Origin of the sequence: Bilophila wadsworthia ATCC 49260 (assembly GCF_000701705.1) — a bacterium.
In the GTDB taxonomy this organism is placed as follows: Bacteria; Desulfobacterota; Desulfovibrionia; order Desulfovibrionales; family Desulfovibrionaceae; genus Bilophila; species Bilophila wadsworthia.
The window spans coordinates 1-57,671 of record NZ_JNJP01000017.1 but is presented as its reverse complement, the minus strand read 5'-3'; the positions used below and the strand labels follow the sequence as shown (position 1 = coordinate 57,671).

Annotated in this window: 48 protein-coding genes and 1 tRNA gene (1 of these 49 running past the window's edge); 34 read left to right on the top strand and 15 right to left on the bottom strand. The window is 54.7% G+C overall.

What is annotated here, in order from left to right; genetic code table 11:
• From T370_RS0108930 to T370_RS0108890, 8 genes are all read left to right on the top strand, one after another.
• Nucleotides 1-70, top strand: partial view of a DUF1385 domain-containing protein gene (locus tag T370_RS0108930; protein ID WP_029435521.1) — the end only. It extends 980 nt beyond the left edge of the window; the window shows 70 of its 1,050 coding nt (coding positions 981-1,050); its start codon lies beyond the left edge, outside the window; the stop codon is at nucleotides 68-70.
• Nucleotides 70-1,140 carry a peptide chain release factor 1 gene (prfA, locus tag T370_RS0108925; RefSeq protein ID WP_005028761.1) on the top strand — a complete coding sequence of 357 codons (1,071 nt, stop codon included), beginning with the start codon at nucleotides 70-72 and terminating at the stop codon, nucleotides 1,138-1,140. The genes T370_RS0108930 and prfA overlap by 1 nt, the downstream gene beginning before the upstream one ends.
• Before the next feature lie 451 nt (nucleotides 1,141-1,591).
• The gene (locus T370_RS0108920; RefSeq protein WP_029435520.1) at nucleotides 1,592-2,395 is read left to right on the top strand and encodes an MBL fold metallo-hydrolase; all 804 of its coding nucleotides are present in this window, start codon (nucleotides 1,592-1,594) and stop codon (nucleotides 2,393-2,395) included.
• Between the two features lie 283 nt (nucleotides 2,396-2,678).
• Nucleotides 2,679-4,604 carry a molecular chaperone HtpG gene (gene htpG, locus T370_RS0108910; RefSeq protein ID WP_029435518.1) on the top strand — a complete coding sequence of 642 codons (1,926 nt, stop codon included), beginning with the start codon at nucleotides 2,679-2,681 and terminating at the stop codon, nucleotides 4,602-4,604.
• A 500-nt stretch (nucleotides 4,605-5,104) separates the two neighbouring features.
• Nucleotides 5,105-5,596, top strand: coding sequence for a NiFeSe hydrogenase maturation protease (gene hysD, locus T370_RS0108905; protein WP_009379890.1), 492 nt, complete (start codon nucleotides 5,105-5,107; stop codon nucleotides 5,594-5,596).
• The gene (locus T370_RS0108900; RefSeq protein ID WP_029435517.1) at nucleotides 5,593-6,294 is read left to right on the top strand and encodes a DUF554 domain-containing protein; all 702 of its coding nucleotides are present in this window, start codon (nucleotides 5,593-5,595) and stop codon (nucleotides 6,292-6,294) included. The genes hysD and T370_RS0108900 overlap by 4 nt, the downstream gene beginning before the upstream one ends.
• Before the next feature lie 175 nt (nucleotides 6,295-6,469).
• Nucleotides 6,470-9,394, top strand: a complete 2,925-nt coding sequence (gene uvrA, locus T370_RS0108895; RefSeq protein WP_005028756.1) for an excinuclease ABC subunit UvrA — start codon at nucleotides 6,470-6,472, stop codon at nucleotides 9,392-9,394.
• Nucleotides 9,395-9,720: 326 nt separating this feature from the next.
• Nucleotides 9,721-10,509 carry a nitroreductase family protein gene (locus tag T370_RS0108890; protein ID WP_029435516.1) on the top strand — a complete coding sequence of 263 codons (789 nt, stop codon included), beginning with the start codon at nucleotides 9,721-9,723 and terminating at the stop codon, nucleotides 10,507-10,509.
• Between the two features lie 191 nt (nucleotides 10,510-10,700).
• On the opposite strand, the gene sarD is transcribed toward T370_RS0108890, so the two are convergent.
• The 3 genes from sarD to ald all read right to left on the bottom strand — a co-directional run bounded on the left by sarD (nucleotide 10,701) and on the right by ald (nucleotide 14,656).
• A complete protein-coding gene (gene sarD, locus T370_RS0108880) occupies nucleotides 10,701-11,864 on the bottom strand; it encodes a sulfoacetaldehyde reductase (RefSeq protein ID WP_005028754.1) in 1,164 nt (387 codons plus the stop codon).
• Nucleotides 11,865-11,991: 127 nt separating this feature from the next.
• Nucleotides 11,992-13,362 carry a taurine--pyruvate aminotransferase gene (gene tpa, locus T370_RS0108875; protein ID WP_005028753.1) on the bottom strand — a complete coding sequence of 457 codons (1,371 nt, stop codon included), beginning with the start codon at nucleotides 13,360-13,362 and terminating at the stop codon, nucleotides 11,992-11,994.
• Nucleotides 13,363-13,522: 160 nt separating this feature from the next.
• Nucleotides 13,523-14,656, bottom strand: a complete 1,134-nt coding sequence (gene ald / locus T370_RS0108870; RefSeq protein WP_005028751.1) for an alanine dehydrogenase — start codon at nucleotides 14,654-14,656, stop codon at nucleotides 13,523-13,525.
• A 416-nt stretch (nucleotides 14,657-15,072) separates the two neighbouring features.
• Here ald and T370_RS0108865 point away from each other — a divergent pair, with 416 nt between their 5' ends.
• From T370_RS0108865 to T370_RS0108850, 4 genes are all read left to right on the top strand, one after another.
• The gene (locus T370_RS0108865; protein WP_227749097.1) at nucleotides 15,073-16,662 is read left to right on the top strand and encodes a sigma-54 interaction domain-containing protein; all 1,590 of its coding nucleotides are present in this window, start codon (nucleotides 15,073-15,075) and stop codon (nucleotides 16,660-16,662) included.
• Between the two features lie 160 nt (nucleotides 16,663-16,822).
• Nucleotides 16,823-17,830, top strand: coding sequence for a TRAP transporter substrate-binding protein (locus T370_RS0108860; protein ID WP_005028749.1), 1,008 nt, complete (start codon nucleotides 16,823-16,825; stop codon nucleotides 17,828-17,830).
• A 102-nt stretch (nucleotides 17,831-17,932) separates the two neighbouring features.
• Nucleotides 17,933-18,478: a TRAP transporter small permease gene (locus T370_RS0108855; RefSeq protein ID WP_029435515.1), complete on the top strand. Its 546-nt coding sequence runs from the start codon at nucleotides 17,933-17,935 to the stop codon at nucleotides 18,476-18,478.
• Nucleotides 18,475-19,755, top strand: a complete 1,281-nt coding sequence (locus T370_RS0108850; protein WP_009379902.1) for a TRAP transporter large permease — start codon at nucleotides 18,475-18,477, stop codon at nucleotides 19,753-19,755. Before T370_RS0108855 ends, T370_RS0108850 begins: the two co-directional genes overlap by 4 nt.
• A gap of 336 nt (nucleotides 19,756-20,091) precedes the next feature.
• On the opposite strand, the gene T370_RS0108845 is transcribed toward T370_RS0108850, so the two are convergent.
• Entirely contained in the window at nucleotides 20,092-20,340 is a 249-nt protein-coding gene (locus T370_RS0108845) for a HypC/HybG/HupF family hydrogenase formation chaperone (protein WP_029435514.1), read from the bottom strand.
• Between the two features lie 194 nt (nucleotides 20,341-20,534).
• Between T370_RS0108845 and T370_RS0108840 the strand changes: the two genes are divergently transcribed.
• The 3 genes from T370_RS0108840 (at nucleotide 20,535) to aroE (ending at nucleotide 25,650) form a co-directional block, all read left to right on the top strand.
• Nucleotides 20,535-21,107, top strand: a complete 573-nt coding sequence (locus tag T370_RS0108840) for a hypothetical protein (protein WP_231377933.1) — start codon at nucleotides 20,535-20,537, stop codon at nucleotides 21,105-21,107.
• Nucleotides 21,108-21,293: 186 nt separating this feature from the next.
• On the top strand, nucleotides 21,294-23,969 hold the full coding sequence (secD, locus tag T370_RS0108835; RefSeq protein ID WP_029435513.1) for a protein translocase subunit SecD: 2,676 nt from the start codon (nucleotides 21,294-21,296) through the stop codon (nucleotides 23,967-23,969).
• 856 nt (nucleotides 23,970-24,825) lie between these two features.
• The gene (gene aroE, locus T370_RS0108825) at nucleotides 24,826-25,650 is read left to right on the top strand and encodes a shikimate dehydrogenase (protein ID WP_029435511.1); all 825 of its coding nucleotides are present in this window, start codon (nucleotides 24,826-24,828) and stop codon (nucleotides 25,648-25,650) included.
• Nucleotides 25,651-25,867: 217 nt separating this feature from the next.
• Here the strand turns inward: aroE and T370_RS0108820 are convergent, their stop codons facing one another.
• Nucleotides 25,868-26,842 (bottom strand): glycosyltransferase family 9 protein, encoded by a 975-nt coding sequence (locus T370_RS0108820; protein WP_029435510.1) that lies wholly within the window; start codon nucleotides 26,840-26,842, stop codon nucleotides 25,868-25,870.
• A gap of 198 nt (nucleotides 26,843-27,040) precedes the next feature.
• On the opposite strand from T370_RS0108820, the gene T370_RS0108815 reads away from it, so the two are divergent.
• The 8 genes from T370_RS0108815 (at nucleotide 27,041) to T370_RS0108780 (ending at nucleotide 33,207) form a co-directional block, all read left to right on the top strand.
• A tRNA-Ser gene (locus tag T370_RS0108815) sits at nucleotides 27,041-27,134 on the top strand.
• A 96-nt stretch (nucleotides 27,135-27,230) separates the two neighbouring features.
• On the top strand, nucleotides 27,231-28,499 hold the full coding sequence (locus T370_RS0108810) for a tyrosine-type recombinase/integrase (RefSeq protein WP_156034390.1): 1,269 nt from the start codon (nucleotides 27,231-27,233) through the stop codon (nucleotides 28,497-28,499).
• A gap of 1 nt (nucleotide 28,500) precedes the next feature.
• Entirely contained in the window at nucleotides 28,501-29,307 is an 807-nt protein-coding gene (locus T370_RS24980; RefSeq protein ID WP_156034389.1) for a hypothetical protein, read from the top strand.
• A gap of 147 nt (nucleotides 29,308-29,454) precedes the next feature.
• Nucleotides 29,455-29,688 (top strand): helix-turn-helix transcriptional regulator, encoded by a 234-nt coding sequence (locus tag T370_RS0108805; RefSeq protein WP_051643813.1) that lies wholly within the window; start codon nucleotides 29,455-29,457, stop codon nucleotides 29,686-29,688.
• A complete protein-coding gene (locus T370_RS0108800) occupies nucleotides 29,685-30,620 on the top strand; it encodes an AAA family ATPase (RefSeq protein WP_029435507.1) in 936 nt (311 codons plus the stop codon). Before T370_RS0108805 ends, T370_RS0108800 begins: the two co-directional genes overlap by 4 nt.
• 135 nt (nucleotides 30,621-30,755) lie before the next feature.
• Entirely contained in the window at nucleotides 30,756-31,148 is a 393-nt protein-coding gene (locus tag T370_RS26290) for a plasmid mobilization protein (RefSeq protein WP_081847532.1), read from the top strand.
• Nucleotides 31,123-32,100: a relaxase/mobilization nuclease domain-containing protein gene (locus T370_RS24305; protein WP_081847531.1), complete on the top strand. Its 978-nt coding sequence runs from the start codon at nucleotides 31,123-31,125 to the stop codon at nucleotides 32,098-32,100. The genes T370_RS26290 and T370_RS24305 overlap by 26 nt, the downstream gene beginning before the upstream one ends.
• Before the next feature lie 816 nt (nucleotides 32,101-32,916).
• A complete protein-coding gene (locus tag T370_RS0108780; RefSeq protein ID WP_029435504.1) occupies nucleotides 32,917-33,207 on the top strand; it encodes a helix-turn-helix domain-containing protein in 291 nt (96 codons plus the stop codon).
• A gap of 9 nt (nucleotides 33,208-33,216) precedes the next feature.
• On the opposite strand, the gene T370_RS0108775 is transcribed toward T370_RS0108780, so the two are convergent.
• From T370_RS0108775 to T370_RS0108750, 6 genes are all read right to left on the bottom strand, one after another.
• Complete coding sequence (locus tag T370_RS0108775) at nucleotides 33,217-33,801, bottom strand: hypothetical protein (RefSeq protein WP_029435503.1); 585 nt, start codon at nucleotides 33,799-33,801, stop codon at nucleotides 33,217-33,219.
• 59 nt (nucleotides 33,802-33,860) lie between these two features.
• Nucleotides 33,861-36,995: a type I restriction endonuclease subunit R gene (locus T370_RS0108770; RefSeq protein WP_029435502.1), complete on the bottom strand. Its 3,135-nt coding sequence runs from the start codon at nucleotides 36,993-36,995 to the stop codon at nucleotides 33,861-33,863.
• Between the two features lie 22 nt (nucleotides 36,996-37,017).
• A complete protein-coding gene (locus tag T370_RS24295) occupies nucleotides 37,018-38,301 on the bottom strand; it encodes a restriction endonuclease subunit S (RefSeq protein ID WP_156034387.1) in 1,284 nt (427 codons plus the stop codon).
• On the bottom strand, nucleotides 38,298-39,866 hold the full coding sequence (locus T370_RS0108760) for a class I SAM-dependent DNA methyltransferase (protein ID WP_029435500.1): 1,569 nt from the start codon (nucleotides 39,864-39,866) through the stop codon (nucleotides 38,298-38,300). The genes T370_RS24295 and T370_RS0108760 overlap by 4 nt, the downstream gene beginning before the upstream one ends.
• Before the next feature lie 155 nt (nucleotides 39,867-40,021).
• Nucleotides 40,022-40,333, bottom strand: a complete 312-nt coding sequence (locus T370_RS0108755) for a helix-turn-helix domain-containing protein (protein WP_029435499.1) — start codon at nucleotides 40,331-40,333, stop codon at nucleotides 40,022-40,024.
• Nucleotides 40,333-40,665: a type II toxin-antitoxin system RelE/ParE family toxin gene (locus T370_RS0108750; protein ID WP_051643811.1), complete on the bottom strand. Its 333-nt coding sequence runs from the start codon at nucleotides 40,663-40,665 to the stop codon at nucleotides 40,333-40,335. Before T370_RS0108750 ends, T370_RS0108755 begins: the two co-directional genes overlap by 1 nt.
• A 263-nt stretch (nucleotides 40,666-40,928) precedes the next feature.
• Here T370_RS0108750 and T370_RS0108745 point away from each other — a divergent pair, with 263 nt between their 5' ends.
• The 3 genes from T370_RS0108745 to T370_RS0108740 all read left to right on the top strand — a co-directional run bounded on the left by T370_RS0108745 (nucleotide 40,929) and on the right by T370_RS0108740 (nucleotide 45,311).
• Entirely contained in the window at nucleotides 40,929-42,641 is a 1,713-nt protein-coding gene (locus T370_RS0108745) for a site-specific integrase (protein ID WP_081847529.1), read from the top strand.
• A gap of 287 nt (nucleotides 42,642-42,928) precedes the next feature.
• Nucleotides 42,929-43,777 (top strand): hypothetical protein, encoded by an 849-nt coding sequence (locus T370_RS25375; protein WP_162177137.1) that lies wholly within the window; start codon nucleotides 42,929-42,931, stop codon nucleotides 43,775-43,777.
• Nucleotides 43,710-45,311, top strand: a complete 1,602-nt coding sequence (locus T370_RS0108740; RefSeq protein WP_162177136.1) for an AAA family ATPase — start codon at nucleotides 43,710-43,712, stop codon at nucleotides 45,309-45,311. Before T370_RS25375 ends, T370_RS0108740 begins: the two co-directional genes overlap by 68 nt.
• A gap of 865 nt (nucleotides 45,312-46,176) precedes the next feature.
• Here T370_RS0108740 and T370_RS0108735 read toward each other — a convergent pair.
• From T370_RS0108735 to T370_RS0108725, 3 genes are all read right to left on the bottom strand, one after another.
• Nucleotides 46,177-46,602, bottom strand: coding sequence for a GlcG/HbpS family heme-binding protein (locus tag T370_RS0108735; RefSeq protein ID WP_034506133.1), 426 nt, complete (start codon nucleotides 46,600-46,602; stop codon nucleotides 46,177-46,179).
• 17 nt (nucleotides 46,603-46,619) lie between these two features.
• Nucleotides 46,620-48,542, bottom strand: coding sequence for a TRAP transporter large permease (locus T370_RS0108730; RefSeq protein WP_029435494.1), 1,923 nt, complete (start codon nucleotides 48,540-48,542; stop codon nucleotides 46,620-46,622).
• A 68-nt stretch (nucleotides 48,543-48,610) separates the two neighbouring features.
• Nucleotides 48,611-49,630, bottom strand: coding sequence for a TRAP transporter substrate-binding protein (locus tag T370_RS0108725; protein ID WP_029435493.1), 1,020 nt, complete (start codon nucleotides 49,628-49,630; stop codon nucleotides 48,611-48,613).
• Between the two features lie 330 nt (nucleotides 49,631-49,960).
• On the opposite strand from T370_RS0108725, the gene T370_RS0108720 reads away from it, so the two are divergent.
• The 8 genes from T370_RS0108720 to T370_RS0108685 all read left to right on the top strand — a co-directional run bounded on the left by T370_RS0108720 (nucleotide 49,961) and on the right by T370_RS0108685 (nucleotide 56,883).
• Nucleotides 49,961-51,388 carry a helix-turn-helix transcriptional regulator gene (locus tag T370_RS0108720; RefSeq protein ID WP_029435492.1) on the top strand — a complete coding sequence of 476 codons (1,428 nt, stop codon included), beginning with the start codon at nucleotides 49,961-49,963 and terminating at the stop codon, nucleotides 51,386-51,388.
• 298 nt (nucleotides 51,389-51,686) lie between these two features.
• Nucleotides 51,687-51,941 carry an amidohydrolase family protein gene (locus tag T370_RS23575; RefSeq protein ID WP_051643810.1) on the top strand — a complete coding sequence of 85 codons (255 nt, stop codon included), beginning with the start codon at nucleotides 51,687-51,689 and terminating at the stop codon, nucleotides 51,939-51,941.
• A gap of 195 nt (nucleotides 51,942-52,136) precedes the next feature.
• Nucleotides 52,137-52,388 carry a type II toxin-antitoxin system Phd/YefM family antitoxin gene (locus T370_RS0108710; RefSeq protein ID WP_029435491.1) on the top strand — a complete coding sequence of 84 codons (252 nt, stop codon included), beginning with the start codon at nucleotides 52,137-52,139 and terminating at the stop codon, nucleotides 52,386-52,388.
• The gene (locus T370_RS0108705; protein WP_211250509.1) at nucleotides 52,385-52,801 is read left to right on the top strand and encodes a type II toxin-antitoxin system VapC family toxin; all 417 of its coding nucleotides are present in this window, start codon (nucleotides 52,385-52,387) and stop codon (nucleotides 52,799-52,801) included. Before T370_RS0108710 ends, T370_RS0108705 begins: the two co-directional genes overlap by 4 nt.
• A gap of 97 nt (nucleotides 52,802-52,898) precedes the next feature.
• Nucleotides 52,899-53,888, top strand: coding sequence for an AAA family ATPase (locus T370_RS0108700; RefSeq protein WP_029435489.1), 990 nt, complete (start codon nucleotides 52,899-52,901; stop codon nucleotides 53,886-53,888).
• A 17-nt stretch (nucleotides 53,889-53,905) separates the two neighbouring features.
• Entirely contained in the window at nucleotides 53,906-54,211 is a 306-nt protein-coding gene (locus T370_RS0108695) for a hypothetical protein (RefSeq protein ID WP_029435488.1), read from the top strand.
• Nucleotides 54,212-54,221: 10 nt separating this feature from the next.
• Nucleotides 54,222-55,199, top strand: coding sequence for a DUF3150 domain-containing protein (locus T370_RS0108690; RefSeq protein ID WP_029435487.1), 978 nt, complete (start codon nucleotides 54,222-54,224; stop codon nucleotides 55,197-55,199).
• Between the two features lie 4 nt (nucleotides 55,200-55,203).
• Nucleotides 55,204-56,883 (top strand): vWA domain-containing protein, encoded by a 1,680-nt coding sequence (locus T370_RS0108685; RefSeq protein WP_081847527.1) that lies wholly within the window; start codon nucleotides 55,204-55,206, stop codon nucleotides 56,881-56,883.
• A gap of 582 nt (nucleotides 56,884-57,465) precedes the next feature.
• On the opposite strand, the gene T370_RS25370 is transcribed toward T370_RS0108685, so the two are convergent.
• A partial coding sequence (locus T370_RS25370; RefSeq protein WP_029435485.1) for a hypothetical protein occupies nucleotides 57,466-57,671 on the bottom strand: 206 nt, incomplete at its 5' end.

Below are 57,671 nucleotides of genomic sequence, written 5' to 3'. Positions count from 1 at the left end.
CCTCGCTTCCGCCGTCGGCCAGCACCCGCCGCGCCTTGAGACGCCCCCTACCTGCAACCGGAGTCATTGATGTTTGCCAAACTCGAAAGCCTCGAACGCAAATTCCTGGATCTCGAACAGGAACTCGCCGATCCCACCGTTTTCAACGATCAGGATCGATACCGCAAGCTGACCAAAGCCCACTCGGATCTCAAGCCCGTGGTGGACATTTTCCGCCAGTACCGCGAATTGAAGCAGAACCTCGCCGACAATCAGGAACTGCTCAACGACGCCGATCCCGATATCCGCGAAATGGCCCACGAAGAAATCAAGTCCATCGAGGAGAAGCTCCCCGAGCTTGAGCATGATCTCAAGGTGCTGCTCCTGCCCACCGACCCGCTGGATGAAAAGAACATCATTCTGGAAATCCGCGCCGGTACGGGCGGCGAAGAAGCGGCCCTCTTCGGCGGCGATCTTTTCCGCATGTACTGCCGCTACGCCGAAAAGATGGGCTGGAAAGTCGAAATCATGAGCCAAAGCGAGTCCGACAACGGCGGCTACAAGGAAGTCATCGCGCTCATTTCCGGCGACAAAGTCTACAGCCGCCTGAAATTCGAGTCCGGGACCCACCGCGTGCAGCGCGTGCCCGCCACCGAATCGCAGGGCCGCATCCACACTTCCGCCGCCACGGTCGCCATCATGCCCGAAGCCGAGGAAGTGGACCTTGACCTCAAGCCCGAAGATCTGCGTTTCGACGTGTACCGCTCCTCCGGCCCCGGCGGGCAGAGCGTGAACACGACCGACTCCGCCGTACGCGTGACCCACATCCCCACCGGCCTCGTGGTCTGCTGTCAGGACGAAAAGTCTCAGCACAAGAACAAGGCCAAGGGTCTCAAGATTCTTTGCTCCCGCCTCCTCCAGATGAAGCAGGACGAGCAGAACGCCGCCCTTGCCGACCAGCGCCGCGCGCAGGTGGGCACAGGCGACCGCTCCGAGCGCATCCGGACCTACAACTTCCCGCAGGGCCGCGTCACGGACCACCGCATCAACCTGACCCTGTACAGCCTCGGCAAGGTGCTGGAAGGCGAAATTCAGGAGCTTGTGGACGCCCTTGTCACCCACGCCCAGACCGAAGCCCTCAAGGCGCAGGCGTCGAGCTAAGTTGATTGATGAATGATTTGATGTTGGGGGAGGGGAGAGGGAACCTTTCTGGAGAAAGGTTCCCTCTCCCCTCCCCCCCCCTCCTCTCTCCCTCCAAAGACTTTCGGCTGGTGGGGAGGCCGCGCGGAAGGAGTTCCTACCGTATGGAAGGAAAGGGATAAGAAGAAGGTTCAAAGCGTTTTGATCGGCTGTATTTTATGCGTATTATCGTTTCATTCTGCTGATAGGAACACGTTCTGCCGGAGTCGTCCGGCTTTTTTTGTGCCGTTTGAGGTGGGGCTTGTTCGGGATCGGGAAAAGGCCGTTTTCCCATTCTTGCGGAACGGCGCGGTTCTCTCTATCATCTTTGCGGGTATTTCTTTCTTTGCAATGAATTCCGTGGCTGGCCAGACGGCGAGCGACGCATACGGTTCTTTTCATACTGTCCATCACAACGCTTCCGGCGGATATCATGGAAAAACTCATTGTCCTCGGGACCGGCAACGCCGGGGCCACGCGCTGTTACAACACGTGTTTCATCCTTCTTGACGGCAAGGAGCCCTTGCTTGTGGATGCCGGCGGCGGCAACGCCATCTTCACCCAGCTTGAACGGGCGGGCATCCGGCCTTCCGACATCCATCACGCGTTCCTGACCCATTGCCACACCGATCATCTTTTCGGGATGATCTGGATGATCCGCTCCGTTGCCCAGAACATCCGGGGAGGAAGCTACGAGGGGACGTTTACGCTGTATTGCCATGATGAGCTCGCCGGAGTCGTCCACTCCGTCGCGGACATGACCTTACCCGCCAGTATGACGCAGTACATTGGCGACCGCATCCATATCGTCCCCGTAGAGGACGGCGAGGAACGCCCGTTCGGAAGCTACCGGGCAACCTTCTTCGACATCGGTTCCACCAAGGCAAAGCAGTTTGGCTTCATGTTGGGCCTCCACAGCGGCAAAAAGCTCTCCTGCCTCGGCGACGAACCCTGTACGCCCCGAGGCCGGAAATACGCGGCTGGCAGCGGCTGGCTCCTCAGTGAAGCTTTCTGCCTCTATGCGGACCGCGACCGCTTCAAGCCCTACGAAAAGCACCACAGCACGGTCCGTGAAGCCTGCGAAACGGCAACGGAGCTCGGCGTGGAGAACCTCGTGCTCTGGCATACCGAAGACACCCGCCTTCCCGAGCGCAAAACGCTGTACACGGCCGAAGGCCGCCAATACTTCTCCGGCAACCTGTTTGTCCCGGACGATCTGGAATCCATCGCCCTCTAACGCGCTTCAACTTTGCAATGGTGCTACTCCAACAGCAATCTATCCCCAAAAACCTGCGAACAGGGATTCGATAAAGTCAAAAGTCTTTGGAAAGGGAGAGGTGGGTTTTGGGGAGGGGAGGGAAAACTTTTCTTCAGAAAAGTTTTCCCTCCCCTCCCCAATTCTCTCCACTCTTTCAAACCTTATCATGAGCTGCCCTCCCCTTGACGATTCAACAGGCAAACTTATTTTTGGGGCTGGATCGCCGGGCGCATCCCGGCCAAGATTTTGCAGGAGGATTCCCATGTCTGAACAGACCACCAATCATGAATTCCGTGCCGAAACCCGTAAGGTTCTGAATATCCTCACCCACTCCCTGTATTCCAACCGGGAGATTTTTTTGCGTGAGCTCATTTCCAACGCCTCGGATGCGCTGGACAAGCTGCGCTTCCTCCAGAGCCAGACGCAGCACGAGGCCATCCGGGATGCCGACTTGCCGCTCGAAATCCGGATCTCTTCGGACAAAGTGCAAAATTGCCTGACCATCACCGATACAGGCATCGGCATGACCCGCGACGAGATGATCGAAAACCTCGGGACCATCGCCCACTCCGGTTCGGAAGCCTTCCTCAAGGAACACACCCAGACCGCCGAAGACGGCACGACCAGCGACGCTTCCAACATCATCGGACGCTTCGGCATCGGCTTCTATTCCGTGTTCATGGTCGCGGACAAGGTTGAAGTGACCTCGCTCTCCGCCACCGGCGACGGCCCCGCCTACCGCTGGATTTCCGACGGGACCGGCACGTTTACCGTGGAGGAAGCCCCGGATCAGGCCGACATCAAGCGCGGCACCACCATCCGGGCCTTCATCAAGGAAGGCGACAAGGAGTTTCTGGAAAAATACCGCATCGAAGGGATCATCCGCACGCATTCGAGCTTCATCCCCTTCCCCATCCTCGTGGACGGCGAACGCGTGAACACGACGCCCGCCCTGTGGCGCGAGCCCAAGTTCTCCATCAAGAAGGAACAGTACGACGAATTTTACAAGTTCCTGACCTACGACCAGAAAGATCCGCTCGACGTGCTGCACCTGTCCGTGGACGCTCCGGTGCAGTTCAACGCCCTGCTGTTCATTCCCGACATCACCAAGGACTACTTCGGCGCGTACCGCGAGCACTGGGGGCTGGATCTCTACGCCCGCCGCGTGCTCATCCAGCGTGAAAACAAGGAGCTCATCCCCGACTACCTCGCCTTCCTCAAGGGCGTGGTGGACACCGAGGACCTGCCCCTGAACATTTCCCGCGAAACGCTCCAGGAAAACATCGTCCTGCGCAAGATCTCGCAGACCATCAGCAAGCAGATCCTGTCCCACCTCGAAAAGATGGCGAAGGACGACGCGGAAAAGTACAACAGCTTCTGGAAGCTGCACGGCAAGGTCTTCAAACTCGGCTACAGCGATTTCGTCAACCGTGACCGCATCACCCCGCTGCTGCGCTTCAACTCCTCCGCGATGGAAGACGCCGACGACCTGACCTCGCTGGACGACTACATTTCCCGCGCCCGCGAAAGCCAGAAGGAAATCTGGTACGTCGCCGCGCCGAGCCGCGAAGCCGCCAAGGTCAACCCGCACAGCGAAGTGTTCCGCCGCAAGGGCCTCGAAGTGCTCTACCTCTATGAGCCCGTCGACGAGTTCGCGCTGGAGACGCTGGCGAAATACAAGGACTACACCTTCAAGGCCGTGGAACACGCCGACAGCGCCGTGCTCGACGCCTTCGCGGACACCGACGAACAGCCCAAGGCCGCGCCGCTGTCCAACGAGGACATGAACGAGTTCGACAAGCTCCTTGAGACCATCCGCAAGGTGCTCGGCGACCAGATCAAGGACGCCCGCGTGTCCCACCGGCTCGCGGACAGTCCGGCCTGCCTCGTTTCCCCGGACGACGGCGTGACCTCTTCGATGGAACGCCTGATGCGCGTCATGCAGAAGGACGACTCCATCCCGCAGAAGATTTTCGAAATCAACCGCGATCATCCGCTGCTCCGCACGATGCTGAAGCTTTCCAAGGCCGATCCAGACGATCCGCAGCTTGCCGAAATGATTCAGAGCCTTTTCGACTCCACCCTGCTGCTCGACGGCTACATCAAGGATCCGCACGCCCTCGCCAGCCGCGCCACCAAGCTCCTTGAGCAGGCCAGCGCGTGGTATGCCGATGTGAAGAAGCTGTAGGCGGTGGATTCTCTTTTGGGAGAGGGGAGGAACCTTTCTGGAGACCCCCCATAAAGGGGGCAAGCGGCTTCTCCCTCCCTTCCCCCAAGCCCCTCCCCTTCTCCCAAGACTTTTTTATGCGGCGGCAGGTTCCGGCGCTGTCCGGCACAAAGGGCCGCACTGAAGCTGTCCCCCAATGAGCCTCGTCCCCAAGGGACGGGGCTTTTTCATGTTGAGATTCTTTCCTGAAAAGACTTGAAGAAAGTCGCCTTTGCTGAGAAAATGGAGGGGATGCGCTTCCCTCCGAACCGCACCTTCACTCCCGGCAATGCCCCGATCCCGATGAGCCGTACACTTCCGGAACAGGGATTCAATAAACACGAACGTCTTGGGAGAGGGAGGGATGGGGGTTGGGGAAGGCAGGGAGAAGCCGCTTGCCCCCTTTATGGGGGTTCTTCAGAAAGGTTCTCCCTCCCTTCCCCAAGTCCTCGCCCTTCCATCCCCGATCAAGGATCCCCCTCATGAACAAACTGCTGGTGCTCGGAATAGGAAACATGCTGCTCACGGATGACGGGGTGGGCGTGTTCGCCTCACAGGAACTGATGAAGGAAGCCTGGCCGGAGCAGGTTACCATACGCGAGGGGGGGACGTTCACGCAGGACATCTTCTACAGCTTCAAGGGCTATTCCCATCTGCTGGTGCTCGACGTGGTGCACTGCGGCGGCAAGCCGGGGACCCTCTACCGACTCACCGAGGACGCGCTGATCAAGGACGACAAGCAGCGCCTCTCCATCCACGACATCGACCTGATCGACTCTCTGCGCATGGCCGAAAAGCTGTTCGGCACCAAATCCGAACTCCTCGTGCTCGGCGTGGAGCCCAAAGATTATGTAACGTGGAATATCGGCCTCTCGGATGATGTGCAGGCCGTGTTCCCCGAATTCCTCGCGCTGGCGAGGAAGGAAATCGGGGAATGGCTGAAACGGTACGGCAACGGGGAGACACGGGCATGATCCCTCTCGGGGCCATCATCAACGCTTTGGGCATCACCATCGGCAGCCTTGTGGGGCTTGCCTTCGGAGCCCGCCTGCCGGAACGTGTCCGTGCCATCGTCTTTCAGGGGCTCGGCCTCTGCGTGCTGGTCATCGGGTTCAAAATGGCCCTGCTCACGCAAAATCCCCTCATCGTCATTTTCAGTATCGTCATCGGCTCGGTCGCCGGCGAAATGATCGGGCTCGAAGCCCGGCTCATCCGCGTGGGGGACTGGCTGAAAGGGCGGCTCAAGTCGTCCAACCCGCTGTTTACCGAAGGCATGGTCAACGCTTCGGTCCTGTTCTGCATCGGCGCGATGGCCATCATCGGCTCATTCGACGAGGGGCTCAGGGGCGATCGGGCCGTGGTCCTTTCCAAGACCATCATCGACAGCTTCGCGGCGCTGGCGATGGCCTCGGCCTACGGGCTCGGGGTCTTGTTCTCGGCCATCCCCGTGCTTATCTATCAGGGGGCGCTCACACTGCTCGCGGGCAGCCTCCAAAGCTGGCTTGACCCCGCAACCATGACGGAACTCACAGCCGTCGGCGGCACGCTCATCATCGGCATCGGCCTCAACATGCTCGAAATCACCCGCATTTCTCTGTCGAACATGCTCCCGTCGCTGTTTGCCGTCGTGGGCCTGTGCGCACTGACGGCCTCCTTTGCCGGAACAATCTGACCGGCAGGGCATGGAAGAGCGCCGGGAAGACTTCGCCTCACATGCGAAAACGACGCTGAAAGACAACAACCATATGGGATAAGACAGTTAAACGGCCACGCCCCCGGCAGGCTCGGCGGAAGTGGCGATTCACCCGCAAGACACCCCAGTCTGGACAGACTTTCCAAGGAACCTCATGAGTCATTCCTCCATCCATATCGAGGGTGCGCGCCAGCACAACCTCAAGAACCTCTCGCTCGACATCCCCCGCGACGAACTTGTGGTCGTCTGCGGCCCTTCGGGATCGGGCAAATCCACACTCGCGTTCGACATCGTCTATGCGGAAGGCCAGCGCCGGTATGTGGAATCCCTTTCCGCCTACGCACGCCAGTTCCTCCCGCAGATGGACAAGCCGGACGTCGACAAGATCGAGGGCCTTTCCCCCGCCATCTCGCTGGAACAGCAGACCACGGGCCGCAACCCGCGTTCCACGGTCGGCACCGTTACCGAAGTCTACGACTTCCTGCGCGTCTTCTTCGCCCGCCTCGGCAAGATGTATTGCCCACAATGCGGACGCCCCATCGAGGCGCGCGCCGCCGATGAAATCATCGCCGACATCCTCGCCCTGCCCGAAGGCACGAAAGTCATCATCATGGCCCCGTTGGTGGAACTCCAAAAGGGAACGCACCTCGACCGCTTCAAGAAACTGAAGGCCGAGGGCTTCGTGCGCGTGCGCGTGGACGGCCAGCTGTACGGCATGGAAGATATCCCCGCGTTGGACAAGAACAAGAAGCACACCATCGATCTCGTGATTGACCGTCTGGTCATCAAGGACGGCATCCGGGGGCGTCTGGCCGACTCGGTGGAGCTGGCCCTGCGCTACGGCGAGGGCCGGATCATCGTGAACGAACCCGACAAGGGAGCCGACGGCGACACGCTGCACGCCACGGAATCCGTCTGCCCGGTCTGCAAAATCAGCCTGCCCGCACCCAGCCCGCAGCTCTTTTCCTTCAACAGCCCGCAGGGGGCCTGCCCGCGCTGCGCCGGGCTCGGCACCGTGGAATACTTCGAGCCCATGCTCATCGCGCCCAACCGCGGCCTGTCCCTGAACACCAAGGCCATCCTGCCGTGGGCCAACCCCAAGACCTTCGCCCGCTATGAAGAGGCGTTGACCGCCCTCGGCAAGCGCTTCGGCTTCACCCTGTCCACGCCGCTGTCCGCGTATTCTCCCGAGGCCCTGCAAGCCCTGTTCTACGGTGAGGACGATCCCTCACAGAAGTCCAAAAGCGGCCTGCGCAGGAACCGTCTCGGCGGCTCCGTGGCCCTTGAGTCGCCGGAGTACGACGACAACGCACCCGCTCCGGTCAAAGCCTACGATGGCCCGTACAAGCTGGCCACGGACAACTGGCCGGGCGTCATCCCCCTGCTTGAACGAGGTATGCAGTACGGCGACATGTGGCGAGATCTGCTGTCCCGTTACCTCCAGAGCATGGATTGCCCCACATGCCACGGCGCGCGCCTGCGGCCCGAATCGCTGGCCGTGCGCGTGGATGATCTCAACATCCACCAGTTCTGCTCCCTGCCCGTGGAACGCGCTCTCCGCTGGCTGAACGGGCGGGAGTTCGACGGGCGCCACGCCCTCGTCGCCGAGCCGCTCCTCAAAGAACTGAATCACCGGCTGTCGTTCATGACCAATGTGGGCCTCGACTACATCTCGCTGGGCCGCACCATGACCACGCTCTCGGGCGGGGAATCGCAGCGCATCCGCCTCGCCTCCCAGCTCGGTTCCGGGCTGGTGGGCGTAACCTACGTGCTCGACGAGCCGTCCATCGGCCTGCATCCCCGGGACAACGAACGCCTCATTGCCACGCTCCGCAGCCTTCAGGGGCGCGGCAACACGGTGCTGGTGGTCGAGCACGACGAAGCCACCATCCGCGAGGCAGACCACATCATCGAGCTTGGGCCCGGTTCTGGCGCGCACGGCGGCGACATGGTGTACCACGGCTCTTTCGAGAACCTGATCAAGCACTCGGAGACGCTGACCGCCAAGTACATGCGGGGGGATCTGTCCGTACCCATCCCCGACGAACGCCGCGAACCCAAGGGCTGGCTCACCCTGCGCGGGGTCACGACCAACAACCTCAAGGATATCGACTGTCCCATTCCGCTCGGCACGCTGACCTGCGTGACCGGGGTTTCCGGCTCGGGCAAAAGCTCACTCGTGGTGGACACGCTGTACAAGCACCTCGCGCTGGCGCAGGGCATCCGCGTGGATCAGCCAGGCAGCATCCGGGGCATCGACGGCGTGGAGGCCATCGAGCGCATCGTGGCCATCGATCAGACGCCCATCGGACGCACGCCGCGATCCAACCCGGCTACCTATACCAAGATCTTCGACGAGATCCGCAACATCTTCGCCATGACCCCGGACGCCCGCAAGCGCGGCTACCAGCCGGGGCGGTTCAGCTTCAACGTCAAGGGCGGACGCTGCGAGGCGTGCAGCGGCGACGGTCAGATCCGCGTGGAAATGCACTTCCTGCCCGACGTGTACGTCACCTGCGACGTGTGCGGGGGCAAGCGCTACAATCACGAAACCCTCGAAGTCCGCTATCGGGGGCTGAACATCTCGGAAGTGCTGGACATGCCCGTACGTGAGGCCCGCCAGTTCTTCTCCAATTATCCTGTACTCGAACGCCGCCTTGCCGTACTGGAAGATGTGGGGCTCGACTACATCCGTCTGGGACAGCCCGCCACCACCCTCTCCGGCGGCGAGGCCCAGCGCATCAAGATATCGCGCGAGCTCGGCAAGCGTTCTTTGCCCGGCACCATGTATATCCTCGACGAGCCGACCACCGGACTGCACATGCACGAGGTCGGCAAGCTCGTCACCGTGCTGCACCATCTGGTGGAACTCGGCGCGACGGTCGTGGTCATCGAGCACAACACGGACGTCATCCTCGCCTCGGACTACGTCATCGACCTCGGCCCCGGCGGAGGGGAAAACGGCGGGCGCATCGTCGCCGCCGGAACGCCTGAAGCCATCATGGCCGATCCGAATTCCGTTACCGGCAAGTTCCTCACCGAAGAACGGCGGACACGGCGCAAGCTCGGAGACGGCTAACCCGTCCGGACATGCGGAGGAGGAGAAGCGGGCCTCTTTGGGAAAAGAACGGATATCCCCCGTGCCATGCCCTTTCTCCTCGCCGCATCCACTTGCCATCGCGGACGCCGGGGTATGGGCACGGCCCGCCTTCGCCCGCAAGGAGATCCGCCCGCTGTTTTCCGGTTTCCGCCCTTTCTTTTCTCCTTCCCACCGAGCTCCCTTTTTGCCGAAGGGGACACCCGGAAACCAGAGCGAACAGGCGCAACAACGTCCTCTTCAGACACAAAAGGCGGGAAGCCGCCGGGAAACGGTGTCTTTTCCGAAACGCTTCCAAAGGACTGCATATGGTTTCTCTTGAACTCAACCAAGATCATTGCATCCGGTGCGGGCGCTGCATCAGCGTATGCCCGCAGCGCATCCTCGGACGCCACACCAACGGGTCTGTGGATGTCCTGCACGGGGCTCTGGCCCGCTGCATCCGGTGCGGCCACTGCGTCGCCGTCTGTCCCAAGGCGGCCCTGACCTTGGAACATATCGCGCCCTCTTCCCTGCCGCTTGTCGAGGATGCCCCGCTTTCCGACTTGCAACGCGACATGCTGTTTAAGACGCGGCGCTCCACCCGCGCGTATAAAGACGAACCCGTTGATCGCAACGTGCTCCTCAAGGCGCTGGAAGAGGCCCGCTACGCGCCGACGGCGTCCAACTGTGAGGAGGTGGCGTGGCTGCTGGTGGAAGGCCGCGACAGGCTGCACGATCTTGCCTCCCGCGTGGCGGACTGGATGTCGACGCTTACCGGAAAATACAGCCATGTGGCATCGGCTTTCCGCGCCGGGCAGGATCCGATCCTGCGGGGGGCCCCCTCCCTCATCCTCGCGCACGGCGACGCCAACATGCCGTGGAACGCTCTCGACTGTGCCGCCGCCGTCAGCTATCTGGAGCTCGCCCTGCACAGCTACGGCATCGGGACTTGCTGGAGCGGTTTCGTCATCGCCGCAGCCAGCAACGGCGTAGACCTCGGCATCCCTCTTCCCGAAGGCCGCAAAATCTGCGGAGGGCTCATGATCGGGTACCCTGCCGTCCAGTATGCCCGTGTTCCCCCGCGCAAGCCCGTGCGTTTGACGGCCATAGAGTAAACCGCTGGTACGTACCCAATCCCTGAAGAAACAAAAGAAAAGCCCTGAATGCTTGTTCAGGGCTTTTCTTTCGTTTTTTCAACGCCTGAAGGTGATCCTCCTATATGGAGCATTGAAACGAAGAAACCGGGGGAGGAATTGCGCAGTGCGCCTTTCCTCCCCCGGTCAATGGCTTATCTCAAATCCGAGGACTAGGCTTCGAAGTTGGCTTCGAGCAGAGCAAGGATCTGGTCGCGGCTAGCGGCGCGGGGGTTGTTGTTCAGGAGGCGCTTGGCGGCGAAGGCGCGGTCCGCACAGGCGGGCAGGTCTTCACGCTTCACGCCGTAGTTGGAGAGGCCGGTGGCGATGTCGAGGTCGTTCAGCAGATCGCGGAAGGCGTCTTCCACGTCGGCGGCGCGGTCCATCACGCTCATGCAGCCGGAACGGTCATCGCCACGCAGGATGTCGGCCACGATGGCGTACTTCTCGGGATTGGCGATGTAGTTGAAGCCCACGCTGAAGGGAGCGCAGAAGGACATGGCCAGGCCGTGAGGAATGTGGCATTCCACGGGCAGGGTCGTGCCGATGGCATGGATGATGCCGTTCTGGGTGTTGCCGAAGCCCATGCCGGCGAGAGCGGAGGCGTACATCATGGCGTCGCGGGCGGCGGCGTTCTTGCCGTTGGCATAGGCCTGGCGGATATTGGCACCGACCAGCTTCATGGCCTGAAGGTTCAGGGCGTCGGTGATCGGGGTCGCAGCGATGCCGCAGAAGGATTCCATGGCATGAACGAAAGCGTCAACGCCGGTCATGGCGGTCACGCGGGGAGGCAGACCGAAGGTCAGCTCAGCGTCGAGGATGACGGTGTCGGCATACATGTATTCGGAAACAACGCCCTTCTTGCCGCCGTTCTTGGTGTCGGCGAGCACGGAAATGTTGGTCATTTCAGAGCCGGTGCCGGACGTGGTGGGGATCAGGATGCAGGGCAGGGAAGGATTCGGAACCAGGTTGATGCCGAAGTACTTGTCGATGGGGCCTTCGTTGGAAAGCAGCACGGAAGCGGCCTTCGTGGTGTCGAGGGCGGAACCGCCGCCGAAACCGATGATCACGTCAGCGCCGAAAGCCTTGGCTTCGTCGGTGCAGTGCTGGATGGAATCCATGCTGGGTTCCAGCTGGGCTTCAGCGTACAGCTTCCATTCGATGCCGCCGGCGGTCAGGGCTTCTTCGAGGGGCTTCTGGACGCCGATCTTGGCCAGACCGGGGTCGGTCACGATGAACGCTTTGGAACCTTTGAGGTTCTTCACTTCGTTAGCGGCTTCTTTAATAGCGCCGAGGCCATGCACGATCTTCTTGACGGTGTAATGCACAAAAGCCATTGTCGTATCCTCGCGTTGTTGAAGTCTTCATATGCCGAAGCAGGACAAAGCGCTGCCTTGCCCTGCCGACGATTTTCGGAATCAAAGTCCCGATGCCTCCGGATGAAGGCATCGGGCTTTTCAATTCTTACAGACCGAACTTCTGTTCGACGGTGGTGAACGCCTTGTCGATACCGGCGACGATTTCGTCGATGTCGGCTTCAGTGGCGATCAGGGCCGGGCAGAGGGTCAGGGTGTTGTTGAATTCGCGGAAGGAGCGAGAGGTCTTGCCGATGAGCACGCCAGCCTGCTTGGCGGCGCCGACCATCGCGTTGGCGACGGCTTCAGCAATGGGTTCCTTCGTGGCGCGATCCTTCACGATTTCGATACCGGCGAACAGGCCCTTGCCGCGAACGTCGCCGATGATGGGATGCTTCGCCATCAGGCCCTTGAGACCTTCGAGGAGGCGGTCGCCCATCTTCGTGCAGTTTTCGAGCAGGTTTTCACGTTCGATGATTTCGATGTTGGCCAGAGCCGCGGCGGGACCGGAGGTGCAGCCGCCGAAGGTGGAGATGTCGCGGAAGTAGGCGTCGGTATCGGCCGGGTCGTTGACGAAGTCCTGGAAGACCTTTTCGGTCGTCACGGTGCAGGAGATGGGAGCGTAGCCGGAAGCGACGCCCTTAGCCATCGTGACGATGTCGGGCTGGACGTTGAAGTGCTGGTAGCCGAACCACTTGCCGGTACGGCCAAGGCCGCAAACGACTTCGTCGATGATCAGGAGCAGTTCGTACTTGTCGCAGATCTCGCGGATGGTTTCATAGTAGCCAGCCGGGGGAACGAGGATGCCGCCGCCAGCGGTCATCGGTTCCACGATCACGGCGCCGAGTTCGTCCGGACCCACGGTCAGGATGACTTCTTCAAGCTGCTTGGCCATCTTCACACCGAGGTCGGCGCAATCGCCGAACTTGGAGCGGTAGACGTCGCAGTCGGGGAATTCATAGAAACCGGGAGCGAAGGGACCGTACTGAACTTTACGTTCGAACTGGCCGCAAGCGCTCAGGGTGCCGATGGTGGTGCCGTGGTAGTCACGAGCGCGGTACAGGATGCCGGTCTTCTTGCCGCCGTGCTTCAGCTGGCCGATCTGACGGACGATCTTGAAAGCCTTTTCGTTGGCTTCGGAACCGGAGTTGGAGAGATACACGCGGCTCATGCCGGGCATCTTGGAGATCAGCTTTTCAGAGAACTTGATGGTGGGGACGTTGCCGATGCCGTTGGCGAAGTAGCACATTTCCATCATCTGCTTGGCGACGGCGTCGACGATTTCCTTGCGGCCGTAGCCGACGTTGACGGTCCACACGCCGCCGGACACGGCGTCAAGATAGGTCTTGCCGTCGATGTCGGTGATGCGCATCCCTTCGCCCTTCACATAAATGGCGGGCTCGAAATTCTTGTGCTGGGTCAGGTGGTGCCAAACGTACTTTTTGTCCAGAGCGACCAATTCAGCTTTATCGTAAGTCATGGTGCATTCCTCATGAAATAATGATGTTATTGTCACAGGAAGGTTAAAGGCGAAAACCAATTGGCGCACATGGGCCGCTTCCTACCCTTACCCTTGACTTTGACCGGAAAACTGGCCAGTCTCATGCGGACATGAGACTGGTCCAGTCATGAATCACGTCTTACTTCAGGATGTCGCAGGTGCAGTGCAGTTCGTAACCGAGAGCATCGGAAACGCCCTTGAAGTACACTTTGCCGTCGTAGGTGTTGATGCCGCGGGCCAGAGCCTTGTCGTCCTGGCAAGCCTTCTTCCAGCCCTTGTTGGCCAGGTCGACCATGTAAGGCATGGTGGCGTTGGTCAGGGTGAAGGTAGAGGTACGGGCCACGGCGCCGGGCATGTTGCCCACGGAGTAGCAGACCACTTCGCCGCCGTTGACGGGGTACTTGAAGGTCGGCTTGTCGTGATAGGTAGCGCCGTGCTTGGCGGTGGGTTCGATGCAGCCGCCCTGGTCGATGGCGACGTCAACGATGGCGGAACCGGGCTTCATGGTCTTCACCATGGCTTCGGTGACCAGTTTCGGGGTCAGAGCGCCGGGGATGAGGACGGAACCCACGAGGAGGTCGGCGTCCTTGGTGGCGGCGGCGATGTTGAAGGCGTTGGAGGCCAGGGTCTGGATGCGGCCGCCGAAGAGGTCGTCGATCTGGCGCAGGCGGAAGAGGTTGCTGTCAAGGATGGTCACGCGAGCGCCCATGCCCATGGCAACCTTGGCGGCGGAGAGACCCACGGTACCGGCGCCGAGGATAACGACGTGAGCGGCCTGCACGCCAGCGGTGCCGCCCATCAGGAGGCCCATGCCGCCTTCGATCTTGGTCAGCATCTGAGCGCCCACCTGGGTGGCCATGCGGCCGGCGACTTCAGACATGGGAGCGAGCAGGGGCAGGAAGCCGTTGTCGAACTGCACGGTTTCGTAAGCGATGCCGATGACCTTCTTTTCGAGAAGAGCCTTGGTCAGGGCCGGTTCCGGAGCGAGGTGCAGGTAGGTGTAGAGGATCAGGCCTTCATGGAAGAGGTCGTATTCAGGAGCCAGGGGTTCCTTCACTTTCACGACCATGTCGCAGTCCCAGCATTCCTTGGCGGTAGCAACCATCTGAGCGCCGGCGGCGACATACTCTTCGTCGGTGATCATGCTGCCGAGGCCAGCGCCCTTCTGCACGAGGACGGTGTGACCGGCTTCTTTAAGAGCATGAACGCCAGCGGGAGTGATGCCGACACGGAATTCCTGAACTTTGATTTCGGTGGGGATACCTACACGCATTTGAGTGCCTCCGAGAGCAGTATGTTGAAGTACGTTTTGAAATTCAGGGTGGGGTTGTACTCCATGCCTTCTTTATAGCAACTAGCGTTCCATTTTTCCCAAAGTTCATAACATGAGATTTTTGTTATAGTTTTTTAGAATGTCCTTTTCAGATCTTTTCGGGTTCAATGCAGTCTCGAATCATTTGCCGCCGAATCACAGGAATGTCCGAGTCAATTTTGCATTACGATGCATAGTTGCATTAGAGAGGTCCTTTCATGACGTCATACCCCGCCTTTTGCGATCACATTCTTCATCAAAATGAGCTCGTCGCCGCCGGAATATGCCACGGGGATACATGGAATTTAATTTTTATAAACAACATGTTAGGAGAAATACTCAAACTTTCTCCCGGACGGATGGACGACGAGCCTTTCTTGCCCCGCCTGACACGATGCGGATTTGATGAAGTGGAAGAAAGCCTGAGCGAACCCCACGGAGGCGAGCTGATCGCCCACCACAAAGAGGGTTCCATGTACATTATCCGCTGGAAAAGCGTTTCCATTGACGATTCCGCGGGCGGGGAACAAGTTCGTCTTATCACAATGTCGAAAATCCCGGTCGATCAGATCAACCGGGTGGCCGAACTGCCCTGGCAGGAGCTGACGGTCCTGCTCGACTCCATCCACGACGGGATCTGGGTCATCGACTCCGACGGCATCACCCTGCGCGTCAACAAGGCGATGGAACGCATCGCCGGGCTGCGCGCCGAGGAAGTCATCGGCAAGCACGTGACCGAACCCATGCACAAGGGGCGCTTCGAAACCTGCGTCACCCTGCGCGCGCTCATCGAAAAACGCTCGGTCACCATGTTCGACGACTATTCCAACGGCAAGCGCTGCCTGAACACCAGCACGCCCATTTTTGACGAAAAGGGCAATGTATGGCGGGTCATCGCCTCCATCCGCGACATGACCGAACTGGAGACGCTCCAGCGCAAGCTCACCGATCTGGAGATGGAAACCCTCGCCTACAAAGCGCGCCTTGAGAACCTCGAAACCGAAATGGACGCCGGGTTCGTCGGACACAGCGCCCCCATGCGCCGCCTGCGCAAGGAAGCCTCCAAGGCCGCCCGCACCGAAGCCATCACCCTCATCCTCGGCGAAACCGGAACCGGAAAGACGCTGACGGCCAAGGCCATCCACGACATGGGCCAGCGCAGCGCCGAACCGTTCATCGCGGTAAACTGCGGGGCCATCCCCATGTCGCTTATGGAATCCGAATTGTTCGGCTACGAAAAAGGCGCCTTCACCGGCGCGGCCAAGAGCGGCAAGCCCGGCATGTTTGAGCTGGCCCACAAGGGGACCCTCCTCCTCGACGAAATCGGCGAGCTCCCCCTCCCCATGCAGGCCAAGCTGCTGCAAGTGCTCGACGGGCACCCCTTCCACAGGGTTGGGGGGACCAAGCCCATCACCGTGGACGTGCGGGTCATCGCCGCCACCAACAAGCCGCTGGCCGACATGGCTGCTTCCGGGCAGTTCCGCGAAGACCTCTTCTACCGCCTCCGGGTGCTGACCGTGGAAATCCCTCCCCTGCGGGAACGGCCGGACGACATTCCGGTCCTCGCCATGCATTTTTTGCAGGAGATCATCAAAAAAAGCGGACTGCAAAAAAATTTCGATCCGCAAGTGCTGAACTGCTTCCTGACCTACCGCTGGCCGGGCAACGTCCGCGAGCTGCGCGCCCTTGTGCAGTCGCTGGCGACCATGAGCGAAGAAGAGACCATCACCATGCAGGATCTCCCTCAATATATGCAGGCCCAGTCGCCTCTCCCGCAGGGCAGCGTCTCCTTCCGCCAGCCCATGCGCGAGGCCGTCGCCGAACTGGAGCGCAACATGATCATGACCGCGCTCACTGAAACCGGCAGCACCTACAAGGCCGCCCGGCGGCTCAAAGTCAGCCAGTCCACCATCGTCAGGAAAGCGCAACGGTACAAGATCGGCCTCGTGGAAATCGCCCACAAATAATTTTTTCAAGTGTATCCACAAGCTGATAGGAGGAAAATCGGGCTGCCGGGCTTACCGAAGAGGCCAGGTTGACACCTTCGAGCCTCGTGCGCTAAAGCCCAAAATAAGGTGTGGGGTTGCACGCAGTCACGGGACTCTAGATGGAAAGAGAGAGGATTCTATGCTCAAAAGCCTGCTTGCCGCCGTGGTGACGCTTGCCCTTCTCACCTGCCCCTTCCCCGCCCGCGCTTATGAGAAAACCATCCTGAAAGTGGGCATGGGCGATCCCATCGATTCCGAGATGGGGGCCATCGGCACCCGGTTCAAGGAAGTCGTGGAAGCCCGGTCCGAAGGCAAGGTGGAAGTCCAGCTCTTCCCCTCCGGCCAGCTCGGCGACGAAACGGAAATGATCCAGAACGTGCGCGCCGGGAATCTCGACATCGCCGTTGTGGGCATCGCCAATACGGTCCCGTTCGTGAAGAAACTCGGCATCCTCACCATGCCCTACCTTTTTGACGACATGTACGACGTCGTCCGGGCCACCACCGGCCCCGCCCACGACCTGCTCAACGGGTACGCCATTCGGGAAGGTGGCTTCCGCATCCTCGGCTGGACCTATACCGACTACCGCTACATTTCCAATTCCCGCAAGCCCATCAAAAACCTGAACGACATCAAGGGGCTCAAGTTCCGCGTCCCGCAGAGCGCCATCCTGCTCGCCTGTTATAAGGCATGGGGGGCGAATCCGGTGCCGATCTCGTGGGCGGAAACCTTCACCGCGCTCCAGCAGGGCTTGGTCGACGGGCAGTGCTACGGCTACATCACCTTCCTCGCCTGTAAATTCAACGAAGTGCAGAAATACATCACCGAAGTGCACTACACCTACCAGCTCCAGCCCATGATCCTGAGCCAGCGGGCCTTCAGGAAAATGTCCCCTGAGATGCAGACGCTCATCACCGACGCCGGGCGCGACGCGCAGGAATACTGCCTCGCCTTCCAGCTTGTCGAAGGTGTGAGGGCGAGGCAGAGGCTCATCGAGTCCGGCGTGCAGATCGACCAGCTCGAGGACGAGGCCGACTGGAGGAGTGCCGCCATTTCGCAGGTCTGGCCCGAAATGGAGACGTTCGTGGGCGGCAGGGCCGCCATCAACGCCTTCCTCTCCGCCATCGGGAAAAAACCTTGGAAGTAGGCTTTCCGCACAGGGGGAAGGCGGCTTCATAAGGTTGTCTATTCCCGCGTGCTACCCTACACTGGCGACGCGCCGCGCTGGCGCTCTCCGGAGGGGGACTTCATGCTCAAGAAGGTTCTTCTAGCGATTTTGGACAACTTTGAAGGATACGTCAGCCAGGTTTTGCTTGCGTTCTTCGTGCTGATCCTGCTCTTGCAGATTTTCCTGCGCCAGTTCGGGCACCCCCTGTATTGGACGGAAGAACTCGCGCGGTATTCCTTTGTCTGGTTCGTCTTTTTCGGGGCTTCCTACGCGGCCCGCCTCGCCGCGCACAACCGGGTCACCATCCAGTTCCGCCCCTTCCCCAAATGGGTGGGCGACGCCTGTATGCTCCTCAGCGACGGCGTGTGGCTGTTCTTCAACATCGTCATGGTCGTGGAAAGCCTCACCGTGATCCGCGAACTCCGGGAATTCCCCTACGCCACGCCCGCCCTCGACTGGCAGCTCTCCTATATCTATTTCATCTTCCCCATCGCCTTTACGCTCATGTCCGCCCGCATCATTCAAGTCAACGTGATGAAATTCGTCCTGAAAAAAGAGCTCACCGCGCCCGACAGGATTGAAACCGAGGAAACCCGGAAAGCCTTCGTGGACGGAGGGAAGCCATGAGCCCGGCGGGAGTCCTCTTTGCCACCTTTGCGGTGCTGATGCTGCTCGGGTCCCCCATTACCGTGGCGCTCGGCGTGGCGGCCATGGCCGCCCTCTACACGGTGGACCAGAACCTCGTCACGCTGGTGCAGATCGCCTTCACCTCGGTCAATTCCTTTCCCATCATGGCCTTGCCCGCCTTCATGCTCGTCGGGGCGCTCATGGAATGCGCGGGCATTTCGCGGCGGCTTGTCGCCATCGCGGAAAACATCGTCGGCCCCATCCCCGGCGGGCTCGCCGTCTCCACCGCATTGGCCTGCGTGTTTTTCGGGGCGATTTCCGGCTCCGGCCCCGCGACGACCGCCGCCGTGGGGATGCTTATGATCCCGGCCATGATCCGGCGGGGATTCAGCAAGGGCTATGCGGCTGCGGCCGCGGCGACCGCCGGGGGCGTGGGCATCATCATCCCCCCGAGCATCCCGATGGTCGTCTATGCGGTGTCGGGGCAGCAATCCATCACCAAAATGTTCCTCGCCGGGGTAATGCCCGGCATCATGATCGCGGTGGGGCTCGCCGCCATGCACCTCTTCCTCTGCCGGAACATGCCCGTGGCGGAAGATCTCCAAAGCGGCTCGGGGGACTCGCTGCTCAAGGCGCTCAAGGACGGGCTTTGGTCGCTCATGGCTCCGGTCGTCATCCTCGGCGGCATCTACGGGGGGTTCTTCACGCCGACCGAGGCCGCCGTGGTCGCCATCTTCTACTCCATCTTCGTCGGGCTGTTCATCCACCGCGAGCTGACGTTCGGGGGGATCCGGCACTCGCTCCAGATCACCTCATGGATGACCGGGCGCGTGCTGATCATCATGTTCACGGCCTACGCGTTCGAGCGGCTGCTCGTCCAGTACCGGATACCCGACATGATTGTGGAGCACATCCTCGGCTTCACCTCGGACGTCGCCGTCATCTGGATGTTCGTCATCGCCCTGCTGCTCTTTCTGGGGATGTTCATGGAGACGCTGGCGATCATCCTGCTGGCGACTCCCGTACTCCTGCCGGTCATGACCGCCTTCGGCGTGGACCCCATCCACTTCGGCGTGGTGCTGGTCTGCTGCTGCGGGGTCGGGTTCTCCACGCCGCCCCTCGGCGAAAACATCTTCATCGCCTCGGGCATCGCCGACACCACGCTTGAGGACATCTCCTACAACGCCCTGCCCTTCGTCTTCGTGACCGTGGGCGTCATCATCCTCTGCGTCTTCGTCCCGGACATCGTGCTGTTCCTTCCGCGCATGATGTATTGAGCCACACGGATACGGGAACGGGCACTCTGCCCCCTCAATCCAAACGGAGAAGCCGCGCCGCTTTCAGCCAGACATCGCCCCGCAGAAAGCCCGAGGCTTCCGATTGCAACCGTTCCGTTTCCACACGGAGCCTTTCCCACAAAAAAATCCCGAAGCCTTCGCTCCGGGATTTTTCTTCACGCTATGCAACACAAGAAATTTGCCCTGCCCCACTCTATCTGACAACAGGGCCAAAAACATTAAGAAGCAAGGAAATGGGCGCGGCCCGCGTAGCGGTTTGGGGAAGGAGCGCAGGGATATTCTTTATATCCGGAGTGTTCCCCCACATTCTTCACATCAGAAGGTCGCTTCCTGCCCGGTGGCTTGGGTCAGCTCGCGGAAAAGGCGCAGGCTCTCTTCGGCCTCGGTCTTCTCCATCTTGTGCATGGCGAATCCGGCATGGATAATGATATAGTCCCCGATTTCCACTTCCTCGGGCAGCAAAATGCCGGAAACGGTCAGGCAGGTCGGCCCGTTGCCCACGGTGGCCTTCAACATGCCGTCATCAGACTTTTCAATGACTTTCGCAGGGATGGCAAGACACATAATGAGTCCTTTCGCTGGTTTTCGGCCCCGCGGGAACGGAGGGTTTCACAAAACGGATGCCGTGCGGGGAAAATGATAGTATCCATCCTCAAGCGCCCAGGCAAGCCCGAACCTCTGATTTCGCATGAGATATCCCTGAAAAGGGCCATAGCGTATTATTGACATCCTTACCATTCGGCTTTATGGGTAAAGGCATGAATACGCTAAAGCCCATCAAAGACGCAACGACCAGCTTCTCCCGCTCCGTGCTGGGGACGCTGCTTTTTGCTTTCGGGCTTTTCCTGTGTTCCTCCTTTTCCGCGCAAGCGCACATAGACAACGATGTCAGCAGGCAGTTCGAAGCCCTCCTTGAAGCGGCCCCTTCGGCGGACGTCTTCAAGGCTCAGCATTCCGAACTGGAAGGCAATGACATCGGCCCGCAGCTCCAGCGCTTCGATGCCGTTGACGAAGATTCGGCGCTTGTTGAAGCGTCCAGCGGTTGGCGGCAGCTTGACGCGGCGCTTGCCCGTTCCGAAAGGAACCTCTTCGCCAGCATTTCCGAAACGCTCAACGGCAACATAAGCCAAACGACGGCCCGGACGCCCAAGAGCGTCACCGACAAGCCCCTGCCGCACTCGTCGGGGTATGCCGCCGCGTTGGTCTCAGCGCCTGTCCTGCCGCAGATTTCCGTCACCCCGGTGGCGCTGCCCATCGGCACGCCCCTTTGCTTCCTTCCCGCCGAACGCGGGCTCGTCTCCTACCCCACGCCTCCTCCATACGGTTGCTAGAGCTTCCGCTTTTCCGTCCTTCGCTTTCTGCGTGACAGAAAAGCCCTGACTCGCGCAGCCGGTCTTCTGCACTCCTCACACGTCTCCCGCGCAGAATACCCGGAACGCCCGAATCAGTGTGCGTCCTGTCGGCGGTTCCGCCGTTCCCGACAGCATTCTGCTCCTGCAACCGTGTGAGAGGCTTTCATGAAACTCTCGTTCCGATATGCGATTGCCGCCATTGTCATGGCCGGCGCGCTTTTCCTCCTGTCTCCGACGCTTATGCCGGAAGACGTCAACCTGCCGGGCGCGTCCCGCATCAGTCTGGGCCTCGATCTCAAAGGCGGCGTTCAGCTCACGCTGGGCGTGGATACGGAAAAAGCCGTTCAGTCCGCACTCATCAACAGCGGGCAAGTGCTTCGCCAGAAGGCCCGTGAGGCAGGGATCACCGTCCTTGGCCCCCGCCAGATGCCCGGCGGCGTGCAGGAACTCATCATCGCCCGCGCCAACCAGGTCGATGCGTTCCTTGCCCTCGCCAAGAAGGACGCCCCTCAAGTCGTGCCCGGAACGCCCCGTACCGGGTCCGACGGCGCGGTCCACCTGCCCTACTCGTTCACGCCGGCCTTCGTTAAGCAGACGCAGGATCTGGCCGTGGATCAGGTGCTGCGTACCATCTCCAGCCGCATCGACCAGTTCGGCGTGGCGGAACCGGATATCCGCAAGCAGCAGGGCGACCGTATCCTCATCCAGCTTCCCGGCCTGACCAACGTCAACCGTGCCGTCCAGCTCGTCGAGAAGTCCGCCGATCTGTCCTTCCACCTCGTCCGCGACGACATTTCCCAAGGCTATCTGCCTCCCGGCGTCGCCTTCTATCCCATGACGGGCAAGCACGGCGAAGCGACCAACGCCAAACTGGCGCTCGACAGCACCCCGCTCCTGAGCGGCAAGGAAGTGGCCGACGCCCGCCCCGGATTCGACAATAAAAACACTTCGATGGTCAGCCTGTCGTTCACTCCTCGCGGCGCGGCCCTGTTTGAAATGGCCACCGGCGAACATGTCGGCAAGCGCCTCGCCATCGTGTTGGACGGGACCATCCACAGCGCTCCGGTGATTCAGGAAAAGATCGCGGGCGGCACGGCCAGCATCAGCGGCCAGTTCACGCCCGAAGAGGCGCAGGACCTCGCCATCTCCCTGCGTTCCGGTTCCCTCGCGGCTCCGGTCCACGTGCTCGAACAGCGCACGGTAGGCCCCGCCCTCGGCGAAGCGTCGATCACCAGCGGCATCCTCGCCGCACTCATCGGCACGCTGGCGGTCATGATCATCATGCCCCTGCGCTACGGCTGGTCCGGTATGCTCGCCAACGGGATGCTTCTCTGTACCCTCAGCCTGCTCATGGGCGGTATGGCCGCGCTCGGCGCGACCCTGACCCTGCCGGGCATAGCGGGCGTCGTGCTGACCATCGGCATGGCCGTGGACGCGAACGTCCTCATCTTTGAGCGAATACGCGAGGAGTTGGCCCTCGGCCTGACGCCTCCCAAGGCCATCAAGGCCGGTTTCGAGCGTGCCAACCTTTCCATTGTGGACTCCAACCTGACGACGATCATCGTCGCGGCCATCCTGTACCAGTTCGGAACCGGCCCGGTGCGCGGCTTTGCCGTCACCCTGACTCTCGGCATCATCGCCTCCATGTTCTCGGCGATCTTCCTGTGCCGCATCGCTTTCGACGCGTGGATGAAGCACACCAACGGCACCCGCCTCAGCATGCACGGCCCCATGGAACTGCGCGCCCTGTCGGGTTACCTGTCCCACTTCCCCTTCCTCAAGCGCGTGAAGCACGTGGGCGTACTGACGCTTCTGCTTGTGATGGTGGCGGTTTCCGTGGGTACGTGGCGCGGCGGCCTTCAGTACGGCGTCGACTTCTCGGGCGGCGTTGCGGCGCAGGTCCGGTTCGAGCACCCCGTTTCGGACAAGCAGCTCATCGGGGCGCTTGATCCCATGCATCTCGAAGGCCTGATGACCCAGCAATACGGCGACAACAATTCCGTCTGGCTGCTCCGTTTCGGCCTGCCCGACATGCCCGCGCAACAGCTCGGCGAAGCCCTGCTCAGCCATCTCCAGACCGTGGACGACGGCGGGGCGGTTTCCCTGGATCGTCTGGAAACGGTCGGCCCCAAGGTCGGAGATGATCTCCGCAGCTCGGCTCTGGAAGCCATCTATTATGCGCTGCTCCTGATCACCGTGTACATTTCGGGGCGCTTCGAACAGCGCTGGGGCACGGCCGCCCTGCTCGCCGGAGCGCTCACGGCCACCATGATCGCCCTGCAATGGATGGGCGTACCGACGGAAGGCCGCATCCTTGCGGCACTGCTGCTGACCCTGTTCCTGTGCTGGCGGTTCCGCCTCTCCTTTGCGGCGGGAGCGATGGCCAGCCTGATATTCGACGTCACGACGACCACCAGCCTGCTGGTCATCCTCGGGCAAGAAATCGATCTGAACATCGTAGCGGCACTTTTGACCATCATCGGCTATTCGCTGAACGATACCATCGTGATTTACGACCGAATCCGTGAAACCCTGCGGCGGGAGAACCCCGACTCGCCGCGCCCGCTGCCCGAGATCATTCAGGAAGCGCTTGGCGACACCATGAGCCGTACCCTGCTGACCGCAGGCACGACGCTCGTGGCGGCCCTCGCCCTGTTCCTGCTCGGCGGCCCGGTCATTTACGGCTTCGCATTGACTATGCTCATAGGTGTTTTCATGGGAACGATTTCCTCCCTGTTCGTCGCAGCGCCAATGCTTCCCCTGTTTGGCGACACCCTTTCGTTCAAGACGGCCGTTACCCTAGGCGTCTTTGAGCGGCCCGGCGAACACGGCGTGGTCTGATGGCGGGAAACCTCCTCTCCCCGCCTCCGTTTCCATGAATACGGGACCATCAACGCTCCCCTGTTGATGGTCCGGGAGGACAGGATTCACCCCCTGAGATTCCGTCCTCCGAAGACGACGCGTCGGGCGTTTTACGGCCGCCCGGCGGGTTATGCAAGCGCGGATTCCGGGTTTTCTCCTCCACCCGGGCTCACCTTCTTTCCCCTGTGAAGGTGGCCGCGTTCGGGCAACATCCATCCCCCTGAGGATGTCGCCCCTCTCCTCGAACGGCGTCGGCACTACCTCCTTCAGTGCCGGCGCCGCTTCTTTTGGAAAATGGGGGAGGAAGGGCCTTTCTGAAGCCCCCCCCTTCCTCCCCTCCCCAAACCCCACCCCTCCTTCCCAAAGGCTTTCATCCTTATCGAATCCCTCATGGGGGATATACAGGAGAAGACGAGGCAGGCTTCGGTAACTGGGCCACGCTGAGTAAAAACTGTTGGAAGGCTGAAGGTAATGATTGGTCAAAACAGGGAAAGTGGGCAATGGTATCTTCGTTGCTAGGGAAAGGGGCTGCCGGGGAAGGCAAGGGAATCGCTTCCAATCGTTTTGCCCTTGGGATACGTTCCACTCCACGCCGGATGCACAAGAGCGTTTTTTCTTTGGAAAGGATGCCATGTTAGAGGAAGTCCGCGTTTTCGGGAACTCTGGGAACAGAGACGCGATGCGAACAATCATCTTTTTTAAATAGATGTGATACGGTTGGGTTAGCTGGGGGAGGGAAGGCTTTTTCAAAAAATTCCCCTTCCCCAACGTCACCGGAACATTTCAAAAACGATTCACCCCTACCCCACTGAAAACATTCATATGGAGATGTGCCATGTCCACGTTTGCGCCGCCAGCCCTGCACGGCATCATCGGCTATCCTCTCGGGCACAGCATGAGCCCGCTCATGCACAATACGGCCTTCAGGACATTGAACCTGCCCGGCGTCTATCTTTCATGGCCCATTGAACCGGGACGGCTTCCCGCCTTTGTGGACGCCGCCCGGCTGCTGAATATCCGGGGCTGCTCCATCACGATTCCCCATAAGATCGACATCATCCCTTTATTGGACAAAACAAGCGAAAACGTAAGGGAGATGGGTGCCTGCAACACCCTCTATCGTGACGGCGAAAAAATCTGCGGAGAAAATACCGACGTGATCGGATTCACGGCTCCGCTGCGAAAGCGCTCATTGCCTCCGGAAACCCGCGTGCTGGTGCTCGGTGCGGGAGGCGTTTCACGGGCGGCCATTGCGGGACTGCGGAGGCTCGGCCTCGCCAATATTACCCTCACCAACCGCCGGAAAGAGCGCGCGGAAGCCCTCTGCAACGAATTCGGTTTGCTGTGCGCTCCGTGGGAAGAGCGCGGAGACGTCCCCGCTGACCTCATCATCAACACGACACCACTCGGCATGACCGGAGCCCAAGAGCATGAAACGCCCTACCCTCGGGCATTTCAAGATAATGGCATTGCCTACGATCTGATCTACACGCCGTTCCAGACCCGTTTTTTGCGCGACGCCGCGGCTGCGGGCTGGGAAACCGTCTCAGGCCTCGATATGTTCATCGGGCAGGGGGACGCCCAATTCCACCTGTGGACGGGGCACCATCTTCCGGAAGAAGCCATAACGGCGGTGACTTCCGCGCTTTATGGGCAATAAAAAAACGCCACACACTTCCATTTCCCCATAAACCGGCTCATTTCAAAAAATACGGCGAAAAGATTAAACTTTCCGCCATATTGCTTTCCCAAAAACTGTTGTCCGGCAGGAACTCATGCTGGTCAGCCTCCCCACCAGCCGAGAGTCTTTGGGATGGGAAGGGGGAGGTTTGGAGGGGGAAGGGCTTTCTTCAGAAAGCCCTTCCCCCTCCAATCTTTCATTCATCCAACGCCCGCATCACCTGTTCCGGAGTAATGGACTGCATACACGCATGGTTGCGATCACAGTGCTTCTTACCGTGCAACGTACAGGGGCGACAATCCAGCTGCGACTCAAGAACCCGATCCTTCGGCCCCGCCGGGAAAAAGCCCCATTCTTCCGTCGTGGGCCCAAACAGCGCCAAAACGGGCGTGCCGACCGCCCCCGCGAGATGCATCGGGCCGGAATCTCCCGTGATCAATAGGGAAGAGGACTTCAACAACGCGCATGTCTCACGTAGGGATGTGCGATTGGTAAAATTGCGGGATGCGGGAATCCCCTCCATACAGCTGCCACGGCCAATGACGATCCACGGTATGCCGCGCGACTCGAAAAGCTCCATGAGCTGACGCCAGTATGCCTCTTTCCATGCCTTATCAGGGTGCGTGGCATACGGATGTAAGGCTATGGGAGGAGTGCCCGCCTTATCCGGAAGCTGTTCCAGCAGGCGTTGTCCTTGCCTGATCTCCTCATCGGAAAGCCAAATGTGGGGCAAAAGCGCGGCACGGGGAGGAGGCGTAGCCTCCACGGCAAGGGCATAACGCTGCGGGACGTTCCATAGCCTGAGTTCATTCCGGAACAGCCGCCCTTTGCTCCGCAGGAATAAACGACGCTCAAGGCCAAGTTTGCGATAGCGTTTTACAGGCCCTTTCCACAATAGGGAAAGCAAACGGGTACGCAGGGTGCCATGCAGATCGAGCAACCCCTGCCCTGCGTGGGCTTCCGCCAGATCGCGGAAAACGCCAAGCTGACGCGGAAATCTCAAATCCTCCTTGGCGAGCCCAACAATGGAACGCACAGCCGGGTGCCTTTCCAAAACAGGAGCAAACGCCTCACGAGTAATGACCGTGAACGTCCACCCGCGCGTGCGGTGCCAGTATTCGAGAACTCCAGTGGTCAAGGCAACATCGCCGAGGGCGCTCAGGCGGATCACAACCCATTCCGTAGGGGCTGAGGCGTCATGAAAAGATGAAGTTGTCATGCCCGGAAACTATCAGCGGCCATTCCAAAAGAAAAGGATTTCTCTGTGGGCCTATGTGAAGAAGCTCCCCTTCCAGAAGCGAGGACAAGGGATTTGGGTTCACCCCCTCTTGCTCTTTGTGCCATGATCCGCTAAAGTCTTTCGCTGGACGGAGAGGTAGCGAAGCGGCCGTAACGCGCTCGACTCGAAATCGAGTTACCGGTGATGAGCTGGTACGTGGGTTCGAATCCCACCCTCTCCGCCATTTGGCAACTCCAAGACATCCGATAAAGTCCCAAAAGCCCTTGAACCTAAACGGTTTGAGGGCTTTTTTGCGTCCCGTGTCGTCCGGCAAAATCCGATGAAAAACGGTAGCCAAACCGGACAACAAACTGGACAACTCGCCCGGACATGCTATTCTCCCCAAAAGTTATCCGATGAGGAGGGTCTTTTCGTGGTGTTAAGCGCAGTTACGGTAAAACAGGCAAAGCCGAAAGAGAAAAAATATGTCCTAAAGGATGAAAAGGGCCTCTACCTTGAAATTTCTCCAACAGGGGGGAAGTGGTGGCGACTCAGATACTGGATGAACAAAAAGGAAAACCGTATTTCCCTTGGCGTCTACCCTGAAACGAGCCTTGCCGAGGCCCGCATACGACGTGATGAGGCTCGCCTCAAAATCTCCAAGGGAATCGACCCGTCTCTTGAGCGAAAGAAAATACAGCTTGAAGCATCAGGAGAACGACACTTTGAAAATATCGCCCGCAATTGGGCAAAAAAGTTTTCTCCTACATGGTCGGAAGGCCATGCGGAATTGACCTTACGACGCCTCGAACTGAATATCTTTCCCTATCTCGGGAAGCGCCCCATCAACGAAATCACAGCATCAGAGCTGCTGACAACACTTCAACGGATCGAAAAACGTGGAGCTTTGGAAGTTGCCCGGCGAGTGCGGGGCATTTGCTCCATGCTCTTCCGTTATGCCGTTGCGTCAGGGATAGCGGAGCGCGATCCCTCTGCCGATCTGCTCGGAGCCTTGACTCCACCACCTAAAAGACATTTTGCTTCCATTACCGATCCCAAACGAGTCGGACAACTCTTAAGGGATATTGACAACTGCAAGGCCTCATTCCCTGTTTACTGCGCGCTGCGCTTGGCTCCCTTGGTTTTCGTCCGTCCCGGCGAATTAAGAAATGCCGAATGGAACGAGATCAATTTTGAAGCCAAAGAGTGGCGCATTCCCGCCCATAAAACCAAAATGAAAAGTACGCATATTGTGCCGCTTTCTCAGCAGTCACTCAATATTCTTAAAGAGCTGTACCAGCTTACTGGACCGGGACAATATGTTTTTCCTGCCGTGCGGACTTCCAGCCGTCCCATGTCGGAAAACACCATTTTGGTGGCATTAAGAAGAATTGGCTATGAAAAAGGAGAAATGACAGGTCATGGCTTCCGTTCAATGGCTTCAACGCTGCTGAATGAGCAGGGGTGGAACCGTGACGCCATAGAAAGACAGTTAGGACACTCTGAACGAGACAAGGTACGTGCAGCGTATAACTACGCTGAATTTTTGTCTGAACGCCGTAGCATGATGCAAGCGTGGGCTGATTATTTAGATAAATTAAGAGGATAATATGGCAGATTTAGTTATAGATACTGGATACAAAAAAAGATTTGCTAAAGAGTCTCTTTTATCCTTACCTGAATTAATGCTACGATGGCCATTTCAATGCTTTCTAAAAATTCCTTTTGAATTATTTAACAAAAGATTGATTCCATATTTCTTATTAGAAAATCATACTTCAACAAATGGAGAACAAATTGTTCAAGTATGCAAAACAATAGACGGACACTTTTCTCTATCTTTTATCATTTCATTTTTTGGAAGCTTTGTATTTAAAATAAAAAATATAGAATCAATTGAAAAACAAAAAAGACACTACTCTGATATACCTGAAAAATCATTAATAATGAGAAAATTCGATCTATGCACACCACAAAATATAAACGAACTCGCTATCCCCTTTTCATATATAATGTCTAAATATGGAAATAAATTCTATTTTAATAATTTTGTTCCTTACAACGTTGAGCATGATTTTTTTTCGGGAACATTTGACACATCATTTTCATATGCTTTTGATAAAATAGAACTACCACATCACATTGACGATAGTATTATTTGGGCTGAATACAAATCTAGCATTACTAAAAGTAAAAGAAATAAAGATAACTTGGATTATTATAGAAAAGAATTAGAGCGCTATAAAAATAATGGCGAAAAAGATCCCTATCGGTTGGCGAGAAAAATTCAAAATTTTTCAGGAAACTCTCTAACTAACGAAGATATCGGAAGACTCTTACCTGTTCGCCCAGGAGCCCATATTGAGCCAAAATCTTTTAAAAAAAGAGGTCAACGCCTACTTGCAATAATGAAATAATTATCTTTTTTTATATCATCTTGTCCACTCATTTGTCTACTCTTTCCCTCTTGACAGTCCACCTAGGTGGACAGCCTACACTCGGCCCATGTTGAACGGCATGGGCCTTTTTTGTGTTTCATAAACTTCTACCGAGCGGAGTATAACATGCCCCCAAGAAAAATCACCTCTCTCATTTCACCTTTGCCCAAAGAAGGCTTTGTTCGCCTCCCACAGGTTCTTGCCGTCATTCCCGTCAGCAAGACTCAGTTCTGGGAAGGAATCAAAACCGGAAAGTACCCCTCCCCCATCAAACTTGGCCCCCGAACAACCGCATGGCGCGTGGAAGATATTCGTGGACTCATTGAACGCTTCGCAACGCAAGAGGGCTATCTCCGATGAGCCTTACGCCCGCTACGCCAGCCGGCCTTCAATCCGGTATTCCACCACTTATTGCACTCACAATGGAAGCGTTTATGAACATGCACCTGCCGGAACGAGGATTCCTTCTCCATCCAGTTATTCCCGCTCAGGGTATCGTTATCCTCTTCGCTCCCCGAGGCATCGGAAAAACCTTTACAGCCTTGAGCGCAGCCCTTGCCGTAGCAGGCGGAGCAACACTGTTTCATTGGCACGCCCCCAATCCCAAACAGGTGCTGTATGTGGACGGGGAGATGCCCGCTCAAGCCATGCAGGACAGACTAATTTCCTTGGCTAGGGGAACCGACGCAACGGAGGAAGCCATTCGGAATCTCTCCATCATCACGCCGGACATGCAGAACCGTCCCATGCCCGACCTTTCTACCCCCGCAGGGCAATACGCACTGGAACCATTTCTGGACAATGTAAGGCTCCTCGTACTGGATAATCTCTCCACCCTCTGTCGATCGGGCAAGGAAAACGAGGCTCAGTCATGGCAGCCCATCCAGAGCTGGCTTCTCGATCTGCGAAGACGAGGCATCTCTGTTCTTCTCGTTCATCATGCGGGAAAATCCGGGGATCAGCGCGGCACATCCGCCCGTGAAGACATCATGGATACCGTCATCAGCCTGCGCCGCCCGCTGAACTATTGCATTACAGACGGAGCGCATTTCCAGGTGCACATCACCAAGGCGCGAGGCATCGCGGGAGAAGAAGTGCGCCCCTTTGAGGCCAAGCTTTCGCAAACAGATCAGGACAAGCTCAACTGGGCTGTTCAGGAACTGGAAGACGCAGAGTCGGAACAAATCCAGAAGCTCCTTGGGGAAGGACTGAGCATCAGAGATTGTGCCGAAGAATTGGGGATTTCCAAATCGAAGGCCCACCGGCTCAAACAACGTCTGGAGCACCTGTAGGGAATGTGTCCCATTGTCCCTCTCTCCAGGGCAGGGACAGCGGGACACTCACTACCCTTTTCATGACGGGCTTGCAGCAAGCCATGTTTTCGCTTCGCTCAAACGGCTTGCCCTGCGGGGCAAGAAAGGAAAGGCATGATGGAACAACGCCAAGGGAAAAGACGTGGAAGGCCCAAGAGTCCGCCGGACACTGTACGGAGGCTCACGATAGGCGTCAGGGTCAACAGTGAGGAATGGCGATGCTTGCAAAGGAAAGCCGCCTTCATGGGCATGCCACCTGCGCGCTGGCTGCGTATCGCTGCGCTTGCCCGCCGCCTTCCCCCTCCCCCTGTTCCAGCGATCAACAGAGCCATTTACTCGGAACTGGCCCGCATGGGAGTCAATCTCAACCAGCTTGCACGGGCAGCAAATGAAGGCCGGTTAGACGGACTCCCCCTGTCCTTCTTATCTGGCGTCAAACAGTATCTCCTCATAGTACAGCGTGCTGTCTTGGGACAACCTCATGATCGCCAAACTGATCAAGGGTAAAGGCTTTCGCGGTGCGCTGGAGTACGATCTGAAACAGGGCAAGGGAGTCCTCCTCGAAACCAACATGGCAGGTCAAACACCCAAGGAGCTGGCGAGAGAATTCGGTATCATTCGCGCACTTCGCCCGACGCTGGGCAAAGCCGTTTGCCATGTCAGTCTGAGTATCCATCCCACGGAACACCTTACCGATGAACAGTGGTGTGAGGCAGCGCAAAGGTGGCTCTCAGGGATGGGCTTCACCAATAATCAATATGTCGTAAGCCGACATACGAATACGGAGCATCCTCATATTCATATTCTTGTGAATCGCATTGATCTTGAGGGAAACGTCGTCAGCGATGCCCACGACTATAAACGGCAAGAGGCGATCATGCGGACGCTTGAAAAAGAATGGAGTCTCACAACCGTTCCCATGAGCCAGTCCGCAGCACGCAAGGCCCCCACAAAAGGAGAAGTGGAACAGGTTCTTCGTACAGGTGAATCATCATATCGCATGAAGTTACAGCAGATTATTGACGCGGCACTGACTCAACCATGCACGCTGTCTTCTTTTACGAAAAAATTGGAACAAGCGCATGTCTCTGTTCGCATGAATACGGCAAAGACAGGATTCATTTCGGGAATCAGTTTTTCAATGGATGGTATTGCGTTCAAAGGAAGCAGTCTGGGCCATCAATACACATGGAGTAATCTTAAAAAAAGAGGCTTGTACCATGAGCAAGATAGATACGTTGAGGAACATGAGCGCGGAAGCCAGTCAAGCGGTATTGCAGGAAGTGGACGACACAACGCTGTTGCAGGCACGGATTGCCATTTTGAACAAACAGGAAGAACTCAAGCTGAAGGGTACACAGGAAGTGATAGTGCTTTTGAAAGACTTGCAAAATGCCATCAAGACCAGCGTAGACGATGTGAGAAGAGCCGCGAACACGGTGAGGAACTATCCCGCTGAAACAGCGGTTCAAATTGCAGCCAGAGTGGAGGAAACCCTTGTTCGCTGTGAAAAGGCAGGAGAACAGGCACAAAAAAATTTTGAGAAAACACAGCGCATCATTTACGACATACAACAGCTGGATATTTCAAGACTCTGCTGTTTCTGCGCCATACTGGGAGCGATCATTTCCGGCATCATGAATATCATCGTCCTCTATCTTTTCCTGTAGCAAAAAAAGGGAGTCGCCCAAATCAGGCGGCTCCCTTTTTTTAGACAGAGCCTTCTCGTATGCCCTTTTCAAGTTTCCTGATTCGGAGAATCTCCCTGATCCGCTTAAAAATCTGCCAAGGCGTTACAAATACTCCCAAACAGACTGCAAAAAGAATTTTCAGTGCCGCACAAAAAGCGTACGCGCCACCTGACGTATACGCAAAAGGTGTTGCGGGCCCATCAACAAACTGCCATCCCCAATAAGTACAGGCAACAAGGATTCCCAGAGAAAAACCGCCTGTCCATGTACCGCTCTCTCTACTTGCAATCAGAGCCGCAATCCCGATTGCGATAAGCAGGGTAATACCAAGTTCAACGGCAAGCCTAACGGCTACATTTCTGTTGTGCGAGAGCAGGCACGCCTCACACAACGGCGGCGCGAACCTCTCCGTACATTCGGAGCACAGACCTTTACCACAAAGATTACAAGTTGCTACAGCCTGTCTACCCGGATGACGAGCACATTCCATATTCGTTACCTCCTCAAAAAAGGTTCTATGAGTACCGGATGAAACATTTAGTCTAGTTAATATTTTTATGCAAGCAATCGGCTAGTCCTAGAGAATGGAAAAAAACTCCTCACTCGCATGGGCTATCGCCAAAGTCATCAGGGAAGAACGTGAAAAGAAAGGGCTGACGCAAGGTCAACTTGCTGGTCTTTCAGGGCTTTCTGAAACGTATATTTCCTTCATTGAGCACGCCCATACTAAACTTTCCGTCAATGCCCTCGTCCAAATTGCGGCTGTCTTTTCTCTTGATGCATCGGAGGCCATGCGGCGCATTGAAAAAGAAATGAAAAACGACCCGCAGCCTCCGAAGAAGCAGACGGGCCGTCCGAGGAAAAACACCAGATAGCTGCAACGCTCATGCACGATATTCTTTTTCTATCGCATCCTTTAAATTTGAATAAGGGCAAGCCGTTACTTTGCAATGTGAAATTAGGGAACCGAGGGAAACCGTTTCTTGATTTTCAAAAGAGGTATTCAGTTTACGTGTCGCCACGGGGTAAAAATCCCACTGGGCCAGCTCAAGAGGGTTGATCGTCTCCTGATCCTTGTGTTTCAGCACGCAAAAGACATACACGTCCGCATGACGTTTCTTTTCCCCCACGTAATTAAGACCATCCCAAAATTTTGTCTTGGCGATACCAAAAGAAATCTTCGAGAACGCCTTCTGCTTCCATGATTGAATATATGCGGATGTTTTGACTTCTATTTTGATCCCTTCAGGAGACAGGAGGTCATAGCTTTCCCACGTCTGGCTGATTTGGGTACCGCACCCCATCGCCTTAGCCACGAGATATTCCGCCAGCTTGCCGCGTTCCGTATTGCTGACCAAATCCGAAAAGGCCCACGCCCAAAAATCCTGAAGGGTATGTTCGCCGCCTATCCCCTCAAAGCATTCTTTGCCGCTCTTGCGTGTTGCCTGTATAGCCGGGAGTTGTGCCATACTTTCCCTCACTCATTATAAGTAGTGAAAAATTCTCTGTACAAGGTAGGTTACTGAAATTAAGCTACCCATTCTCCACAAAGCGCTTCCGCCTGCTGCAATACAGTCTGCACAGCACTATCCTGTAAATCCGGGGGGTAACCATACCTCCGCAATATTCTCTTGACCAATACGCGCAGACGCGCCCGTGCTGATTCTCGATGCGCCCAATCCACGGAAACATTGGCCTTCAGGCTTATCAAAAGTTCGTGGGCTATTACCTTAAGACTATCGTTCCCCATCACCTGTACGGCACTTTTATTTTCCGCCAGAGCATCATAAAACGCGATCTCGTCTTCCGTCAGTCCAGACTCCTCCCCCTGTTCTCTGGCCTTTCTGATATCGACTGCAAGTTCAATAAGTTCTTGTATGACTTCAGCGGCAGTCAACGCATTGGAGTGGTACCGCGCTATCGAGTCTTCCAGCCGTTCGGAAAAAGCCCGCGTCTGGACAATGTTGTTTCGGCTTCTGGAGCGGATGCCGTCATTCAGAAGCTTTCGCAAAGACTCCAGAGCCAAATTTTTCTGGCGCAGTTGACGGACTTCCTCCAAAAATTCATCGGAAAGAATGGAAATGTCAGGGCTTGTGATTCCCACCGCTTTGAGGATATCCACGATTTCGGTTGAGACAACGGCGCGGCTGACGATCTGCTGGATAGCGAAGTCGCGCTCTTCCCTGCTTTTGCCCGAACCGGTGCGGCTCTTGACCAACGCGGTATTGATGGCCTGAAAAAACGCCACCTCCTCCCGAACCCGTGCGGCCTCGTCGCTCGCCCCCGCCAGCGCATACGCCTTGGAAAGTGCAAGCACGGCATCTTGATAACGCCGGTGAGCCTTCTTCTTGCCTTCCGGCGTCGTTTCCTTCGCGGCGTCCTTTTGCTGCATATCCAGAATCCATTCAATCGCTTCCGCCATCATGACCATACGTTCATGCGGAGTGCCTCCAAGCGGCGTCGTGTAGTCAAATCCATGATACATGGCGCGCACCACGTCGAGTTTCTCCAACAAGACAGCTACAGCCTGTGCCTCATCAATACCGGTCTTCTCGCGATCTGCGGAAGAATATTGGCTCAACGCATTTTTAAGATTTTGGGCGATGCCAATGTAGTCCACCACCAGCCCGGCAGGTTTGTCCCGAAATACTCTGTTGACGCGGGCTATGGCTTGCATAAGCCCGTGCCCACGCATCGGCTTGTCGATGTACATCGTGTGCATGCAAGGGGCATCAAATCCCGTCAACCACATATCCCGCACGATCACCAGCTTGAGCGGATCATTCGCATCCCGTGTCCGCTTGGCGAGAAGGTCGCGCCTTCCCTTGGTTCCGATGTGCTGCTGCCACTCCTGAGGATCACTTGCGGAACCGGTCATAACGATCTTGAGCGCGCCTTTATCATCATCCTTACTATGCCATTCAGGGCGTAATGCTACGAGGGCACCGTACAGAGCCACACAAATACGGCGGCTCATGCAGACTATCATGCCCTTTCCTTCCAAAGTAGCTGTCCGTGCCTCAAAATGTTTTACGATGTCTTCAGCAATGAGCTTCAGCCGCTTCTCGCTCCCGACCAGCGCCTCGATTCCCGACCACTTGCGTTTAAGGGCTTCCTGCTGAATCTCGTCCTCATCCTCAAATTCTGCATCCACGGCTTCGTCCAGATGCGGACGTTCATTTTCATCAAGCTCAATGCGGGCAAGGCGGCTTTCATAATAGAGGGGGACGGTCGCGCCGTCTTCCACGGCACGGCTGATATCGTAGATGTCGATGTAATCGCCAAAAATACGAGGCGTATTCACATCGTCAGCCTCGATAGGCGTTCCGGTAAACCCGATAAAGGAGGCTCCGGGCAACGCATCGCGAAGATATTTGGCAAACCCATAAGAAATTTCACCGGTATCTTTCTTTACCTTAGCCTTCAAACCATACTGGCTCCGGTGCGCTTCATCGGCAATGACGACCACATTGCGCCGCGATGTCAGCACGGGGTACTGGTCGCCCTTTTCCGGGGAAAACTTCTGGATCGTAGTGAAAATGACGCCCCCGGAATCGCGGTTGAGGAGCCGCTGAAGATCTTCGCGACTCTCCGCCTGTACAGGCGTCTGCCGGATCAGATCTCGGCACATGGAGAACGTGGAAAAGAGTTGATCATCAAGATCGTTGCGGTCGGTAAGAACCACAAGCGTGGGATTCTGCATAGCGGGATGCAGGACGAGCCGCCCGGCATAAAAAGCCATGAGCAGACTCTTTCCCGATCCTTGCGTATGCCAGATGACCCCTGCGCGCTTATCGCCCTGCGGTAGAGACGCCTTTACCGTACAATCCACGGCATGGCGAACGGCATGGAACTGATGATACCCCGCCAGAATTTTGATGAGTCCGTCTTTCTCCAGAAAAACCGTACAATACCGGATAAGATCCAGAAAACGCCGCCGTTCAAAAACGCCTTCCGTCAACACGGAAAGTTCGGGCGTTCCCTTGGGAGCTACGGATAGGCCATCAATCGTGCGCCACGGCATGAAACGTTCCTCATCCGCGGACAAGGAGCCAATGCGGGCCATCATGCCATCGGAGGTAAGGAGAACGGCATTGGTATGAAACAGCGCGGGGATTTGTTGCTTGTACGTCTGCAACTGATTGAACGCCGCCGACAAGGTGGCATTTTCATCACCGGGAGCTTTCAACTCGACAACGGCCAACGGCAAGCCGTTGACGAACACGACGACATCCGGCCTGCGATTGATGCGCCCCGCAACAACAGTAAACTGGTTGACAGCCATCCAGTCGTTGGCATCGGGATCGTCAAAATCAAGAATGCGCACCTTGCCGGAGGTGAGCACGTCGTCCTCTCCGAAATATTCCACATCCACGCCTTCCACGAGGAGCTTATGGATGCGTCGGTTCTCCTCAAGCAGATTGGGCAGTTCGCATTGTGTCAACGTTCGGATGGCATCGGCTCTAGCCTCCGCAGGCAGTCCGGGATTGAGCCTGCCTATGGCCTTTTCAAGGCGCCCGCGCAGAATGACCATATCATAGCTTTCCCGTTCCGGGCGTTTCCCGTCAGGCCCGATATTCTCTTCTCTTTCCACCGCATAACCAAGGTCTGCGAAGTATGACAGCAAGGCGGATTCAATATCAGCTTCGGAGAGAAAGGCCATGACTGCTCCTTACAGGAAAAGATTACACAATGTCAGCAACCATCTTTTCAGCATCCGGGACACGCAGTTCTCCTGAAATGAGTTTGGGGAGAAGAGTGTCACGAAGAGAGGTAAGTACTTCGTTCTTTAACACGTTAATATTTATTTTTTTGTAATAAACTTCAACTAAACTCGAATATGCCCTCTGTAGCACTTCAGTTGGAGCAACAACGGGATATGCCATAATAGCATTTTTATCCCCTCTAGGCATCTTTGACCCTTTTGCCGTCTGCATCATAAAATTAAAAAAAGCATCGCATATGAGTATATTAAAAATAAAATAATTTGTGCCTACTATTGAAGGGCAAAAATCGAGAACATCATTTGATCGTCCTCCATCAAAAGTAGCAAACCATATTTTTTTGAAATATGGACGTATATTTGAAACCAATATATGCCCAGTACAAAAAGCTGGAACAGAATCTGTGGTTGGTAAACTTGATGCTTTTGTAATTCCTTTTTTATCAGAGAGCATATTTTCTGTGGAAACATAGTTAGATTCTGTCAATTTATCTGACTTTATTCGTTCAGAATAAAATGTAATTAAGTCACCAAGTTTTTTCCGTTCCCACCCTTCCGGCTTTCCTTCATCATCTAGACGGTCAGGGAACAAATCCGCAATCTCACGGCTTATGCCCTCTGGCTGACGGCCTTCCATCTTGGCGCGTACCGGCCCAAAATCCACGAACCACTCCTTGAAAATCGCCTGTGCCATTGCTTCAAGTGTGGTGTTTTGGCGACGGTTAAGCTTTATCTTGTCATCTAACGTTTCAAGAATATGAACAATAAAATTTTGTTCATAAAGAGATGGATATTTTATTATAATATTTCTTAAATTGACAATTGTTAATGCTTTTTGTGTTGTACCTATTGCAATTTTATTTAATTTATTCTGTGTATCTCTGCTTATAAGCCAATAGTAAACAAATTTACTATTTATATCATCTGAAAAATTTTTAAACCATGTTATATTACCATCTTTAAAATAGAATTCATCTCCTTTTTTAACTTGATACACAGAACCTAATGTTCCAACACTTGTTAATAAAATATCTCCATCACAGGGTACTCCGAACTTTATCTTTATATCATTAAATTTTTTGCGAGATATGAATAGTTCTGTTGAAATTTTATCATTACCCAAGTATTTTTCTGTAATCTCTTTCCCACGAAAAAATGGAATACCATATTCACAATAATCACATGCAAATATTCGTCTACTTGATGTTATCTCTAGAACATCTGCCAGCTTTTTTTCATTCATCATACTTCTAGTCCGCCCAGATTCCGTAATATTTCCCTATCTAATCTCGCCCCTTCCTCCATCTGCGCCTTTAACTCCGCAGTAAGGCGGGCCATCTTCTCTGCAAAGGGTTCGGCATCCTCTTCCTGTTCTTCCGCGCCAACATAACGCCCCGGTGTGAGGACGTGACCCTGCGCCCGGATTTCTTCCTGCGTTGCGGATTTGCAGAAGCCTTGCACATCCTCATAAGCTCCAGCATCAGGTTCACCACGCCATGCGTGATAGGTATCCGCAATCTTTCTGATGTCCACATCCGTCAGTTCCCGACGGGTGCGATCCACCATCACGCCCAGTTTACGGGCATCAATGAACAATACTTCCCTCCGACGATCTCGCCATGTTCCGGCCTTCGTCACGGGACGTTTATTCTTTGCAAGGAACCACAGGCAGGCCGGGATCTGCGTCGAATAGAAAAGCTGGCCCGGAAGCGCGATCATGCAATCCACAATGTCGCCTTCCACCATTGCCTTGCGGATATCACCCTCTCCCGACTGCGAGGACGACATCGAGCCGTTGGCAAGCACCACGCCCGCCGTACCATTGGGGGCCAGATGATGGATGATATGCTGAAGCCACGCGAAGTTGGCGTTCCCTACCGGTGGGATGCCATATTTCCAACGCCCGTCTTCCCGGAGCTTGTCCCCGCCCCAGTCCGACACGTTGAACGGCGGATTGGCAAGAATGAAGTCAAACCGCTCGTCGCGCAGTTCATCTTTGTGAAAACTTCCTTCATTGTTCCACCTGATGTCGGAATCAATGCCACGCACGGCAAGGTTCATCTTGGCAAGACGCCATGTTGTGTAGTTCGACTCCTGCCCGTACACCGCGATATCGCCAAGGCGTCCGCCGTGCTCGCGCATGAACGTTTCCGACTGGACAAACATGCCGCCGGAACCGCAGCAGGGATCATAGACCCGCCCGGAATAGGGTTCGAGCATCTCCACCAGCACACGCACAACGGAACGGGGCGTGTAGAACTCCCCACCCCGTTTGCCTTCCGCTCCGGCAAACTGCCCAAGAAAGTATTCGTACACACGCCCCAACACGTCCTTGGAGCTGTCCCCGTTCCCATTGAGATTGATATTGGAAAAAAGGTCGATAAGCTCACCAAGCATGATCTTGTTGAGCGCGGGTCGTGCGTAGTCCTTCGGCAAAACGCCCTTGAGTGACTCATTGTCCTTCTCAATAGCACGCATGGCATCGTCTATGAGCGTACCGATGGTCGGAAGCTTGGCATTGTCCTTGAGGTACACCCACCGGGCCTCCTGCGGAACCCAAAAGATGTTTTCGGCTGTGTACATATCCCGATCTTCCGCATCTTCAGGGTATTCCGAGGCCAGAATTTCGGTGTGCTTCGACTCAAACGCATCGGAAATGTACTTGAGGAAAATCAATCCGAGAGCCACATGCTTGTAATCCGAGGGCTCCATATTGCCACGCAGCTTGTCTGCGGCCTTAAAAAGTTCCGCCTCAATCCCAAGCTGCGCTCCCGTATCCTGCGTTTCCGCCTTTTTCCTGCCTCGTGCCATGACGACTCCTGATTGCTGTTTTTAGTGAGAATAGAAGAGACATCCTCAAAAAGAAAGGGCTGTCCCCAGTTGGCGACAGCCCTTTATGCCGGAACGCAGTCTCATCTTCATTCCAAATCCCAAGATAACAAGAAAAAGGGCTAAGAAATACGTTGTTACTGAGACAACGCCTGTCGGACAACATCCGGGGCGACCTCAATGACCCTCAAATAGGCGCGTGCCGCAGGATCAGGCTGGCGCTTGCCCTGTTCCCAGTTGCGGAGGGTATACAGTGAAAGCCCGAATGCCGACGCGAAGACGGCCTGTGAAAGCCCCATACGCTGGCGAATGCTTCGCACGTCGATTGTTTCCGGGGCCTGCACGGGATCAAAACGGTGCTTCACATACTCGGTTTCCGGGGCAGAGCCTTCCATAATGTCAACAGCCTGCCGGAGCCCTTCGAGAATGGTCTGTGCTTCAGTGCTCATTATTTATTCCTCCCGTATTGCGAAAGGATCGCGGTCAATTTTTTCATTTCGTTCTTTTCAGCGGCGCTCAGGTTGACCTTTGCGCTTTTTTCGAACATGGCGAGAGCGAACAACGGGATTACCTCAGAGTAGTAATAGTAGATGACGCGGAATCCTCCACTCTTGCCCCCGCCTCTTCGCGCCCACCGAACCTTTCTGACGCCACCCGTCCCTTCCATGATGTCACCGGCAGTCGGATTTTCCGCAAGGTATGCGATCAGATCCATCCGTTCCTCGTCCGAAACAAGGGCCTTTGCCGTCCGCAAAAAGGATTGCGTTTCGATTACGGTCATGGGTGCGTCTTTCATAAGCAGATTGTAAGCCAATGACTTACTCTGTCAAGTCCCTTCTCTTCTTCCCATTCACCACCGGAGAGCAAACCGGAGAAACTTTTTACAGTGATATTTTTATACATGTAAAATCAAAATATTACGTTAAAAATACAAGTCCACCCTCTCCGCCACTTATGCTAACGCGCTGGATTCAGTGCGTTTTTTATTTGGCATGAGCTTTATTCCCTGTGGATACATTTCAGGGATACAGTTTGGAGCTCAACATGCCACCATCTCACAGGGTTTCTCACCCACGTCCCAGCTCACATCTCACTCTCCATCGCGGTATTCTCTATTTCCGCATTCTTGTTCCCAACCATCTGCAATCATTGCTTGGCAAATGTGAGATCAGGCGTTCTCTGAATGGTCTGGACAGTCGAACCGCACGCTCCAAAGCGTTGCGGCTCTCGCTCGTTGCCCAACACTTTTTTGCCCTGTCCGAAGACATGGTCGAAGAACGGATACATTCCGTACAGGACAATATCTCACAACAATTTGGTATTACAAAAGAAAATATCAAATCCGTGGGTACATTCCTGTTCGATTCCACACTGAAAAAAGACCTGTCTCCAGCTTCCCTGACCCTCTTGCTTCCCTCTTTTCTGAGGGAACAAAAGGGAACCCTTTCCATCAAAATATTTTCTGAAAAGGCTGCTCCTGTCCGCAAAGACCCCATACAGGACAAAGCCCCTGCCGTCAGACAAGAAGGCAATATCCTTACCAGGTCAGCTGAAAAAACACGCCGCAGGATCAGACTGGAAGGGAAAAAGGAACTCCCCAGTCTCAGGGACGCTTTTGATGCCTACGTCAAAGCCAAGACGCTTACATGGTCAGCCGCAAGCGCCAAAGACATTCCCCCGCAGGTTCGCCAGTTCGTGGAAATTGTGAGGGAGTTGGAGCATGGTCGGGATATCTGCGTGGATGAGCTTTCTCGTGAGCACATCCGTAGCTACTTCGATACGCTGAAACACCTGCCCTGCCGCCTTTGTGGGCAAAGGCAGTATGCGGGCAAAGGCTGGCTCCAGCTTGCCGATATGGGCCGCTCCGGGCAGATCGAACGGCTTTTAAGCGTGAAGACGATGGAAGTCCGACAGACAAACGTGCGGAGTTTCGTCAACTGGTGCGAGTTGGAGTATCGCGGAGCTGTACAGGCCAAATACGTGAACTCAGGGTTCCCGAAGGTTCTCTCCGACAAGGACATAAGACGAAAGGGCGTGAAACGTGAGTCGTTCACACAAGATGAGCTGAAAGCACTTTTCGGGGACATGAGAAAGTACGTTCAGGCAACGGAAGGCGTATCATCACGCTTCTGGGCTCCGTTGATTGCGCTGTATTCCGGGATGCGGCTGGAGGAGATTTGTCAGCTCCATCTTTCCGATATCGTGAAGGTGGATGGAGTGCTGTGCTTCTCCATCAATGAGGAAAGCGAGGGCTCCGGGTATGTGAAGCACGTCAAGAGCTTAGCCGGTATCCGCAAGGTACCTGTCCATCCTCATCTTTGGCGAGAGCTTGGCCTGGAGAAGTTTGTTGCTTCCAGATGGGCAAAAACGCCGAAGGAAAAGTACGCATCGACTCTGCTTTTTCCTGATTTACAGGAAAGAATAAACGCCGTGAACCATGCCACTGTGAAGCTCGGTTCCGCCCTGACGCACTGGTTCACGCGCTATCGCCGTTCCGTGGGAGTGGGTGGACAACATGGTGAGCCGAGTACCAAGGCTTTCCATAGCTTCCGCCATACGGTGATCGAGTATCTGCACAAAGAAGCCCGTGTGGACCTTTCCATGCTTCAGGCTGTGGTTGGGCATGAGATGGTGGATATGGGGGTAACGGAGAACTACGCTGGTGACTGGCCTGTGAAGGCGTTGTTGACGGATGTCATTCAAAAATTAAATTGGATTTTGTTTTTTCGGAAAAAGTTAGAGCAATTATCTAATTAGAATAATAAAGTATTCTCCATATTGAGCATAGGTGCTTGATATTAGACGCATAGCACGCTATGATCAAAAAAATTGAAAACTTATTTTTAATTGTGAGAATCTACATGATGTAATCGTAACATTTTATTTTAATTATAGAATACCCAGATGCTACTTTAGCTATCGTTAGGGTTTTCTGAGCCTCAATGAGCAATTTTTAAATTGTTCTTTGGGGTTTTTTTATTTTTTGAGTTAGTTGTGCTTCATGATGGTCTTAGTAATGTTTATTTTTATAAGGAGAGATGGTTATGAATGAAAACTACGACGATATTTTAAGCTATTATGCTACACAACAAATAATAAACAATCTTACTAGTTATAGTTGTAAATATATTGAATCTAATCAGTTTAATTTTATTAAGCGTAAATTTTCTATCAAGGAATTTCATGAAAATAGTACTTTCAAAAATTCTATAAAAACCAACCATAATTTTTCTAAAAATATGATAACGGCGTTGGGAGGCAACAATACTCAATATATTTATAATATTGAATATTCTCTTCATAAAAAATTATTTGCAGGATTGGTTGAATATGAGGATTTGCGCCAACTCCATAATAAAAATAATCATATGTTAGGTTGCCTCTTACCCTCTTGCGATTCTGCTTATTACGAACTAATGCCTGATAGACTTATATGGACTCTTGATCGTAAAACAACTCATACATCTCTGATAGAATTTATACAAAATATACTGAATATTAACTGGCTGGATGCTCTTGCTACGCTTGCTGATATTCTTGGTATGAATTATGAGAATATTTTTTTCTTTTCGTCGGCAGACTCTATCCCAGAAACCGTTGCAGCCTCTGGGGGGATACCGGACACAATTAACCTTCCTAGCCAAAGAGGCGAGGCTATATGTACTGATTTGACTGAGATTATGAGTCCATCGGGTCAGGTCATTGGAGGCGTCGTTCAATACGTCATTGGAGAGCACTTACTTTGCCTCCCCGCAACCTCCATCAATGGCGTTTTGTCTATTGGCAAATGTAAGCCACCGGCTTTTTTTTCTGAATCAGGACGAAATGGATCGAAATCGGAGTGCTATCATCATTTTTTGTGCAGATATCCGTACCGCTACAGCGTTGAATAATGCATTGAAAGAATGTCGAAGGGACACAGGAGATTTTATCGTCACTGGACATCTGGGGACAGACTTGTCCCTTCTGCCGTGGAATTATCTATACGGTCATCCCGTTGTATTCGTACCTGCTCCCAGTACAAAAAGTTTCGCCTCTGTAAAAGCTTACCGTGAGTACATTTTAGGGGCATCTGTAGAACGCTTCTCTGTTGCTAGCAATTTTCTCCTTCACGCTGCTCCGTCCTGTGATCTCCAGAATATGGCAGATGACTTGGATAATGTTGCGGAAGCAGAATTGCTCCGTACGGCAGTCCATATCGACGACATTGAGCGGCCTTCTGTTTTTTTGCGGAATTTGGTCAACAACGCCCGTGGATATGAGGAGTTCATTCAGTGGGGTAAGAACGCTGGCTTTTTTGCCGTACCGAAGCAGGAACTCTCCTTACCTCCAAAACCAACCTCTGCTATCACATTCTTCGATCCTGATACGGTTGAGGAGAATTCTCAGCCAACGGAACTTGCCGACGTTACCGCAGAACATATCTTTAGCGGAATTACGATGCTTCATGGTCCCAAAAATGTGGGAAAAAGTCATGTTGTGCTTAGTTCTGCCAATAGTTTAATCACGCATAATTCCCTTTGGGGTATGTTTCCTGTAAATGGTGTGTCTACAAAAACTCTGCTCGTTGATAGCGAAAGCACGCCAAAGAATTTCAAGGATCGTCTTGGAAAATATGAATTGCAGAAACAAAAATATAATTTCTTTTCCATCTGTAAACTTGCATCATATCAAGATGTAAATCTTCTGGATGAAGGGTTCCAAGATACTCTTTTGGAAAAAGCAAAAGAAGAAGGTATCCAAACGATCTTTTTTGACAACCTTACATCACTTGTCCCGGATGGCCGTGTTTATAACGCAAGTTCCGTAAATGGCATTTTCCGATATCTGGAAGAAATGCAGAAATGTAACATCGTGCCTATACTCGTCCATCATAGTCATAATTGTCCAGACAACGCTCCCGAGAAGGCAACTATGCGTGGAACGAGTGAGTTCTCTATCCGTGCTCATACGGAGATCGTCATTACCTCACCTAAAAACAACGGTGAAAACTCCCTACCTAGTTCGATTCTTGATGCTGTGAACCAAGGCGATTTCATAGTGGGAATTCATTTCAAGGTGTGCAAGGCTGCACGCATTTTGGAAGGGAAAACTTTTTGGCTACAGATGCCTTTCAGTGCGACAGGATTCAAGCCCCTCACCATAATCGATCGGGACGGCAAAGAACTTCCTTTGAGCTTCCTTGCGGGTGGGGACTCTGAGGGGAGTGTTGTTCCTTCTATGGAAACAGCAGATGAACTTTCTGATGAGGAAAGACGAGTACTTCAAAAAGCTGGCAGCCAGGGTAAACTGCGAAATGCCGAGGTCCAAGGCCTTTTGGGGTGCGGTGATTCAAAGGCTGGAAAAATTCTCGCTGGACTCGTGGATAAAGGGCTGCTGAAAAAACAAGGAGAAGGCCGAGGCTGCCATTACGTCATAACGGAGTAGCTCTCCCTATACTCTTTTCAAAATGAAAGGCGTTTTTCCCTGTGGGAGAACGCCTTCTTTTGCGCCTTTGCAATCATTTTTTCACCTCCCAAATTCCTTCAAAACACCTCAAAAAAGCCGTAAAAGGGGATTTTGTCAAAGTTCACTACAATAATTTCATGTAGTTAAACTAGTTTTACTCAAGCTGCCTTTTTAAATTTTAACGCTGTGCTATATGCGCCTTCCAATCCGGCTGAATATCCATCTGGACTTCGCTCTTATCGCCACCCAACCTCACCCCCTGTACGGATTATTGAAGTCAAATCCACCACAAGGTTGCCGACAACGCTTTCTAGGAGCCATACCATCCAAATCGGCGGTCTGTCAGAATTGCTCAAAGCCTGTTGGGACCAGTCAGTTTTTAATCTTATTTAGGAAACAGGGGAAGTTCTTTACCACAAGATTTCCTTGAAATGTGTAACCAATGCCTTGGAATATTCTCCCCAAGTGCTTCAGCTTGCGACATTCAGGGATGGATTGGCAACATCAACGGAGGAGAGGACAATATGCCGCTCATAAATTGGCTGAGGAAGGTCAAACGGCTAAAGGTATCATCATTTGACCTGCGCCTCAGAAGAGCCTTATCGTTAACGCCCAACGTGAATTCAAACTGATTCCTTCATAGGGCTGTCCCGGATAAGCACTTCTACTCCACTGCCCCCATATCCGTACGGTGCAAGCACCACGGGATCCCAACGCAACACTTCATCATTTCAGATGGAAGCCCTCCAGCGGAGTCACGGGAGAGCCCCATCTGAGATGAAGCTTTTTCCTATATAAAAGGAGCCCGCCCAGAGAAGTATCCGGGAAGCCGTATCCGACGATCTTACCGTTTTGTACCGTTAAGTAGATCCATCAAGATACGCCCTAAGCGTTCCGCCAGTTCCCCATCTTCCGCAGGCTTTCTGCCGCTGATCCCCAGACCGCCGACGCACTTCCCGTTCCCATCGAAAAGGGGAATGCCTCCTTCCAGTGTCGTGAAAGCGGGATCGCAAAAATCGGCAATCGTAATCCGCTCTCTCAACAGCCTTTCATGGAAATCCTTTGTAGAGCTTTCCATGCGCAAGGCCGTATAAGCTTTGCCCTGTGCTATTGAGACTGCCCGTTCCGGCGTACCACCCATAGTGAGCAGGGCGGCGAGCCCTCCACCACAATTGACGATGGCAAGGCATACCGGGGCACCGCCTCGGGCTTCCGCCTCCAATCCGTTCAGGACAGCCAATAACACACGTGTCGAAAGGATATGTTCCATCAATGCACCCATCACAATCAGTCAATTAGGAAAAGGGAAATTTCCGGCACAAAGGTCACAAAACCTAAAACCACCAACATGGCGATAAGGAAAGGAACCGCCGCACGGGAAACCTGCTCGATCTTCACCTTCGTTATGCCGCTGGCCACAAAAAGGTTCACGCCGACGGGCGGCGTCACGAAACCGATGGCCAAGTTGACCACCATGATGACGCCGAAGTGGATGGGGTCCACGCCCACCTTCAAAACCAGCGGAAGCAGGATGGGCGTCAGGATGACAATAGCGGCCAAGGCCTCCATGAAGGTGCCTACCCAAAGCAGGAGCAGGTTAATGAGCAGCAATATGGCGATTTTGTTTTCCGTAAAACTGAGGATGGCGGACGCAATGCGCTCGGGCACCTGCTCAAGCGTCATGACATTCCCGAATATCGTGGCCATCGCCATCAGCATGATGATAATAGCGGAAGTCCGGGCGGACTCCAGACAGCAGGACCACAAAGAGCGCCATGTGAGCTCCCTGTAAACGAACAAGCCCACGAGAAGGCCGTAAAACGCAGCAACAGCCGCTGCCTCGGTCGGCGTCATGATGCCGCCGTATATGCCTCCCAATACGATGACGGGGACAAGCAAGGCACCCTTGGCGACCCAAACCGCCTTCCCCAAGGTCTTCAGGTTACGCTGACGCGGTGCGCCCCTCCAGCCGTTCTTTTTGGCGATGCAATAGGCCACGAGCATAAGCACAAGTCCCGTCAGGATCCCCGGAGTGATGCCCGCCAAGAAAAGTTTACCCACGGAAGCCTGCCCCGCAACGCCATAGACCACGAAAGGATTACTGGGCGGGATCATGACGCCGATGGCGCCCGCGCTCGCCACGACCGCAGCTGCGAACATCTTGTCGTAACCGCGTTCCGTCATCGCCGGGATGGTCAACGTGCCGATGGCCGCCACGGTGGCGGGCCCAGAACCGCTGATTGCGGCGAAGAACATGCACGTGGCGATACTGGCGAGAGCGATCCCGCCGGATAAGCCGCCTACGACTTCATCGGCAAGGGCAAGGAGCCGGTGAGACAACCCTCCGGCCCCCATGAAAATCCCCGCGGCGATGAAGAAAGGGATGGCCATGATCGGGAAACTGTCGATGGACGTAAACGCGACCGAGGCAAGATAGTCAACGGGCAGGGTATTGGCCCCCAGTACGGTCATCAGGGACGCAATGCCCAGACTGAAGGCAATGGGAACGCCGATAAAGAGCAATACGATGAAGTACCCGAAAAGGAGCATGATGGCGTTGAGCTGCTCAAAAAGAAAGACCGGGCTGAACAGGAAAACCGTAAAGAGGACCGCCAACAAAGAATCCGTGGCCCGGATGCGGTAAACTTGGGCACAAAGGTCTTCCAGTGCTCTGAGCACCATCAGTCCAAACCCTACCGGCAAGATCAGGTACGGGATGAAATAAGGTATCTGAAGGGCTGCCGTCGTCTGAGGAATTTCTATCTGCATCCGGACGTGCTCAAATCCCTTGAACAGCATAAACCCGCTCAGGATCAGAAGGCAAAGGTCGACGACGACCCAGCTTGCAGCCTGGAGCCGATTCGAAAGCCTGTCATAAATGATATCGACGCGTATATTGCTGCGCTCTCTGATCGCAAGAGGAATGGCAAGATACGATATCCAGATAAAAATATAGCGCGCCGTTTCTTCCGACCAGACAGAGAGGCCGACATACTGGGAAATCGTATTCTTGAGCGCAAGAGGATCGCAAAACGGGGCAATCATCCAAGCATTGGACGGATCGCCGACAAACTGGATGAGGAACGTGATCAGATACCGATATAGCGTCTGATAGCAAATGATCAAAATCATCGCCACCAAACCCAGAATAAGGAATGGTTTCTCAAAATGCGTATCGGCATAAGCGACCATTTTCTTCAACTTCTGCATGGCTACTCCATTGGCTGGTCAGGCATAAAAAGGGATGCGGATCATGCCGATCCGCATCCCAAGGACGCCTACTTCTGGGTGTCCAGAACCATCTGTACGAGTTCCTTCGGGAATTGATTCATGAACTTGTCCCACACGGGATGGGTAGCCACACGGAATTCCTCAATCTGTTCCGGAGTCAGATCGACAATCTTGATGCCGGCCTTGATAAAGCCTTCACGGGCTTTGGCCTCGTTTTCCGGGTACAGCTTCGTACGCTGATAGGTCAACGCTTCAGCGGCGGCTTCCCTGATCAGCCCCTGAGCCTTCGGGTCCAGCTTGTCCCACCACTTCTTGTTGGCCATCATGACCTGCATCCCGTAGTTATGGACGGAAGTGATCGCATACTTCAGCACTTCGTGGTGCTTGGCGCCATACAGATGAGGGAACGTGTTGCCTTCGCCGTCAACGGTCCCCTGCTGAAGCGCGGTATAGGTTTCTCCCCATGCCACAGGCGTGGGGTTCATGCCGAGGGCCTTCGCAACTTCAACTTCCACGGGGGAATCCGTAGTACGTATCTTGAGCCCCGCGAGGTCTTTGACGCTCGAAATGGGCTTCTTGATCGTTACAAAATTCCGGTAGCCATACTCGGCGTACATGATGGGCTCGAGAGCGATATCATGCGCCACCTTGACAAGGTATTTTCCGAGTTCTCCCGAATCAATGGCCGCGTACAGCTTTTCCTGATTTTGAGGGCTCGTGATATACGGGAGGTCAAAAATCTGATACAACGGCGAAAAGTTAGCCATATTGGGGGTGGAGCTCACCGCCATCTCAAGGCTTCCTTTCTGGGCGCCTTCCATGAGAACGCGGTCGCTGCCCAACATCGCGTTGGGGAAAATCTGAACGGAAATCCTGCCGTCACTTTTCTTTTCGACAAGTTCCTTGAACTTTTCAAAGGCCAAGGTGATATGGTTGCCCGGAGGGGTTGTGTGGGCAACGCGGAAGCTGAATTTCGGCCCGTCATACGCGGCAAAGGCGGGAGAGGTGAAAGCGACCCCCACAAGGCAAAAACATGCAAGCAGTTGACGGCAAAACATCTTTTTCATAACTATCTCCTCGTTTGAAATGATGTTTGAAGCGCACTGTTCCCGTTCCCCAACAGGTGTTCAACGTGGCCGGCCTTCCACATTGGGAAAAAAGAAACAACATCACTACTTGTATTTTTAAAGACAACTGCGCTAAAAAATCAATAGACATTCGCTTTTAAGGGCAGCTTTTGATGCAAAATCCCGGTTTCCAGTACGCATCCAGTGAATACCGGAAAGAGGTATATACAAAAAAATTATGTTATTTAAGCATATTAAAATATCTATAAAGCTATAAACGTTATGTGTAAAAAGAGCCCAGCAGAGCACCGACAAGCGGATAGCCCGCTCATGTTCCTGTTTCGCCCATTCGCGTATTGGCGGGAATTGTGCGGGATAGGCTTCTTCATCGTCTGGCATTGGCAGATTTTGGATATCTCACTCGACGCCAAGCAATCATTTTTCCCCGGAGAACTCGGCGACTCAATCCATCTGTTCTTTTTTGTAAGTCTTACATTTTTGGTTCTTTTTCTGTTAGAGTGCCGGGTGCCCCCCTGTTTCTACCGGGCAGGTCACGACTGGCTGGCTTCCACCGCAACTTTGTGCATGTTTTCACTACTCTTTTCGCTCCCCTTGTTCCCCCAGAAGGAATACAGCACCCTCAGCGTCCTTGTCCTCGTCGTTTCGGGGGCGGGGTCGGCCATGATGCTTCTCGCCTGGCTCCATAGCCTCGTAGCGATACCGTACCGCAGCATCATTTCCATCATTGGCGGAAGTTTCGTCTTTTCGACCGGCATCAATAGCTTCATACATTTCCATCCAGCGACGGCGATGGCCCTTTGCGTCATTTCCTTGAGCATGAGCCGCTTTTTGCTTCCGCATGTCCAACAGCCGGAAGAAACCCCCGAAGAAAAGAAAAAATCCAATCTCCCAACCTTTTTTTACTATCAGCGCATGGGGAACTTGAACCTTTTGATCTGCGCAGCCTGCGGCATCAGCTTCAGCGCCGGATTTTTCTACAACCTCGTGGTATTCCTGCGCCCGATGGGCGAACCCACTCCCCTGATATTGACGCTGCTCTTTGGCATAGGGGGGCTTCTTGCCATCGTCTTCCTAAAGCTCCCGTTGGAAAAGGACATCTACCAAGCCTTCCTGCTTGTTGTCCCGTTCCTGCTTTGCGGGTATGCCGCTTGGCCGATCCTGCACAGTGAGTCTCCGGGCCTGTCCCTCGTTGGGCTACGCCTCGGTTTCGGCCTCCTCGCCGTGTACCTTTTCGTGGCCGTATCGGCCATGTCGACGCGCCTCCAGAAAAACAAAAAGAAAAAACTTTATGCTTGCCTAGGATATATGTACCTCACGTTCTGGGCCGGATCCCAAGTCTGTTCACTGCACTTTTTCGGCGTATATGGTATCCAAGAATTGGATATTTTGTTCATATTCTTGCTTATCGTATTGTTATCCAGCTGCGGTGCCTGTACATTCTGGCTCTACCAGGCACGATGTTCTATCCAGTATATAGAAAAAACATCACAAAAAAATAATATATTGATTAATTTTTTTATGTCTAAAGGCCTCACTCATCAGCAGTCTATCATCTCAATCCTACTTTCCCAAAAGATATCTGAAGATATTATATGTGATATACTATCCATATCGCCTCTTACGTTAGAGACACATATTAGGAATATACTTAAGCGTATGAATATCAATAGCAAACATGAGTTAATATATATAATAAGGCAAAACAATAAAACTATCATGCCGTACGATAATAAATAATCCTCGCAAAGAAAAGGAGTCCTCCTCAATCTGGAGGGCTCCTTTTTATCCTGCGTGTAGGATTCTGTGCGGTTTAAGTCTATCCAGACAGTCCAAAATGCACAGAATCCCGCACGTACATCAGGATTTTTTTACAAGAGGAGGAACCCATGTTCATCGATTTCCGCGTTCGCCCGCCCTATAAGAGTTTCATGCGCGGCATTCTGTACGAAAAGTAGCCCGAACAGACCGATCCGCTTGGTCTGACATCGACAAGGAACCCGTTGTTTCCGCACAGAAACATTCCATCAGACTGTTCATGGAGGAAAGCGGCATCAGTCGCGCCGTCGTCATGGGTCGCAAGGCCGACGAATACGGCGAGGTCGACAATGAGGACATCCTTGAGCTGGCCCGCGCCTATCCACAGACTTTTATTCCTTTTGCCGGGCTCAACCCTTACGATGCCGATCTGCCGGATCGCGTCGATGCCTTGGCCCGGCAGGGCTTCCGGGGCGTGTGCCTAGACGGTGGCTGGCGGCGGTCCTTCGCCAGCCACCGTAAAACGGGAGGGTAACGCTGGATCGAAAACGGCTGAATGAGGAACTCGAAACGCTGCTGGGAGAACAGGATGCCCGGACGCTTTTAGCTCGATGCGAGAAGCAGGGGGAACCCTTTGAGAGACTCTATGCCCTGTCCTTGTGAGGTGTTGTAAAAAGGGATTGACAACTCGAACAGCATGTAGATATGTTTATACAAAAAGAGGTGTCCCATGACCACCATGTCGAGCCGAGAGTTCAATCAGGATGCCGGAAAAGCCAAACGTCTGGCTATGCAAGGCCCTGTGTTTATTACAGACAGGGGACGTTTGGCCCATGTGCTCCTTACTATAGAAGAATATCAAAAAATCACAGCAACGCACCGCAATATGGCGGACATGTTAGGATGCCCAGAGAGTGCGGAGATTGATTTTGAGCCGACCCCCTTACAGAAGACCTTATTTGCGAATGTGGATTTATCATGATGTATCTTGTTGATACCAACGTTATTTCTGAATTGAGAAAGGCTCACAGGGCTGAACCGCGTGTCGTCGAGTGGGCCAGAAATAGAGAACCTCAGTGCATGTATCTGTCCGTTATTTCCGTTTTGGAAATCCGAATGGGTATTCTCTCCGTACAGCGCAGGGATTTGACTCAAGGCAATATTTTGCAGGAATGGTTTATAAAAAAGGTTATTCCCGCCTTCTCTGGAAGAATACTGAACGTGGACATGGATGTTGCCATGCGTTGCGCGGAATTGCATGTCCCCGATCCTCGTTCAGATCGAGATGCGCTTATTGCTGCAACTGCGCTTACCCACAAAATGTCTGTTGTGACCAGAAATTGTAAGGATTTTGAACCAATGGGAGTTCCCATCATTAATCCTTGGACTTGTTAAGAAAAACAGCACACAGCATGAATCATGGAAACATCCCGGCTTCTCTTCGGAAAGGCCGGGATTTTCTGTTTTTAAACCTTTTGAAAGGAGCATTGTCATGGAATCACAGACCATTCAGGAACTGGAAGCCCTCACGCCCGTCGAAATGGATGCCGGGCTTGTTTTCAGCGGTGTGCCGACCGGGAACAAGATTTGGGGCTATCAGAATCCCTGCCTGTATACCCCTGCCATTGACCCGCACTACAGCTTTCACGAATCGGCAAGGGATGCCGCCGTCTGGTTCATGAACAAACTTGATCCGTTGTACCTCTACGGTCCTACGGGTTCGGGAAAAACGAGCCTCATCAAGCAGCTTGCCGCACGTTTGAACTATCCTATTTTTGAGGTGACAGGACATGCACGACTGGAGTTTGCAGACTTGTGCGGTCACATCTCTCTGCATGATGGGAGCATGCGTTATGAGTATGGGCCTTTGAGTCTTGCGATACGTTATGGCGGGCTTTTCCTTTTGAATGAAGCGGATTTGCTTTCTCCTGAGGTTGCCGTGGGACTCAACGGTGTTCTGGAAGGGGCTTCCTTGTGCCTGCCCGAAAACGGTGGGGAAGTTATTCATCCGCATGAAATGTTCCGTATAGCCTGCACGGGCAATACCAACGGAGGAGGGGATGATACCGGGCTGTATCAGGGAACCGGGAGGATGAATTTTGCGTGGCTTGATCGCTTTATTTGGGGCGAGGTCAATTACCCGGATGCCGTAGTGGAAAAGGATTTGCTGGTGAAGCTCTATCCGGCCCTGCCTGAACATATTGTCGTCAAGATGGTGGATTTCGCCAATGAAATCAGGAAGCAGTTCATAGGTGCGTCCGATTCCTACACGGATACCATCGAGGTGACGCTCTCCACAAGAACGCTGCTTCGCTGGGCCGATTTGACCCTGCGTTTTCAGCCGTTGGCGCATCAGGGTATCCAGCCGTTATCCTACGCGCTGGACCGGGCCTTGGGCTTTCGGGCGTCCCGGCCTACCCGTGCCATGCTGCATGAACTCCTCCAGCGGATGTTCCCGATGGACTGCCATCTGGGGGAGTGAAAACGATTCCGGCAATCATGCTGGAGCAATGGCTGACCTCAATTCTCGGACATATGGAAGCCGATCCCGGCTATCTCGACACGCTTCCTCAGCTTCCGCAGGTTATTCTGAAAAACGAGGCTTCTTCACGTTTCTGGCGTGGGGAAGCCTTTTCGCATGCGCTGGAACTTTTCCGGGGATGCTCCGGGCGATCAGGTCGAAGCATGACCATACCTGCCGACGACTGCATGGACGGGAACCCCGTGCAGGAGCTTCTGGAACGCTCCCTCCAAAAACTCGCTGAAGGCTACCACATTAAATTTCTAACACCTTTAACCAACTGAAGGAGTTATCATGGATACCCCCATTCTTTCCGACATCAAGGTTCTCAACAACCTTCTTGCCCTGAATCTCAACGTCAATCTCTGGTCGGCCCGCAAGAAGATGGTGCTGGAAGACTTCGGCGGCGCGGAACTTCCTCCTGAAGATTTGGCCTCTCTGGGGTCCAAGCGTATCGCTGATCCCAATAGCCTCAAGATTTTCGCCACACTGAAGGCCCGTGCCCTCAATTATCTGGATCGTCACGGCATCCGGTTCATGTCCGGCTGGGCCATCCCGGAAGATAAGGCGGGAGACATTATCAAAGAACTCATAGGTATCCGGGATGAGTTTCTGAAGGAAAAGGATGCGTTCCTTGCCGATTACGATCAGTCTATTGAAAATTGGATCAACAAACACACGAAGTGGGCCAGCATCATCAGGGAATCCACGGTGGGTTCCGAGTATGTCCGTTCCCGCATGGGATTCTCCTGGCAGTTGTATCGGGTTGCGCCGCTCATGGAGCATGCCGTCCCAGAAGCCGTTGCCGAGTCCGGCCTTAATGAGGAAGTGGAAAATCTCGCCAAAACGCTCTTTGGAGAGATTGCCCGTTCCGCGGACGAGACATGGAATCGCGTCTACGCGGGCAAAACGGAAGTGACCCACAAGGCGTTGTCCCCCCTGCGGACGCTCCAGCAGAAACTGTCCGGCCTGACGTTCATCAATCCCCACGTGAGTCCCGTGGTGGACATCATCCAGATGGCCTTCAATCGGATTCCCAGGAAGGGCAACATTACCGGTGCGGATTTGGTCATGTTGCAGGGACTGGTGTGTCTGCTCCGTGATCCTAATGCGCTTATTGCCCATGCCGAGCGGCTTATCGAAGGCTATGGACCCGCCAGCGTGCTCGATGCGGTAACGGCTCCGGTCATGCGGGATATTCCTGTGCGTGAAGACTTGCCGGAAGTCTTTCCCGTACCCCACGCCAATCTCCCCAACGTAGGATTGTGGTAGCATCATGTTGAAACAAAAGGATATCATGGATTGCTTGCCGCTGCTGGCGAGCGTTTTGAGCAACCAATACGGCGTAACGGTGGAAATCGGCGGAAGTGAAGCCTATACGGACGGCAAAACGATTCATCTGCCCGCGCTTCCCTTGGATTCTGAACCGAAATTAATAACGATGATAAAAGGATATACGGATCACGAATCCGCCCATATCCGGGAAACGGACTTTGAGATTCTAAGAAAGGCGAATTTAACGCCTTTTCAGCATAACCTGTTCAACATCCTTGAGGATTGGCGTGTCGAAGAACGCCTTTCGGCACGGTATCCGGGATGCCGGGAAAACTTCAGGTATCTGATTCAAAAACTCTTTGGAACACAAAAGGCCGGAGATACGAACCCGGCCTTTTCCATTTTGAACACCATCTTGCTGACGGTGCGCTCATGGTCTGTAGACGCGATTATCCCCCGCAGGGAATCCGTGGCGAAGACGATGGAACGCCACTATCCAGGACTTCGAAAGGCGTTGCACGGAATTCTCGATAGGGTGAAAGATTCCTGCAAGGATACCGGAGACTGCATCCGGTATGCGCTGGAACTGGAACAAGCCACCCTTGCCTGGAGTCTTGAACAAAAATCCATCACGGAACCGGAGAAAGAGGATTCAGGAGCGGCTCAGGATGAATCTGTGGCTTCCTCAAATGCCTCTCTGGATTCTTTAGCAAAGGCGGTAGGTGCGTTGTCTTCCGATGAACTTCCGAGGGGATTCGGTGAGGCTCTGGCGGAACGAATTGAGCTGAACAGACCTAAAGACAGGCAGAAACAACTGAGGGTAGCCGTCACGGGCCAGAAACGGCTTGCGGAGCTTCCTCCCGAACAAGTCAGCCGGATTGAACGTCAGACTGCCGGACTCGGTTTCAGGCTTCAGGGACTCATGCAGGCGCAGAAATGGCTGCCCGCCATGCCGGGAGTACGAGGGCGTTTTTCCTCTTCGTTGTGCCACAAGCTGGCGGTCGGGAATCCCAGAGTCTTCGTGAAGAACGGTTTCCGGGAATCGCCGGATACGGCGGTTCATATTCTCTTGGACAGCAGCGGTTCCATGACGGATTCCAGCCTCATGCTGGCGAATGCCGTCTGTTATGCCGTGGGAAAGGCTCTTCAGGGTATACCCGGCGTAAATCTGGGCATTACGGCGTTTCCCGGCGCAAACAGGGCGAAACGCGGGGCAACGGTTGCCCCTGTTCTTCGGCACGGTGAAAAGCTCACCGCCAGATTCCCCGAAATCGCCTACGGGATGACTCCGATGGCGGAATCTCTCTGGTGGGTCATGCAGCAAATGTGTCCCCTCCGCGAGAACAGGAAAATCATCCTGATCATCACGGACGGAGAACCCGACTCCATCCCACTAACGCGGCGCACGATTTGGGACAGTTTGGCGCGCGATTTGGGACACTCTTTTTTGCCTTTTCCTCATGCTGGCACAGCATATGCAAAGCCCCAGAGATTTTTCTCCGGGGCTTTGCATTTCGCTTGTCGGAATTCTATGTCTATTCAAGATACCACTTTCGGGTTTCCCGCTCGGGAACAAGCCCGTGCTCCCCGCTCTCGGATTCAAAGAGCCAAATCCCCTTGTTCAGCTTCTTTGCCCGACCTATATAGAGTCTTTCGGGTCCCTTGGGGACCGATATGCTGACGGAGAACGGCTCAGCAGCGAGAGATTCCCATAGTTCGTCAAAACCACGGTAATGAGGGGCTCTTCCGAGCCATACGCCACTCCAGAACTGCTCATACGTTAACTTTCCCATGTTGTATGAAATGACATTTAACCGCTGTTCGACATCATCTGCACGGGCGATCAGGAATGTCTCTCCGATTGAATCACTGAACAGATAATAGGGCGAGAGAGGCTGAACTGTGACGGCCATTTCATCGTTAGGCTTCGCCAAGCCGAACTTGCCAAGCTGTGTGCGGACACGTTCAAGGCTCATGATAGATACTCCTATTTGAAATAGGATAAACTTATTATGAAGAAAAATCAATTTTAAATTGATAATACTCAAAGAAAATGTATCGATATTGCCGAACCGGACAACTCACATATTGCCCCCGGCTCCCTGCCTGTTATGTGTTGCGCGCTCGTCACGAGCACAACCGCAGGCGGAAACCTTGCACGATGCTGCAATCATCATGTGGGGCCGTGGTCCGGCGTCTTGTCACCGGGCCGGTGGGGGAGGCTCCAATCTCCCCCGCCTCTGCCTGAAAAGATTATAACGGTTTATGTTTCCGGGGGCACGCGCCGCAGTTCCGGCGGCGACTGCCTCCCCTCCCTCTCGCTCTCATAACTGCTTTTGCAGTGTTCCCTCTGCCAGAAGAACAGCCCGTCCACCACGCGCCGGGGCCATGCCCTCACCCCGTCCCGCGCCCAACGGTAACAGCGCGAGGACAGGGTTTCGTCCGGCCAGCCGCCGAGGAGCGTATTGA

Excerpts from the sequence above, each read along its gene's own strand:
- prfA (WP_005028761.1), top strand. The coding sequence starts at position 70 with ATGTTTGCCAAACTCGAAAGCCTCGAACGCAAATTCCTGGATCTCGAA.
- T370_RS0108920 (WP_029435520.1), top strand. The coding sequence starts at position 1,592 with ATGGAAAAACTCATTGTCCTCGGGACCGGCAACGCCGGGGCCACGCGC.
- htpG (WP_029435518.1), top strand. The coding sequence starts at position 2,679 with ATGTCTGAACAGACCACCAATCATGAATTCCGTGCCGAAACCCGTAAG.
- hysD (WP_009379890.1), top strand. The coding sequence starts at position 5,105 with ATGAACAAACTGCTGGTGCTCGGAATAGGAAACATGCTGCTCACGGAT.
- T370_RS0108900 (WP_029435517.1), top strand. The coding sequence starts at position 5,593 with ATGATCCCTCTCGGGGCCATCATCAACGCTTTGGGCATCACCATCGGC.
- uvrA (WP_005028756.1), top strand. The coding sequence starts at position 6,470 with ATGAGTCATTCCTCCATCCATATCGAGGGTGCGCGCCAGCACAACCTC.
- T370_RS0108890 (WP_029435516.1), top strand. The coding sequence starts at position 9,721 with ATGGTTTCTCTTGAACTCAACCAAGATCATTGCATCCGGTGCGGGCGC.
- sarD (WP_005028754.1), bottom strand. The coding sequence starts at position 11,864 with ATGGCTTTTGTGCATTACACCGTCAAGAAGATCGTGCATGGCCTCGGC.
- tpa (WP_005028753.1), bottom strand. The coding sequence starts at position 13,362 with ATGACTTACGATAAAGCTGAATTGGTCGCTCTGGACAAAAAGTACGTT.
- ald (WP_005028751.1), bottom strand. The coding sequence starts at position 14,656 with ATGCGTGTAGGTATCCCCACCGAAATCAAAGTTCAGGAATTCCGTGTC.
- T370_RS0108860 (WP_005028749.1), top strand. The coding sequence starts at position 16,823 with ATGCTCAAAAGCCTGCTTGCCGCCGTGGTGACGCTTGCCCTTCTCACC.
- T370_RS0108855 (WP_029435515.1), top strand. The coding sequence starts at position 17,933 with ATGCTCAAGAAGGTTCTTCTAGCGATTTTGGACAACTTTGAAGGATAC.
- T370_RS0108850 (WP_009379902.1), top strand. The coding sequence starts at position 18,475 with ATGAGCCCGGCGGGAGTCCTCTTTGCCACCTTTGCGGTGCTGATGCTG.
- T370_RS0108845 (WP_029435514.1), bottom strand. The coding sequence starts at position 20,340 with ATGTGTCTTGCCATCCCTGCGAAAGTCATTGAAAAGTCTGATGACGGC.
- T370_RS0108840 (WP_231377933.1), top strand. The coding sequence starts at position 20,535 with ATGAATACGCTAAAGCCCATCAAAGACGCAACGACCAGCTTCTCCCGC.
- secD (WP_029435513.1), top strand. The coding sequence starts at position 21,294 with ATGAAACTCTCGTTCCGATATGCGATTGCCGCCATTGTCATGGCCGGC.
- aroE (WP_029435511.1), top strand. The coding sequence starts at position 24,826 with ATGTCCACGTTTGCGCCGCCAGCCCTGCACGGCATCATCGGCTATCCT.
- T370_RS0108810 (WP_156034390.1), top strand. The coding sequence starts at position 27,231 with ATGAAAAACGGTAGCCAAACCGGACAACAAACTGGACAACTCGCCCGG.
- T370_RS24980 (WP_156034389.1), top strand. The coding sequence starts at position 28,501 with ATGGCAGATTTAGTTATAGATACTGGATACAAAAAAAGATTTGCTAAA.
- T370_RS0108805 (WP_051643813.1), top strand. The coding sequence starts at position 29,455 with ATGCCCCCAAGAAAAATCACCTCTCTCATTTCACCTTTGCCCAAAGAA.
- T370_RS0108800 (WP_029435507.1), top strand. The coding sequence starts at position 29,685 with ATGAGCCTTACGCCCGCTACGCCAGCCGGCCTTCAATCCGGTATTCCA.
- T370_RS26290 (WP_081847532.1), top strand. The coding sequence starts at position 30,756 with ATGATGGAACAACGCCAAGGGAAAAGACGTGGAAGGCCCAAGAGTCCG.
- T370_RS24305 (WP_081847531.1), top strand. The coding sequence starts at position 31,123 with ATGATCGCCAAACTGATCAAGGGTAAAGGCTTTCGCGGTGCGCTGGAG.
- T370_RS0108780 (WP_029435504.1), top strand. The coding sequence starts at position 32,917 with ATGGAAAAAAACTCCTCACTCGCATGGGCTATCGCCAAAGTCATCAGG.
- T370_RS0108775 (WP_029435503.1), bottom strand. The coding sequence starts at position 33,801 with ATGGCACAACTCCCGGCTATACAGGCAACACGCAAGAGCGGCAAAGAA.
- T370_RS0108770 (WP_029435502.1), bottom strand. The coding sequence starts at position 36,995 with ATGGCCTTTCTCTCCGAAGCTGATATTGAATCCGCCTTGCTGTCATAC.
- T370_RS24295 (WP_156034387.1), bottom strand. The coding sequence starts at position 38,301 with ATGATGAATGAAAAAAAGCTGGCAGATGTTCTAGAGATAACATCAAGT.
- T370_RS0108760 (WP_029435500.1), bottom strand. The coding sequence starts at position 39,866 with ATGGCACGAGGCAGGAAAAAGGCGGAAACGCAGGATACGGGAGCGCAG.
- T370_RS0108755 (WP_029435499.1), bottom strand. The coding sequence starts at position 40,333 with ATGAGCACTGAAGCACAGACCATTCTCGAAGGGCTCCGGCAGGCTGTT.
- T370_RS0108750 (WP_051643811.1), bottom strand. The coding sequence starts at position 40,665 with ATGACCGTAATCGAAACGCAATCCTTTTTGCGGACGGCAAAGGCCCTT.
- T370_RS0108745 (WP_081847529.1), top strand. The coding sequence starts at position 40,929 with ATGCCACCATCTCACAGGGTTTCTCACCCACGTCCCAGCTCACATCTC.
- T370_RS25375 (WP_162177137.1), top strand. The coding sequence starts at position 42,929 with ATGAATGAAAACTACGACGATATTTTAAGCTATTATGCTACACAACAA.
- T370_RS0108740 (WP_162177136.1), top strand. The coding sequence starts at position 43,710 with ATGGATCGAAATCGGAGTGCTATCATCATTTTTTGTGCAGATATCCGT.
- T370_RS0108735 (WP_034506133.1), bottom strand. The coding sequence starts at position 46,602 with ATGGAACATATCCTTTCGACACGTGTGTTATTGGCTGTCCTGAACGGA.
- T370_RS0108730 (WP_029435494.1), bottom strand. The coding sequence starts at position 48,542 with ATGCAGAAGTTGAAGAAAATGGTCGCTTATGCCGATACGCATTTTGAG.
- T370_RS0108725 (WP_029435493.1), bottom strand. The coding sequence starts at position 49,630 with ATGAAAAAGATGTTTTGCCGTCAACTGCTTGCATGTTTTTGCCTTGTG.
- T370_RS0108720 (WP_029435492.1), top strand. The coding sequence starts at position 49,961 with ATGTTCCTGTTTCGCCCATTCGCGTATTGGCGGGAATTGTGCGGGATA.
- T370_RS23575 (WP_051643810.1), top strand. The coding sequence starts at position 51,687 with ATGGAGGAAAGCGGCATCAGTCGCGCCGTCGTCATGGGTCGCAAGGCC.
- T370_RS0108710 (WP_029435491.1), top strand. The coding sequence starts at position 52,137 with ATGACCACCATGTCGAGCCGAGAGTTCAATCAGGATGCCGGAAAAGCC.
- T370_RS0108705 (WP_211250509.1), top strand. The coding sequence starts at position 52,385 with ATGATGTATCTTGTTGATACCAACGTTATTTCTGAATTGAGAAAGGCT.
- T370_RS0108700 (WP_029435489.1), top strand. The coding sequence starts at position 52,899 with ATGGAATCACAGACCATTCAGGAACTGGAAGCCCTCACGCCCGTCGAA.
- T370_RS0108695 (WP_029435488.1), top strand. The coding sequence starts at position 53,906 with ATGCTGGAGCAATGGCTGACCTCAATTCTCGGACATATGGAAGCCGAT.
- T370_RS0108690 (WP_029435487.1), top strand. The coding sequence starts at position 54,222 with ATGGATACCCCCATTCTTTCCGACATCAAGGTTCTCAACAACCTTCTT.
- T370_RS0108685 (WP_081847527.1), top strand. The coding sequence starts at position 55,204 with ATGTTGAAACAAAAGGATATCATGGATTGCTTGCCGCTGCTGGCGAGC.